The following is a 57,671-nucleotide window of genomic DNA, read 5'->3' on the forward strand; positions in this document are numbered from 1 at the left end:
TATGAAGTCTTATAAGAAAAAGTAAGTCTCAAAAAACAATGAAAAAAAGTGTCAAGTAAAATCTGAACGTGACAAAAGAACTCGCAAAAACTGTCCCGTAGAATTACAAGATACCTCCAAGGTGCAAAAATGCGCCAAGAGAACACAGACCTTTGGGGTTTCAAAAAACCCCAAAGGTCTTCCATATACTAAATCAAATCCTTTGCGAACCTCCGCGATCTTAGTGGCAATTAAAAACATAAAAATGAATTCCCTGAAAAACAAAAATGTATTGATCACCGGTGGTGCTTCGGGAATCGGGAAGATTATGGGAAGGATCGTTTTGGAAAAAGGGGCAAATTTGATTCTTTGGGATATCAATCTTGATAACCTGAACAAAACCGTCCGTGAACTTTCCGCTATAGGAAAAACATCTGCTTACCAAATAGACATTTCTAATCCTTCCGAAATAGTAGCTACGGCCAAAACGACAAAAGAAAACCATGGGAATATCGATATCCTAATCAATAATGCAGGAATCATAGTGGGGAAGTTTTTCAGTGAACACTCACAAACCGATATTCAAAAAACCTTTGACATCAACACCTTGGCTCCAATGCATATCACCCATGAATTTTTGCCCGGTATGATGGAAGCTAATTCAGGGCATATCTGCAATATCGCATCTTCAGCAGGATTCATTTCCAACCCCAAGATGTCCGTCTATGCCGCCAGCAAATGGGCAATGATTGGTTGGTCTGATAGTCTCAGACTGGAAATGAAACAACAAAACAAAAACATTGGAGTCACCACTGTGACTCCCTATTACATCAATACAGGAATGTTTGATGGCGTAAAATCAGTAGTGCCGATTTTGAATCCAGAGAAAGTTGCCAAGAAAATAATCAGGGCGATTGAGCATAACAGAATCATCTTAAGCATGCCTTGGAGTATGAGATTTGTTAGATTCTTTCAGGGACTTTTCCCAATCTGGCTATTTGATTGGTTTGTAGGCAAGGTGATGGGGGTCTATCATACCATGGATCACTTTACAGGAAGGAAAGAAGATTGATAACAATTAGTTGTATTGAAATATCTAATAATTATCTTACGGGAAAAGTCATGGATAATCAAATTGCTTTTTAAACCCAAATACAATGAAAAACCATAAAAGCACAGCTCAACACACCTGGAAAGGCAGACCGAGTGAAACCATCCAATACTGGCATCAGAAGGTGCGCTGCATAGAGAATCTAAGCTTGCATGTGATAACACCGGGTAGAAAATTGGGGATATTAGGCTATGCAATAGACGAAGGGGTCAGGAGGAATCATGGTCGTGTTGGTGCTGAGGATGCGCCTGATGCAATCAGGAAATCCATGGGTTCTATGGCTTATCACTTGCCTGAAAACCTGGAAATTTTGGATTATGGGGACATCACTGCTACAGAAAGTAGCCTTGAAGAATTACAAACCCTAACACAACAAACCATCTCGGACATTTTAAATTCCAATCATTTTCCTATTCTCCTTGGAGGTGGGCATGACCTTGCATTTCCACATGGCATGGCGGCATTGTCTTATACAGCTTCCAAGAATGAAACACTCGGCATCATCAATCTGGATGCACACTTCGATTTGAGGGAACCCAACAATGGCCAAGGGCATTCCGGTTCACCATTTTTACAGATTTTGGAATCAGCAAAAACTAAAAACCTTCACTGCAAATATTTTTGCTTGGGCATACAAAGAGCCGCCAACCCTTCTTCTCTTTTCGAAACAGCCAAAAATACAGGTTCATGGTGGATGGAAAGTGAAGATTGTACTGTGGAAAACTGGGAGACAGTCAAGAACAACCTCGATGCATTTCTTTCAAAGGTGAATAGAATATACCTCAGCATCGATTTGGATGGATTTTCTTCCGCCTACGCACCCGGGGTAAGCGCCCCATCCCCCATGGGATTCAATCCGGACTTTGCCTTGAAGGTTTTGGAATATTTGGCAAAGAGCAAAAAACTGCTCACCATGGACGTGGTAGAACTCAATCCTGCTTATGACATTGACCACAGTACGGCCAAGTTAGCCGCCAGATGTATCGAATTTACATTGAGAAAGCTGTGGGACTAGATTATTTCTTGTATTTTTGCGCCTTGAAGTTTCAATAAGTTCTAAGAGCTTGTTTAAACTTTATCCTTTGGCCTTCGATTGCGTCTCTTTCGCCCACTCTTCGGCTATTTTCGGGGATGTAGCGGAAGCTTCGACCCCAAAAACGAGCCTTGATTGGACAAAAAATACATCAATCTCGGCTTCAAAAACAAAATTTAAATAAGCTCTAATATAAAATATGTCATTAGCTACAAAATACAATCCTGAAGCAGCAGAGTCAAAATGGTATACCTACTGGATGGAAAACAAATTTTTCTCCTCCAAAGTAGACCATACCAAAGAACCATACACCATCGTCATCCCTCCACCGAATGTCACTGGAGTATTGCACATGGGACATATGCTCAACAATACCATTCAGGATGTATTGGTCCGTAAAGCCAGAATGGAAGGTAAAAATGCCTGCTGGATACCGGGAACTGACCATGCTTCCATTGCTACGGAAGCCAAGGTTGTTGCCATGCTGAAGGAAAGAGGCATTGACAAAAAATCCATTTCCCGAGAGGAATTTCTCAAGTATGCTTACGAATGGAAAGAGAAATATGGGGGAATCATCTTGGAGCAACTCAAGAAGTTGGGTGCGTCTTGTGACTGGGACAGGACCAAGTTCACCATGGATTCAGATTTGAGTGAAGCAGTGATTTCAGTGTTTATCGACCTTTACAACAAGGGAAAAATCTATAGGGGAATCCGCATGGTCAACTGGGATCCACAGGGAAAAACAGCCTTGTCGGATGATGAAGTGATCATGAAAGAAATACAGTCCAAGCTGTATTATATCAAATACCAAATCGAGGGAACTGAAGATTTCTTGACCATAGCCACCACAAGACCGGAGACAATCATGGCAGATGTAGCGATCTGCATCAATCCAAATGACCCCAGGTTCACACACCTCAAAGGAAAAAAAGCAATTATTCCATTGATCAACCGTGCCATCCCTATCATTGAGGATGAATATGTAGACATGGAATTTGGTACGGGCTGTCTGAAAGTGACTCCTGCCCACGACATCAATGACTACGAACTGGGTATCAAACACAAGTTGGAGGTTATCGACATCCTAAACGATAATGGTACACTCAATGAAAAAGCCCAGATTCTTGTAGGTGAAGACAGATTCATCGCCAGAAAAAGAATCGGAAAAATGTTGGACGAAGCAGGTCAGTTGGATAAGATCGAAGAATACAAATCCAATGTTGGCCATTCGGAGAGAACAGATGCTGTAGTTGAGCCAAAGCTTTCATTGCAGTGGTTTTTGAAAATGGAAGACATCACCAAGCCGGCTTTGAGTTCGGTGATGGAAGATGTAATCCAATTGCATCCGCCAAAATTCAAAAACATGTACCGCTCTTGGATGGAAAATGTAAGAGATTGGTGTATTTCCCGTCAACTTTGGTGGGGACATCAGATTCCTGCATACTACCTACCAAATGGTGAATTTGTAGTAGCCAAAACCAAAGAAGAGGCAGTTCAGCTTGCGAATGAAAAATTCGACACACAATATAAATTGGAAGACCTTACCCAAGACGAAGATGTACTGGACACTTGGTTTTCATCATGGCTATGGCCTATTTCCGTATTTGATTCTGGGGTTTTCAAAACAGGGGAGAAAAACGAAGATTTGAAATATTACTACCCTACCAATGATTTGGTGACTGCACCGGAGATTTTGTTCTTCTGGGTAGCCAGGATGATCATTGCGGGTTATGAATATACTGGTGAAAAACCATTCAAAAACGTCTATCTCACAGGTATCGTAAGGGATAAGCAAGGAAGAAAAATGTCCAAATCTTTGGGCAATTCACCTGATCCATTAGAGTTGATCAAGCAGTATGGAGCTGATGGTGTCCGTACGGGAATGCTCTTCTCCTCTCCTGCCGGAAACGACCTTCCATTTGATGAAAAACTGGTTGAACAAGGCCGTAACTTCTCCAACAAAATATGGAATGCATATAGGCTGGTAAGTGGATGGGAAATTGACCCGAATATTTCTGGAGAAAGCAACCAAGCAGCAATTACCTGGTTCGAAAACAGATTCAATGAAGCTTTGACGGAGATTGAGGATCATTTTGAGAAATTCAGAATCTCCGATGCGTTGATGGCAACGTACAAATTGGTTTGGGATGATTTCTGTTCTTGGTATCTGGAAATGATCAAACCTGCCTACCAGGCGCCAATCGATGCCCCTACGCATGCCAAAACGATCGAATTCTTTGAGGATATTTTGAGAATACTACATCCATTTATGCCATTCTTGACAGAAGAACTTTGGCATCAAATCAAGGAAAGAGATACTTCTGAGGCATTGATTGTATCGGCATGGCCAGAAGCAAAATCTTTTGACAGTCAAATCATTACGGAAGCAATACAGGTATTTGAGGTTGTATCACAAGTAAGAAATATCAGAGCCTCCAAGGGAATCTCACCAAAAGAAGCTTTCTCTTTGACTATCAAAACCAAGCAATCAGAACTTTATGGAAGATTTGATGCGGTATTGAAAAAGTTGGCTAATCTGGAAGATGTAAGCTTCGGTGACTCACTTGAAAATGCCGTGAGCTTTGTAGTGAAGGCAGATGAGTGCTTTATTCCGATGGAAGGGCAAGTAAATGCAGAGGAAGAGAGGGAAAACATCAGCAAAGATTTGGCTTACACCAAAGGATTCTTGAATTCAGTAATGAAAAAACTCAGCAATGAGCGCTTTGTTGCAGGAGCACCTGCTGCAGTCATAGAAAACGAAAGAAAAAAGCAAGCCGATGCAGAAGCCAAAATCAAGACACTTGAAGAAGCTTTGGCAAAATTGGGTTGATTATAAGGAAAAAGGCCTTTGGGAATTAATCTTAAAACTATGATAAGATTAATTCCAAAGGCCTTAATTTAAACCATTTAAATTTTTTATCGATTCAAATGCTTTTTTTTTAATAAATTAGTATGGGTTTAGAAAACACAATATTGTTGTGCTTTTATCAATTTTGTAAATTTCAATATCAATAATGGAAGACGAGAACTTAAGATGGCATCAGAGGTTTAATAATTACAAAAAAGCACTAGCTAAACTTGAACAGGCAGTTGTAAGGATTGAAAAAGATTATCAAATCGATGATAAAGGTAGAATTGATGCAGATGATTTCTTAGATGATATATTAAAAGAAGGACTTATACAGCGCTTCGAATATACACACGAACTTGCTTGGAATGTCATGAAAGATTTTCTTGCAAATTCAGGGAATGTGGGGGTTTTTGGCTCTAAGGATGCTACAAGGGAAGCCTTTGCTACAGGATTGATTATAAATGGTGAGGTTTGGATGGACATGATCAAAAGTAGAAATAAAACTTCCCATACTTACAATGAAGAAACTGCTGATGATATTTTTATGAAAATCGTTTATGAATATTTAAAAGAGTTTTTGCAATTCAGGGATAAGCTAGAAGAAATCAAGAGCGGGAATCAAGGTGAATTATGGTAAGATTTGGGCTTAATCCGTATATTATTGAAAAGATCAATCAGGTATTTCAAAAACATAATCAAGTAGAAAAAGTCATACTTTATGGTTCTAGGGCTATTGGAAATTATAGAATTGGATCGGACATTGACCTTACTTTGATTGGTGACAATCTAGACCTTACCACTTTACAATTAATTGAAACTGAATTGGACGAGCTATTGCTTCCCTATAAATTTGACATATCACTTTATAGACAAATTGCGAATCAGGACTTGATCAAGCATATTGAAGAGTTTGGTAAAGTCTTTTTTGAACGGATTAAAACCTGAAAGTTTACTAAATACTCTTTCAGGTATTCAAACTGTCCGAAATTGTTTAAATAAGATTGAGTTCGGGAATTTTGCTTGAATTTTCGCTTTGTTTTTTTTTAAAAGAATAAACTCATTAAAACAAACTCCCCTTGCAATTCCAATTTGTTTTCTATAGGTTTGGGACAACTTTAGGGGTGTCCTTCACGGACTGAGATCATACCCTATGAACCTGATGCAGTTAGTACTGCCGAAGGGAAAAGTGAAGAATTGCCCATTTATCCTTCGATGAATGGCATTTTCGTTTTTTTGATCCGTTGTTACGGGCCACTCCTGAAGTTATATGTTCAATCAAACAATTTCAAGGATGGATATTACCGTAAACAATGAACCGCTCCAGATTTCGGACACTTGCTCTATCACACAGTTACTTCAAAACCATGTTCAGCAAAATCCTGAAGGTATCGCTGTTGCTGTCAATCAGTCTGTGATACCAAAATCTGAATGGGCCAATACTTTCATTGCCTCTGGTGATACGATCATCCTTATCAAAGCTACACAAGGAGGATAAAACCATAAGCAAATGAAAACAGAACAAACACCTAACAACCAAAGTATTTCGACCAGTCCATTTCCAGCTTCCAAAAAAGTCTATTTGGACGGTGAGCTGCATGCGATTCGGGTCCCCATGCGTGAGATTTCATTGCATGACACACAACCGCACATCAAAGGCCTACCAGCCACCAAAAACCCGGCAGTGACGGTCTATGATACCAGCGGTCCCTATACAGACCCCTCCTATCAGGTAAACCTCGAAAAAGGTCTGCCTAGGAATTTCGAAAAATGGATACTCCAAAGAAACGACGTTGAGTATCTTTCGGATATCAGCTCTGAGTATGGCAAAAAAAGAAAAAATGACGACTCTCTGAACCCGATTCGATTCCCTAATCTGAACAACCCCTTGAAAGCATTGCCTGGAAAAAACGTCTCACAGATGCATTATGCCAAACAGGGTATCATTACACCGGAAATGGAATACGTTGCCATCAGGGAAAACCAGAGGATTGCAGAATTGGGGAAAAATGATATTGGTAACAAATGCCTACTCCACCAGCACGATGGTAATAGCTTTGGGGCAAATACCCCTAAAGGCTTTATCACCCCTGAATTTGTCAGACAGGAAATCGCTTTGGGTCGTGCAGTAATCCCTGCAAATATCAACCACCCGGAAGTAGAACCAATGATTATTGGCCGCAATTTCTTGGTAAAGATCAATGCCAACATTGGAAACTCAGCGGTGAGCTCCAACATTGAGGAAGAAGTGGAAAAGGCAGTTTGGGCTTGCAGATGGGGAGCTGATACAATCATGGATCTTTCCACAGGAAAGAATATACACGAAACCCGTGAATGGGTCATCAGAAATTCTCCCGTACCAATCGGTACTGTCCCAATCTATCAGGCTTTGGAAAAAGTAAATGGCAAGGCCGAAGACCTGACTTGGGAATTGTTCCGGGATACTTTGATAGAGCAAGCAGAGCAGGGCGTGGATTACTTCACCATCCATGCAGGAGTTTTACTCAGGTATGTTCCGCTTACAGCAAAAAGGATGACGGGAATCGTATCCCGTGGTGGTTCGATTATGGCAAAATGGTGTCTTTCCCACCACAAAGAGAACTTCCTCTATACACATTTCGAAGAGATCTGTGAAATCATGAAAGCCTACAATGTCACTTTCTCCCTAGGGGATGGTTTGAGGCCTGGAAGTATCGCTGACGCAAATGATGCGGCACAGTTTGGGGAACTCGAAACCTTGGGCGAACTCACCAAAATAGCTTGGAAACATGATATCCAAACGATCATAGAAGGACCTGGACATGTGCCGATGCACTTGATCAAAGAAAATATGGACAAGCAGCTTGTGCACTGTGGAGAAGCTCCATTCTATACTTTGGGGCCATTGACGACAGACATTGCTCCAGGTTATGATCATATCACTTCAGCTATCGGAGCAGCCATGATCGGTTGGTACGGTACTGCCATGCTTTGCTATGTGACTCCAAAAGAGCACTTGGGATTGCCAAACAAAAAAGACGTCAAAGACGGTGTCATTACCTACAAAATAGCTGCCCATGCTGCAGATTTGGCAAAAGGACACCCTGGAGCTCAATACAGAGACAATGCATTGAGCAAGGCAAGATTTGAATTCCGATGGGAAGATCAATTCAACCTATCACTCGATCCAGATACAGCCAAATCATTCCACGACGAAACCCTTCCTGCCGAAGGTGCGAAGATCGCCCATTTCTGCTCTATGTGTGGTCCAAATTTCTGCTCCATGAAGATCACCCAAGATGTCAGAAAATATGCCGCTGAAAATGATCTAGAAGAAACCGAAGCATTGGAAAAAGGCATGCAAGACAAAGCCAAGGAATTTGCGGAAAAAGGAAACGAAATCTACCTGTAACTTGGAACTGTTGGTCATTTCATCTCCCACGCCTGTTTCAAATGAAGCCGAAAACATCAATCGGCTCTTTGAAGCAGGTTTGGGGGTATTCCATCTTCGCAAACCCAATAGCGATTTGGAATTGCTGAGTAAGCTGATTTCCCAAATTGATCCAAAATATCATGGTCGGATTGCAATTCACCAGCACCATCAATTAGCTGCTGAATTTGGATTGAAGAGATTGCACTTCACAGAAATGGAACGGAACAAAACCCCTATTTCGAAATTGATAAAAATCAAGGAAAGAGGAATGAAAATCAGCACTTCCCTTCATGACATTTCTGCACTAAATGAATTGAGCCATTTCGATTATACATTCTTCAGTCCTGTTTTTGACAGCATTTCCAAAGAGGGATATCAAAGTTCGGTTTCGGCAGATTTCGTTTTGGAAAAACCAAAAAACTCACCCGAAGTGATTGCTTTGGGAGGTATTCATCTGGGAAATATTGACCTGGTAAAATCCATGAATTTTGATGGCGCTGCGGTATTGGGGGCAATTTGGAATGAGGAAGAGAATAGAAGGATCGAGATATTAATAGACCTAATTGAAACTTGTGTTAAGCTTAATTATCGATAATATTTATTGATTTGCCCTAAAGCTTCTTAAAAGCTGATATTCATCGATATTATTGATAAGAAGATATATGGTTTTAAGTTTCTTCTTTTGAAATCAAAACATGATAGATGTTTATTAACATACTTGATATTAAGATATTTTAAGTTCGCCAACCTTAGGGGTTATGTTATTTTGACCAAAAGGAACTTGTGGATCAGTTTGATAAAGTGATTATGTGAACTTCAATTTATAGAGAAAAATTTGATTATGATTTCAAAAAAATATCTACAAATATCCAATATCAATTAATATCTAAACCAATAAAAATTGATTTAAATGATCGCTAATATATTAGAATGAAGGATATATGAAAATTGAAATAAACAAACTCCAATATATCTCCCAAGAAAAACCCTTCAACACACACTTGGAAGCCATAGAAAATGTGCTAAAAGCAGGATGTAAGTGGATTCAACTACGGTTAAAAAACCTGGAAGAACATGAAATCTTATCTATTGCCAAGGAAGCCAAGCGACTCTGCGACAATCATCAAGCCATCCTGATCATCAATGATTATGTAAAAATAGCAAAGGAAATAGATGCTGATGGCGTTCATATAGGCTTGAATGACATGTCTGTTGCCGAAACAAGGTTGATTTTAGGAGAAAACAAAATCATCGGGGCGACCGCAAATACCATCGACCATGTGAAAATGCATGCCCAATCTACCCCTGATTACATTGGCATCGGGCCATTTAGATTTACCCAAACCAAGGAAAAATTAAGTCCTATATTGGGTATTGATGGTTACAAAAAAATCTTGGATGAAATGAATGCATTGGGATTACACATTCCTGTTATCGCAGTCGGTGGGATTACCGCCGAAGATTTGCCAGAGCTTTTAAAAACAGGCGTCCATGGAGTCGCAATATCTGGAGAGATCAATCATGCCATGGATCCAAGGCAAAAGATAGAGGAAATAAACCATCAGTTTTCTAACCCTACCATCCCAATTTAAAGCTATTGTGGTAACCTGACAGATGAGGTATTTACATAGGCTTGGTTTCGTCTAAAGCTGACAAAAGTGCATCCGTGACTTAGTGTTCTTAGTGAAAAACTTGGTGATCTTTGTGGTTATATTTTTACCACAAAGATCACCAAGTAAAAGCACCAAGTTCACAAAGAAAAAAAACTAAATGCGAGGGATTTTTCCCAAAATTGACACATTAATATCCTTCTTATTCAGACTCAAATTTGATTTGGAGAACTGATTTGGACACAAAAAATAAAAAAACATGTTAAAAATAGGCAACACAGCATTCAATTCTCGGCTATTCACAGGGACTGGAAAATACAGTTCTTCGGATGTGATGGAAAAATCACTCCTCGCATCAGGCTCCGAGCTTGTCACAGTCGCTTTGAAAAGGGTGGATTTCAAAAACCAAGTTCAAGATGACCTTTTGACCAAACTCCATCATCCCCACATCAAGCTCCTACCCAATACTTCGGGAGTCAGAAATGCCAAAGAAGCGATTTTCGCAGCTCAATTGGCAAGGGAAGCATTGGAAACCAATCTGATCAAATTGGAAATCCATCCAGATCCTAAGTATCTGATGCCTGACCCGATAGAGACATTGATCGCTACAGAAGCATTGGCAAAGTTGGGATTCATCGTACTTCCATACATCCATGCCGACCCTGTTTTATGCAAAAGATTGGAAGAAGCTGGTACCGCTGCGGTGATGCCATTGGGCTCTCCGATTGGTAGCAACAAAGGTCTGAAAACAATCGATTTCCTTGAAATCATCATTGAGCAAAGCAATATTCCTGTCATAGTAGATGCTGGAATTGGCGCTCCATCCGATGCTGCCAAAGCTATGGAGATTGGCGCAGATGCCGTTTTGGTCAACACTGCCATAGCCGTATCTCCAGACCCTGTAGCCATGGGCTTGGCATTTAAAATGGCAGTAGAAGCTGGACGCATGGCATTTGAAGCCAGGTTGGCACCAAAGCATTCAGGCGCAGTAGCAAGTAGCCCACTAACTTCCTTCCTCGATGTCTAGTTTCAAATATTTATTCAATACCTACTCTTGGGACGATGTAAAGCAGGGTATCTACAGCAAAACCGAAGCTGACGTACTCCATGCATTGCATGCCACCAAAAGAAATTTGGAGGATTTCAAGGCTCTGATTTCCCCAGCCGCCGAACCATTTTTGGAAGAAATGGCCCAACTCAGCCAACAGATTAGCCAAAAAAGGTTTGGGAAGACCATGCAGCTCTATGTCCCACTTTACCTTTCCAATGAGTGCAACAACATCTGCACCTATTGTGGATTTAGCTTTGACAACAAGGTGCGGAGAAAAACACTCACCGATAGGGAAATACTCCAAGAAGTGGAAACGATCAAGAAAATGGGGTATGATCATGTCCTATTGGTTACCGGTGAGGCAAATCAAACAGTGCACGTTGACTATTTTAAAAAAGCCATGGAACTGGTCAGTCCGCATTTTTCCAATGTTTCCTTGGAAGTACAACCCTTGGAGCAAGATGAATATGAAGCATTGATTCCTTATGGGCTACATGCGGTATTGGTCTACCAAGAGACTTACCATCGGGAAGATTACAAAAAACACCATCCAAAAGGGAAAAAATCGAATTTCGATTACCGACTCGAAACCCCAGACAGGCTTGGCAAAGCAGGAATCCATAAAATGGGACTCGGTGTACTTATAGGATTGGAAGATTGGAGGACCGATTCCTTTTTTACAGCATTGCATTTGACTTATTTGGAAAAAAACTATTGGCAAAGTAAATACAGTGTTTCCTTTCCTAGACTCAGACCATTCTCAGGAGGATTGGAACCCAAAGTCAACATGAGTGATCGGGAATTGGTACAATTGATCTGCGCCTATCGGATTTTCAATGAAGAAATAGAACTTTCACTCTCGACAAGGGAATCCGAAACATTCCGAAACAATGTCCTCAAGCTAGGAATCACCTCTATGAGCGCAGGATCGAAAACCAACCCAGGCGGATATGCAGTAGAACCTGAAGCTTTGGAACAGTTCGAAATTTCCGATGAGCGAAGCCCAGATCAGATCGCCCAATTAATCAAGTCCCAAGGTTATGAACCTGTATGGAAAGATTGGGACAGTGCCTTGAACCCAAAAACAGCTTATTGATGGAATCATTGGAAATAAATCGCTACAGCAGGCAAATCATGTTGCCGGAATTCGGCTTGGAAGGTCAAGAAAGGTTGAAAAAAGCCAAAATCCTAGTGATTGGTGCCGGTGGTTTGGGTTGTCCCATTCTCCAATACTTGACTGCATCTGGGGTTGGTCAATTGGGAATCGTAGACAATGACCATGTTGCATTGAGCAATCTCCACAGGCAAATCCTATATAATCCCAATGATATTGGCAAAGCCAAAGCTCCCACTGCTGCAAAAAAACTAACTGAGCTCAACCCTTATGTCAAAACCAAGGTCTATGATATCAGATTGGACAATGAAAATGCCAAAGAAATTTTTGAAGACTACGATTTGGTCATCGATGGCTCGGACAATTTTTTTACGAGATATCTGGTCAATGACACTTGTGTGGAAATGGGAATCCCATTGATTTTTGGCTCCATATTGAAGTTTGAGGGGCAGGTTTCTGTTTTCAACTACCAAGACGGTCCACAATACCGAGATTTATTTCCCGAGCCTCCACCTTCGGATGAAGTACCAAATTGCTCCGAGATCGGTGTTATTGGGATTTTACCTGGGCTTATTGGGATGTATATGGCAAATGAAGCCATCAAGGTGATTTGTGGACTTGGAGAAACACTCTCTGGAAAGCTAATGGTCATCAATACTTTGACCAACCAAAGCTCGATTTTCAACATCCAAAAAAGGAGTCAAAAGAAAAATAACAATATTGCAACAAACAAAGCCATTGATATTCCTGAAATGGATTACCCTACTCTTCAATCTGAACTTAATTCTGACCCTGACTCCATTTGTGTTCTGGATGTAAGGGAAGCCAGTGAATACAATTCCCATAATATTGGCGGAATAAATATTCCCTTATCAGAGCTTTCTTCAAGAATTCAAGAGCTTCCACAAGAGAAGAAACTGGTTATTTGCTGCCAAAGTGGAATTCGAAGCAAATCAGCCGCGACCTATTTGAGTAAACATTATTCAGGTGAAATATTCAATCTTACTGGTGGACTAGTTACAGTTTTTGAATAAAGTACCTCCATCAAAACAGAGTTGGTTGGTGTTCTTAAAAAGCCAATTTAAAAATCACCACAGCTCTGTGACCTTTGTGCTTTCCGTAGTTAAACTTCAGGGCTATTTCAACCACCAAGGACTCCAAGGTGGCACAAGGGACACAAAAAAGTAACAAAAGCCCTGGAACCAAGCTTGTGGCCTTTGTGAAAACCTTCGTGCTCTCCGTGGTTAAACTTCAGAGCTATTTCAACCACAAAGGACTCCAAGGTAGCACAAGGGACACAAAAAAGTAACAACAACCCTAGAACCAAGCTTGTGGCCTTTGTGAAAATCTTCGTGCTCTCCGTGGTTAAACTTCAGGGCTGTTTCAACCACCAAGGACTCCAAGGTGGCACAAGGGACACAAAAAAGTAACAACAACCCTGGAACCAAGCTTATGACCTTTGTGAAAATTTTCGTGCTCTCCGTGGTTAAACTTCATAGAACTTTTAACAAGTTGGGATACAATAACAATGTACTGACAAATCTTAGGGAAAATCTAAAATTGATAATGTAACTTTGTTTACTAACTTCATTGAACTCAAAAATGTCACAGGTCAAAACATATATTTCGGAATTGGAAGAAATTTCAAAAAGTGTAGAGAATTCATTTTCAGGACTTGAAGATGACATTCTTTTTAAAAAACCGGATTCCAGCACTTGGAGCATTGCTGAAAATCTAGAGCATTTGATCATTTTAAACAGCAGTTACTTCCCTATTTTCGAAAAAGTAAAAAACGGAACATTTCAAGGTGCTTTCATTTCCAAAATAGGTTTTTTTCCAAAAATGATTGGCGACATGATTTACAAGTCAGTTTCTGACGGGGGCAAAAAGAAAGTAAAGACCTTCCCCCTTTGGGAACCAAAACTATATTCAGATCAAGATGAAGCTATTTTGGAGAAGTTTTATGACCATCAAAAAATACTCATCCAGAAAATCCGTGAGATGGAGCCTTTTTTGGGAAAAGGAATAATCATCCATTCTCCAGCAAATAAAATTGTCGTTTATTCACTCGATAAGGCTTTGGAAATAATTGTTGCACATGAAAGAAGACATCTGGAGCAAGCACAGAGGCTGGTTAGGTAGAACTTTTGGGGTTGGACCTGTATACTTGATTCATAAACACGTTATCAAAATTTCGTGAGATTCAAAAATCAAGTATTACCACACAAATCACCTTTACTCTCTTATTTTTGTTATTTATTGTCAAATTTCAAGTGTTTGATCGGACGCTTTCCGAATTTCAATTGAAACAATGACAATATGGATTTCAAGGCTTATTTATCCAATAAAAAAATCCTCAGCCCTATCAAGAACTGAGGATTTATATTTTATGCCTGACTGGATCAAAGTCCTTTCAAACCGTCTTTTGCCAATGCAAACTCAGGCTCCAATGCCAATGCTTCTTCAAATGCTTTTTTGGCATCTTCCTTACTTCCCTGCTCAATGTAGACCAAGGCTTTCAGGTTCAATGCGGCAGCTTTCATGCTTACCTCCTGCGTTTGGTTGTTTTCAATTGGGAATCCCAACTTTTGATCGGCTGCCTTTGAACTCTTCACGATCATATTGATGGAGTTCATAGCTTCTTCGTACTTCTTCAAAGAATATTGAAGATAAGCTGACTTGTAAAGTGCAAAAATATCATCTGTCAAAAGATGAAGCCTTTCGAACTGGGTCAAGGCCCTTTCCAAAGCACCAATCTGTTCCAAAGAATACGCAGCAATCTCCAAAGCTTCCGTGCTTCTGTCATTGACTTGCAACACATCCAAGGCAGCCAAAGCTGCACCGCTAAACTGGTTGCTGTCAAAATACAAAGACGCCAATAATTCACCATACCTTGTATTGGTAGGATTTCTTTCCATCAATTCAAGGAGTTTTCCCCGGGCTACAGCAAAATCATTATACCTCAATGCCAACTGATAGACTCTCTGATCTGTTTCATTCTTTTTCCTAACCGTCTCAGTGACGGATGGGGTACTATCATTTTCTTGAGCAAATGATGGCGAAGCCAACAATACCAGGATGCCAATGAGTAATTTAAATTTGTTCATAAGTTGATTTTATTTGCTTTTCAGTCCTCTTTTTTCAGCTAAACGGTATAATAACTGTAAAGCCTCTTCTTTATTGTTTTGAATCTGACCTTCGAGGATGGCTTCTTTGATATCTTCTTTCAATTCGCCAATGATTCTCGATGGTTCGATCCCAAAAATAGACATAATTTCTTCTCCTGAAACAGGTGGCTGAAAATTTCTGACATGATCCTTCTCTTCTACCTCCAAAATCTTCTGTTCTACCCTGTCAAAATTAGCCAAATACCTTTGGACCCTGTTGTTGTTTTTGGAAGTGACATCCGCTCTGCATAATTTCATCAAATCATCAATATCATCCCCAGCATCAAAAAGTAATCTTCTGACTGCCGAATCTGTAACCTTATCACTCACCAGGGAAATAGGGCGAAGATGAAGCCTGACCAACTTTTGCACGTACTTCATCCGCTCATCCATCGGCAATTTCAGCCTGCGGAATATTGCTGGAGTCATCCTGGCACCTTTGTCTTCATGCCCATGAAAAGTCCAGCCAACTTTTTGGTTGAACCTCTTGGTAGCTGGCTTGGCTATGTCATGCATGATCGCAGCCCAACGCAACCAAAGATCCTTTGTGAATAGGGTAATGTTGTCCAATACCTGAAGGGTATGGTAGAAATTGTCCTTATGCGATTTGTCCCCAACAGAATCCACCCCCTGCAATTCGACCATTTCCGGAAAAAACTGATGCAGCAATTTGCTCGCAAACAACAATTTGAATCCATAAGATGGGGTCTCTGCCAAAACAATCTTGTTCAGCTCGTCAATAATCCTCTCCCCGGAAATGATACCCAGCCTTTCTGCATTTTTGATCAATCCATCAAAAGTGTCTGCATCGATGTCAAATTTCAATTGGGTAGCAAAACGAATAGCACGCATCATCCTCAGTGGATCATCTGAGAAAGTGACATTGGGATCCATAGGTGTCCTGATGATTTTGCGCTTGATGTCCTTCAGCCCGTCAAAAGGGTCTATCAATTCCCCAAACCTGGCCTCGTTCAGACAGATCGCCATGGCATTGATCGTGAAATCCCTACGCTCCTGGTCCTCCTGCAAAGTACCATCCTCTACCAACGGCTTCCTTGAATCCAATCTGTAGGATTCCTTTCGTGCCCCTACAAACTCCAATTCATACTCATCCAGTTTGATCATTGCAGTCCCAAAATTCTTGAACACAGACAATGGAACATGTTTTTCGAAGCTTTCCGCTACACGGGTTGCCAAGGAAATCCCTGAGCCTACACAGACAAAATCCAAGTCCTTGCAGGGTCTGCCCATGATCAAATCACGGACATATCCACCCACCACATAGGTCTCCAAGCCCATTTGATCGGCTATTTCTCCAACATGCTTGAATATGGGTAAAGCTTCTAGTTTTTCTTTAAAATTCATCCTTTTATAATCTTCACATCTCCTTCTGGACTCAAAAACATTTCTTTTACATCGGGTCCAAACAACGGAAACCTTTCATTTGTCTCAAAATCAGCATCTTGTATTTCAAGCTCCTGGTAGATCACCGGCTGTCCAAAGGCAAAAAGCACCTTGTTCCAATAATCATTTCTGATCAATGAAAACTTTACTTTCCCTTCTACTATAGGTCCTTTTTGCAAGACCCTATTCACAGGACTATGATAAACCGTTGCCTTTGTGGCATACTCCACGATGTCAAGTGAAACCTCGGAAAATTGCTCTGCAACCGATCTGATTTGGAATAGGTCAAAAAATAAAAATGTACCTTGGGGCGAGTCAATCCCCACATTCCACAAATGGGGAATAATGAATTCTATAACCTTCCCATTTCCCTCTTTGATCTTCACACGACCATTCGCTTTTATATGTTTCGCTACTGCTGTATTTTCCACTTTTATCAAATTTTGTCAAAAATACGGGAGATTATCGGGAAATGGGTCGGAATTGAAGAAAAAATGGATCAGGACATTAGAAAAATCAATTTGCATTTTTCCAAGTAAGTCCCGATCAAACCAATTATTTGCTTACCTTTGTACCCCATAGGAATCACATTAAATACATCCGCATTCTTTCTTATGGCATCAACCACCAAGTACATCTTTATTACCGGAGGCGTGACCTCTTCATTGGGAAAAGGCATCATTGCAGCTTCCTTGGCTAAATTATTACAAGCTAGGGGCTTCTCTGTGACCATCCAAAAATTCGATCCTTACCTCAATATTGATCCAGGAACACTCAACCCATACGAACATGGCGAATGCTATGTGACCGAAGATGGTGCCGAGACTGATCTGGACTTGGGGCATTACGAAAGATTCCTAGACACCCCTACTTCCCAAGCCAACAATGTCACTACTGGCAGAATTTACAACAATGTCATCACCAAAGAACGTAAAGGAGAATATTTGGGTAAAACTGTCCAAGTAATCCCCCATATCACAGACGAGATCAAAAGGAATTTTTTCAAACTGGGTGAAGATGGCAATTTTGATGTTATCATCACAGAAATCGGCGGCTGCGTAGGCGACATTGAGTCCTTGCCATTCATAGAAGCGGTAAGACAGGCGAAATGGGACCTTGGCCAAAACAACTTCTTGGTCATCCATCTGACACTTATTCCGTTTTTGGCTGCTGCAAAAGAGCTAAAGACAAAACCTACCCAACACTCTGTCAAGCAATTGTTGGAAGCTGGTATTCAGCCTGACATATTGGTTTGCCGAACCGAATATTCCCTACCACAGGAAGTAAAGAAAAAATTGGCGCTATTCTGCAATGTGCAGCTAAACTGTGTCATCGAAGCCATGGATGCATCTACGATCTATGATGTGCCGCTGCTGATGAAAAAAGAGAAGCTGGACGAAAGGGTCATGAGTAAATTGAAACTTACTTCCAAGACCAATACAGACCTGGAGCAATGGAAAGATTTCTTGGGAAGGCTGAAGAACCCAACGCAGGAAGTAAACATTGGATTGGTAGGGAAATATGTTTCGCTTCCTGATGCCTACAAATCCATCATAGAAGCATTTATCCACGCAGGGGCAGCTTCAGAGTGCAAGGTAAACCTTACTTTGATTTCATCAGAAGAACTGCACACGGATACCATTCCCAAAAAACTTGAAGGTCTGGACGGAGTAGTCGTAGCCCCGGGATTTGGCGAAAGGGGATTGGAAGGAAAAATTGAGGCAGTCAAGTATGTGAGGGAAAACAACATCCCATTCTTGGGTATTTGTCTGGGCATGCAGGTGGCGGTGATAGAGTTTGCCAGAAATGTCCTCGGGCTGAAAACTGCCAACAGTACCGAAATGGATCCGGAGACCTCAGATCCTGTCATTGGTTTGATGGAAGATCAGAAAAACATAGAATTGATGGGAGGCACCATGAGATTGGGATCATATCCATGTGAATTGAAAAAAGGAAGCAAGGCATACCAAGCATATGGAAAATCCAAAATCAATGAGCGCCACAGACACCGGTATGAATTCAACAATGCCTACCTTAAGTCGTTTGATAACAGCGGGATGATTGCTTCAGGTATCAACCCGGAAACCAATTTGGTGGAGATTATGGAGAACAAAGAACATCCCTGGTTTGTCGGTGCCCAGTTTCATCCAGAATACAAAAGCACAGTATTGACACCCCACCCATTATTTTTGAGATTCATTAAAGCAACGATAGAAAATAAGAAGTCAAAATAATTAACCCTATATTTGCCGCAATTGCATGGTAACCCAAAGGAATGTTTTGGAAATGTCTTTCCAATTTACCCTTTGTGTTACCTTTGCTTTTGAATAGACAGTTTAATTTAAAATTATGGATAGAAACCAAGCGACAGGACTGATCCTTTTCGCCGCAGTAATACTGGTGTATTCGATATTCTTCGCCAGTACACCTGAACCACAATCACAAGAGCCTACAGGTGAAGTCATCTCGGCAGTTCAGGAAAAACCCACGGAACAGTTTACCCAGGAAGTGGAAGAAGTCGACAGTCTTCAAGATCTCAAAGCCCAAATCCAATATGGTGTTTTCGCTCCTTTGGTAAAGGGAAATGAGTCTGAGGTGACTTTGGAAAACGACAAAATGATCGTCACTTTCTCCACAAAAGGTGCTGAGATCATAAAAGTCGAATTGAAGGAATATAAGTCTTGGGACCAAAGCCCACTGATTTTGATGGACAGGGAAAGTTCTGACCTATCTTATCAAATCAACACCACCAAAGGCCGTCTTAGCTTAAATGAATTCTACTTTACACCAAATACCAAAACTACCCAGGTAGATGGGGAATCGGTTTCAACGGTTGAATTCACGGCGCAGACCGGCAATGGGAAAATCACAAGGAGCTACCGTCTTCCCAACGATTCATATGTCTTGGAGAATGACTTGGTCTTTGAAGGCCTGACTTCTCAGCTGGTCGACTCCAATGTCAACATCATTTGGGATTCCAAACTGATTCGTCAGGAAGAGGACATCGAAGAATCCAGGAGAAAAACCAATATCAATTTTTACAAATCATCTGAAAAGTATGATTATCTAAGTCAATCCAAAGACGAGACTTCGGAACAGGTCACTGAGCCATTGAAATGGGTATCTTTCAGCCAGAGGTTTTTTACTTCAGGGATAATTGCCACAAACCAATTCAATTCCGGAAGCCTTGAACAGGTCACACCAAAAGATACGCTTTCTGTCAAAAACATGAAGGCGACCCTAGCTCTTCCTTTGGAAAATGGCAAAGCAGAATTGAGTTACTACTTTGGTCCCAACAATTACAAAGTGTTGAAAAAGATCACTCCAGGTTTTGAGAAAAATGTGGACATGGGCTATTTCTTCGTGAGCTGGGTCAACAAGTACATCATTGTCAATCTATTCCATTTTCTGGAAAAATTCTTCAGCAACTACGGGGTGATCATCATCATCATCGTATTTATCATCAAATTGGCATTGTTCCCCTTGACCTACAAGTCATATGTCGGCATGGCCAAAATGAGGGTAATCAAGCCTGAGATAGATGAATTGAAGGAAAAGTACAAAGACGATCCTACCAAACAGCAACAAGAACAAATGAAGCTTTTTGGACAATTGGGGGTAAGCCCGATTTCAGGTTGTCTTCCGATGCTTTTACAGATGCCTTTCTTGTTTGCAATGTTCTTCTTTTTCCCCAACTCAATCGAAATGAGACAAGAATCATTCCTGTGGGCGCATGATCTGTCCACTTATGATTCCTTTATCAAGCTACCGTTTACGATCCCTTTTTATGGATCACACGTAAGTTTGTTTACATTGCTGATGACCGTATCTCAGATCGCCTATACGCATTTCAACAATCAGCTGACGGCAGCACAGGGACCAATGAAGAATTTGGGGTACATCATGCCAATCGGCTTTATGTTTATCCTAAACTCATACCCTGCCGCTTTGAGCTTTTACTACTTTGTGTCAAACATGGTGACTTTCGGTCAGCAGGCCTTGATCAAATTATTTGTAGATGACAAAAAGATCAGGGAAAAAGTCGATGCAAGCAAAGTGAAGAATGCCAACAAAAAGAAATCGAAGTTTCAACAGAAACTCGAAGACGCCATGAAAGCTGCCGATGCCAGCAAGAAAAAGAAATAAGGATTGATATTGATATACCCGATGTGAAAGCATCGCCATTCTATAAAAGGGAGTCTATTGCATGGACTCCCTTTTTTTGTTGGGAAAAAAAAGCTAAACACAAATCAATATCGTTGGATAAGGCCTACTGGATTTTCTATCAATTTATGTGCACATACATCTTGCTTGGCAAATAAAGCCATAAAAAAAAATTAACCCTGGCAGGTCAGTTTTCATAACCAAACGGCATTGAAACACCTATACATATTTAATTATCAAAAGGTTAGAACTATCCACAATCAGATGTGGAAAACAAATCATTTTGGGTAAAAATATTAATGATATATTTGTGTAACTCCAAAATCTTAAAATCAAGCATGATGATTGCGTTGACTTACTTTGGAAATCGATTTGAAATCTGCAAAAAAAGCAGCAATCAAGCCAAAAAAGAATTGATTTTGCTTAATATTGGAGAATCTATTACCCTTTGAATCTAGAGAATGGGAAAAGTAATTGCAATTGCAAACCAAAAAGGCGGAGTAGGTAAAACAACCACTGCCATGAACCTTGCTGCAAGTCTTGCGGTACTGGAATTCAAAACACTTGTTATTGACGCAGATCCTCAGGCCAATACCACCTCTGGACTTGGTCATGATCCGAAAGAAATCAGCACCAGCATCTATGAATGCATGGTAGATGGCATTGATATAGGTACAATCATCCACAAAACCGACATGGACTATCTAGACCTTGTCCCCTCCCATATTGATTTGGTAGGTGCGGAAGTGGAAATGATCAATCTGGACAACAGGGAAGAAAAGATGAAAACAGTCATCTCCAAAGTAAAAGAGAATTATGATTTCATCATCATCGACTGTTCGCCTTCGTTGGGATTGATCACAATCAATGCATTGACTGCCGCCAATTCAATCATCATTCCTGTTCAATGCGAATATTTTGCCTTGGAAGGTTTGGGGAAATTACTCAATACCATCAAAATCATACAGACTAGACTGAATCCTGATTTGGAAATCGAAGGTATCCTCCTTACGATGTATGATGTTCGACTGAGACTTTCCAACCAGGTAGTAGATGAAGTTAGGATGCATTTCAAAGATTTGGTTTTCAAAACCATTATCCCGAGGAATGTCCGTCTGAGTGAATCCCCAAGCTTTGGATTACCTGCTATCGCTTTTGATGCTGATGGTAAAGGGGCGATAGCATACCTTAACTTGGCGCAAGAGATCGCAGAGAAAAACGGAAAAGAAATAGTAAATTAACAAATGCGACATGGCAGATAAAAAACCTATACAAAAGAAGAATGCATTGGGGAGAGGACTGGGTGCTTTACTCCAAGATTCGCCACAAAAAACACAAAAAGAGGATCTTATCCCAACCCCAGTCGCAGCAAGCATCAATGAGATCCCACTGACGGAAATCCAGGTCAACCCATTTCAGCCTAGGACGCATTTCGATAAAGATGCCCTTCAGGAACTCTCTGAATCCATCATTGTCCAAGGGATCATCCAGCCAATCACTGTCAGGAAACTTGCTGACAATGAGTACCAGCTGATCTCAGGGGAGAGAAGGTTTCAGGCTTCCAAATTGGCAGGACTGGAAAGAATCCCAGCATACATCCGTACTGCCAACGACCAGCAAATGCTGGAAATGGCATTGATTGAAAACATCCAAAGGGAAAACCTCAATGCGCTCGAAATCGCCCACTCTTACCAAAGGCTTTTGGCAGAATGTAACCTCAAGCAAGAAGAATTGGGAGATCGGGTTGGCAAAAACAGAACTACGGTCAACAATTACCTGAGATTGCTCAAACTTCCACCAGACATTCAGGCTGGAATCAGGGATCAGGTGATATCGATGGGACACGCAAGGGCTTTGATCAATATCGAAGATATTGACAAACAGCTGGCAATCTACAGAAAAACCGTAGTGGAAGAATTGAGTGTAAGAAAAGTAGAGGCACTAGTCAAAGCACTCAATGACGATGAAGAAAACCAAACTAAAAAAACTCCCGTTTTAGATCCAGTAAGGAAGTACGAAATCGGAAAAATCCAGCAGCGGCTTGCCAACCACTTTGGCTCTAAAGTACAGCTGAAGGCAAACGATAAAAATAAAGGAGAAATCAAGATACCTTTTGGTTCGGCCTCTGATTTGAATAGAATATTGGAAATCTTGGAGATAATTTAATAGGTGAACCCACATCATACATTCACAGAAATGTCAAAAAAATGTTTGGCAATGGTTTTTCCAAAAACCATTGCTGTTTTTGTTTTATTGGCAATTTATGCCACTCCTACTTCCGCCCAGACCAAAGGGGACACCGTCGAGATAAAACTCAACGAAAAATTGCCCAAAGACCCTAAAATTGCTACCCTATTGTCTGCCATCCTACCTGGAGCCGGACAAGTTTACAACGAAAAAGTTTGGAAACTCCCAATCATCTATGGGGGCTTCGCTACCAATCTCTATTTCATCGATTTCAATAACAGAAGATACCAACTATTCAGGGAAGAACTTGGCAGATTCGATGCTGGTGATCCAAATCTAAATTTCCCAAACATGAACAGAGATGCCTTGGCAAGAAATGTGGATTTTTGGAGAAGAAACAGGGATTTGAACTTTGTAGTATTTGGGCTTATCTATATACTCAACATTGTAGATGCACAGGTAGACGCCCACTTATCCGGATTCGATATCAGTGATGATATCAGCTTGATATACGAGCCTTCATACGAAACCCTTACGGCAGGTGGGGCATTGGTAGGTGTATCTTTGAAATTAAAATTCTAAACCATGAACATACTAATCTTAGGCTATGGGAAAATGGGAAAAATCATCAGCGAAATCGCTGAATCCCGAGGACATTCCATAGCAGCAAAAATCAACATTGACAACAAAAACGAACTGGACAACTTAGACCCCAAGGATATTGACGTTGCCATAGAGTTTTCACAACCTGAATCTGCGGTTGAAAACATCAAATGGGCCATCTCCAATGGAGTCCCAATCGTATCCGGTACAACTGGCTGGCTCAGCCAAAAGCCTGAAATCGACCAATTCACCACATCCAATGGGGGAACATTCTTTTATGCTTCCAATTACAGTATAGGTGTCAACATTTTCTTCAAGGTAAATAAATACCTTGCCCAGCTAATGGGAGAACAGGCTGATTACAATGTGAGCATGGAGGAAATACATCATACGGAGAAAAAAGATGCCCCAAGCGGTACAGCCATCACCTTGGCAGAAGGGATCATCGATCAAATCACCAGACTTGACAACTGGAAACTGTCCGATAAAGCGTCCGAAGAAGGACAGTCCCTACCGATTATTGCCAAACGCATAGACCCTGCTCCGGGAACGCATATTGTGCGCTACCAATCTGCAATCGACGATATTGAGATCAGCCATACCGCCCATAGCCGGAAAGGATTTGCACTTGGTTCAGTTTTGGTAGCCGAATGGATTAAAGATAAAAAAGGTGTGCTATCTATGGATGATTTCCTATCTTTCTAAAATTTTTGAACAACATGACTAAAGAAAAAAAGAAAAAATCGGCAACCAGAGAGTGGGTTGACGCCTTGGTATTTGCTGTAATCGCTGCAAGTTTGATCCGATGGTTGTTGCTTGAACCATTTACTATCCCTACGGCTTCCATGGAAAAATCCCTGTTGGTAGGAGATTTCCTTTTTGTAAGTAAAATGCATTATGGAACAAGGATTCCAAAGACACCACTTCAGGTACCCCTTACCCACCAGAAAATTTGGGGTACAGATATGAAATCCTATTCGGATCTGATCGAATTGCCATATTACAGACTCCCTGGATTCACTTCCATCAAAAGAAATGATGTGGTGGTGTTCAATTATCCAGCCGAATACGAATACCCAGTCGATCTCAAAACCAACTATATCAAAAGGGCCGTAGCAGTGCCTGGAGATGTCTTGGAAATCAAAAAAGGACAAGTCTATATCAATGGCCAATTGGGTGAGAATCCAGCCGAAATGCAGTTCTCCTATGATGTTATGACTGACAGAAATCTTTCCATAGAATTTTTTGAAGAATATGGGATCAATAGAGACAGTTTCATCCCCTTCTCAAATGGTGTTGGCTATTTAGTATTTGCTACAGATGAAGTTGCCAAAAATCTTGAAAATTCCCCAGTAGTATCAGAAGTCACCTTGAGAATGGGAAGGGAAAACATGGGAGATTCAACTGTATTTCCTGATGGTGCCTACTTTGGTTGGAACAAAGATTACTGGGGACCTCTGGAAATCCCTGGCAAAGGGACGACCATTCAGATCAATGAAGAAACCATGGCCAAATACGCCTTCACAATAGAAAAATACGAAGGGCTCAAAAACATGGAAGTGAGAGACAACAAGCTGATCATCGATGGCCAGGAAGTGAGCAGCTATACTTTCAAGCAGAACTACTACTTCATGATGGGGGATAACAGACACGATTCCTTGGATTCAAGGTATTGGGGATTTGTACCTGAAGACCACGTGGTAGGAAAAGCATGGTTCCTGTGGCTTTCACTTGACAAATACAAATCTATGTTCGGCAAGATCCGTTGGAGCAGGTTCTTTAATGGGATTGATTAAGGGATATTAGATGACTTGTCCCCTCTGGCGGATGAGACGCAAGATGTTAGACATAAGACGTGACTGAGGCGAGAGACAAGAATCAAGAGACTGAGACAAGAAGCGAGAGACAAAGCAGCAAGGTACAATCAACCCCGAAGGGCCTGCCTGCTGCAGGCAGGGTTGAACTTCTTCAATGTATAAAGAATAAAGTGTCAAGCAAAATCAGGAAGTGACAAAATAACATCTTGGATTGCCCTGAAATGCCTGTCCCGAAAATCTGATAGCAGTTTCAACAAAGAACCAAAAAAGAGAGCCAAGGCTCTCTTTTTTGGTTTACCACTTAATCTCTTCCAATCCCTTTTCCCTTAGGTATTCATTGGTTTTGGAAAAGTGCCCGCAACCTAAGAATCCCCTGTGGGCTGAAAGTGGACTTGGATGTGGAGCGTGGAGCTTCAGGTGGGTTGATTCATTGATAAATGCTGCTTTTTTCTGTGCGTAAGCTCCCCAAAGCATAAAAACAATATTTGACTTTTTGGATGCTATCTGTTGAATCACCGCATCCGTGAAATTCTCCCAGCCCTTTTTTTGGTGTGAGCCGGCTTCATGAGCCCGGACAGTCAGTGTTGCATTGAGTAAAAGTACACCTTGGTCAGCCCATCTGGTAAGATCTCCATTGGAAGGCATGGACTGATCCAAATCCTTGTTGATTTCTTTGAAAATATTCAACAAACTTGGTGGAAAAGGCACTCCGTCCCTGACTGAGAATGACAAACCATGCGCTTGTCCGGGACCGTGATAAGGATCTTGCCCCAAGATCACCACCTTCACTTTGTCAAATGGACAACGGGAAAACGCATTGAAAATCTCAGCCCCTTTTGGAAAAATTTGGTGTTTGGCATATTCTTCCTTTACAAAACTGCTAAGCTCTTTAAAATAAGGCTTTTCAAACTCGTCTTTTAATACAGATTTCCAACTTTGCTCAATTTTTACGTCCATTACGTCTTTTTTTGTTGTGTTTTGAATAGAATAAATTAGATTTGCTAACAATAGATCAAAACCAAATCAACTATGGTCAGTGCTATTACAGAAGGTATCAAAGTTAGTGTAGAAGTCACCTATCAACCGGAATTCTCCAGTCCGCATCAGCAGCACTTTGTATTTACCTACAAGGTAAATATAGAAAACAACAGCGCCCATACCATACAATTATTGCGAAGAAAATGGGAAATTTCTGATGCAGGCGATGAATTGAAGGTTGTGGAAGGTGATGGGGTGGTTGGGCAGCAGCCGATTCTGGAATCAGGTGCATCCCACCAATACATCTCAGGATGCAATCTAAAGTCTGGCCTGGGAAAAATGCGCGGTACCTATACCATGGAAAGAATCCAGGATGGAAAATTATTCCAAGTGACAATCCCTGAATTCCAGATGATTTCCCAAATTTTCGATAATTGATTTGACAAAATCCGCTTATCCATTTTTTTCCTATCTGGAATACTGGCTGGTTCAGGAAGACAAATATTCCCTGCAATCCCCCTCTGTCTATAAGATATACACAGGACTCCTCTCCTACATGGATAGGCAAGCTGATGCTGATTTGGATTTGGAGAAAATCAGAACTGCCCTTCTCAATGATGGTCAGATGTTGGAAATCGAAGACTTTGGGGCAGGATCCAAGAAGCTCACCAACAAATCCCGAAAAACTTCCTCCGTTACAAAATACAGCACATCGGGTAGGCGGTTTTCCCAGCTCTACCAGTACTTTTGCCGACTCAGCCCCTCCGAAAAAAACTTGGAGCTCGGCACTTGTGTCGGGATCAATTCCCGCTATTTGGCAAGGGCATGTACTGCAGGTGAACTCTACACTTTCGAAGGATCCGAAGCCTTGTACCTCAAAGCCCAAGAACATCCAAAAGAACCTAATACAAATTATATACTGGGAAAACTAAGTGATTCCCTTCCAGAAATTCTTAGAAAAATAGGAAAAGTTGATTTTGCGCTGATTGATGCTACCCATACCTATCTTGGAACAAGATCCTATTTTGACACAATCCTACCCTACCTGACTGAAAAAAGTGTTTTGGCAGTTGCAGACATCCATTGGTCTAGGGCGATGGGCTTGGCTTGGCAAGAAATCAAAAAGCATCCGCAAGTAAGCCTAAGTTTGGATTTCTTTGAATGTGGCATTGTTTTTTTTGACAAGTCATTGCCAAAAGAAAGCTATGTATTGAAATTTTAAATTTGGTCTAAAAATTGCTTAATGGGGAATGTAGCTTTCCATACATCCCAACCTATCTGATTTTGAAAATATTGAGAGGTCCAGTATTGTTCGTAGAAGGAGTCATCAATTTATTTAACTTGATAAAACACAAGGATATACATCATGAATACCAATTTTGAAAAGGAAAAACCAAAGAACTCGGAGAAAGGCAAAAACATTCTCATAATCGTATTGATTATCCTGGTAATCATAAGTGGCATCAAACTCTATTCGGATTCAGTGGATAGAAACAAAAAATCAGAGGAAATTCTGATTTTGTCCGAAGAAAACGACGACATCAACAAAAGACTGGATTCCATCACTTTTCAACTGGACTTGAGAATCCAGGAAATCGAAAAACTTGGGGGAGACATCAGTTCTTTGGAAGAAATCCGGGATCAACTTGTCGCTGAAAGAAATTCAAGCAAAAAGAGAAGTACTGAAGAACTGGAAGCACTGAACAAAAAAATCAATTCATTTTCGTCAGTTCTCCAAGAAAAAGACCGAGAGATCGTAAAGCTAAGGGAAGTCAACCAGCAACTTTTTGCAGAGAATGAAGACCTGAAGTCTACACAGGCAGAAATTGAAGAAAAAGTAGTCAAACTCAATCTGAAAACAGAGGAGCTTGAAGAAAAAGTCAGCATTGCAGGAAGGCTGAAAGCGGAAAATATCGTAATCGCAGCTGTCAATTCCCGTGGTAGGGAAAGAGAAGACGGATTCAAAAACAGACAGTTGGAAAGGCTAAAAATCTCATTCAACATAGCTGACAACAAGGTGGCAGAAAAAGGTCCTAGAGATATTTTTGTACAGATTATAGCTCCGAACAACCAACCCATTTTTGATATTGCCAGGGGATCTGGTACATTTATGATAGATGGAAGGGAAGAATTTTATACTGTACAGCAAGACATCCTTTTTGACAACACGCAACAATCAATGACCTATTTTTACGAAAAAGGAAGTAAATACAATACCGGAAAATACGAGGTACGGATCTATGCCGACAACTACCAGATTGGAACCGGCAGTTTTGAGGTGAAGTAAATGCTTATATCCACGCAGCACAGCTCAATGTTTAACGAGTTGTAATTTCCCTTGAACAATACTTACAAACTGAACATGCCAAGACCTGATTGGACACAAAATTCCAGTCAGGTCTTTGTTTTTGGTTGGCAAAAATTGCTCTCAAAATGTGATAGCCTCATCGTAGATTTTCAAATACCCAGATATCAGTGGGTTAAAAAGCCCGATAATTGCCAAATACCGAAATTATATTTAAGCCATACATTGGATAAAAGAGAATAATCCCCTAATTTTGCGGTCTGTTTAAATAAAATACAATTAAACAATAAAAAAAATGTTCCAAAAAAATTATGAAACGGTATTCATACTAACTCCCGTTTTGTCTGATGTTCAGATGAAGGATACCGTAGACAAGTTTGTAAACTTGTTAAAAGAGCAGGGGGCAGAAATCGTAAATGTTGAAAATTGGGGTCTTAAGAAAATGGCTTATGCTATTCAGAAGAAAAGCACCGGTTTCTACGTTTTGATCGAATTCAAAGCTGAGCCAACTTTGATCAAGAAGTTTGAGCTTGAAATCAGAAGAGACGAGAAAGTACTACGCTTCTTGACTACAGTATTTGATAAGCATTCACTGGCTTATGCTGAAAAAAGAAGAAAAGGTGAATTTAACAAAAAAGCTGAAGCTAAGGAGGAGCAAGCCTAATGACACTAAGAAACGAACCAATCAACAGAGTAGAGAATAGAAAGAAATATTGTCGATTCAGAAAGAACGGCATTAAGTATATTGACTACAAAGATCCTAACTTCCTTTTGAAGTTTGTGAACGAGCAAGGTAAAATCCTTCCAAGAAGATTGACCGGTAACTCTGCGAAGTTCCAAAGAAAAGTGGCTAACGCTATCAAAAAAGCAAGACACTTGGCTTTATTGCCATTCGTAGCTGATGGATTGAAGTAATCCACACCTGATCGATTATTTACAAAATAAAAATTTATCACAATGGAAGTTATCTTAAAAACAGACATAAAAGGTTTAGGGTACAAGAACGATCTTGTAGCGGTAAAGCCTGGATATGGCAGAAACTACCTTATCCCACAGGGATTTGCGGTTTTGGCTACCCAATCCAACAAAAGAATCCTTGAAGAAAACATCAAGCAGGCAGCACACAAAGCTGAAAAAATAAAAACTGAAGCGGAAGCTATCGCAACCAAACTATCCGGTATTACTTTGGAAATCAAAGCTAAAATTGGTGAGTCTGGTAAGATCTTCGGTAAAGTAACTACACTTCAGATTTCTGACGCCCTGGCAAGCCAAGGTATAGAAATCGATAGAAAGAAAATCTCAATCAACGTACCGGTACAAACTGCCGGTGAATTTGAAGCTGAGGTAGACCTTCATAGAGAAGTGAAAAGCAATGTGAAATTTGCTGTTGTAGCAGAATAATCCAAAGCTTATATAAAAAAAGGCTTTCTCTTACGGGAAAGCCTTTTTTTGCTTTAACCCAAAGCTACTTTTTCCAAATCTTCAATCAGTTTTTTTGATACCGCCCTAGAGTTCTCTTCTCTCTTAGCCCTTAATAGCCCCAAAGCTTTTTGGCTTTTTTCAATTACCCCTTCTGGATTGTTATCATACTCATAACTTTTCCAGCACCAAGTCAATTCAGCATGTAGCTTTTCGTCAAGTTTCAATTTCTCAAGTTTTTCCAAGGTGCTTACCACCGTTTTTTCAAGATTCTTAATTGCCATTTTCAAAATATCAACAGGGTTATAAAATAATTATCATATCAAATTAGGTTAATATTTTTCAAAATAACAAAATTATAACACATTTATTAACAGTAATTTAATACGGAAACACTCCCAAAACCTAAGAAATATAAACAGCTACACAATCAATAACTAAGTAATTGGATCAAAAAAAACCAAACAAGGTTGTAAATTGGAACTGGTTCAATGAATCTAATATATTCGACAAAAAATGGAAAGAAAACAGACCTTACAAGAGGAGTTTGCCAACAGCATCAGCCATGGTATTGGGATTTTGTTTAGTGTAGTGGCCATCGCTTTGCTGGTGACTTTTTCTGTACTGAATGGCACCGCTATCCACATAGTAAGCTGTAGTATATTTGGAGGCTCTATCATGTTGCTTTATACCTTTTCGACACTGTACCATGCAGTGCAGGACACCAAGGTGAAATCATGGCTGAGGACTTTAGACCATATCGGTATCTATTTCCTTATCGCAGGTACATACACTCCCTTTTTGCTATTGTCCGTGAAGGGAATACTGGGATGGATATTTTTGGGGATTGTATGGGGATTGACAGCCATAGGGATTATATACAAAACATTTTATATCCACAGATTCAGAAAGGCTTCACTTGCCCTGTACCTGGCTATGGGCTGGCTTGCAGTGTTTATAATCAAGCCACTATTTGAAAACCTGAGCACCCCTACCCTATCCCTGATTGCTGCGGGTGGACTAAGCTATACTTTGGGGACTTTGTTCTATACCAAACCCAACATGAAATACGCCCATACAATCTGGCATCTATTCGTTCTCGGCGGTACTATTTTGCATTTTATCGCGATTATGTACATGATACAGGGATTGTAAGGTCTTTGCTTAAAAATTTTCCATATTTTTCCCGTTGAAATATAGATAATTAAGAAAAATAGGATAAAATCTTTCTGTGTAGATTTGCATAAAAAAGAAAGTACACCTACATTTGTGACACCTTAAAGAAGAGCAATCATCTGAGAGCGAAATTGGCCGATGGTGTAACTGGCAACACGTCTGGTTTTGGTCCAGAAGAGTCCAGGTTCGAGCCCTGGTCGGCCAACCAAATCAATCCACAAGAAAGGGCGCTAATAGCGCCCTTTCTTTTTTTATATAGGCCACCGTCCAGGTCTAGAGATCATTTGGGATCAGTCTGAATATCTGGGGAGCATATAAATTCAAGCATAGATATTGGATAGTCCGAACAGGAAGAACTCGATGTTGGATCCCCCTTCGAACTGAGCTCTGAAAATTTTTATTTTTGCATTGAATGATTCAGCTGAGGCGTTTGTGCTTCTGTTCTCGAAAAAGTCCAGGATGGTTTCATAGTGATTTTGGATTGTTCTGAACTTTTTTACCCACCCAACAGCATAGCATTGCCCTTCCTCTGTTGCCCAAAACCCACTTGGATTTCATCAATCCAATGGCTTTTAAAGCTACTAGGCACGTTAATTTTGATGATTTTAACACTATTTTCGACAAAATCGCTGTTTTTGTTGAAATCCATGATGAACAAGCATGGAATTAAGGAAATTTGGTTTTAACTTCAAGATTAGAAAAATAACTAAAATTTAAACTAATTAAATTATGAGCAGATTTGAGACACTTAAATCAATGATTTCCGAAATGGAAGATGATTTCAATAAGTTTTATGAGAAAGGCAACAAAGCTGCCGGAACCAGAGTCAGAAACAGTATGAACGAGATCAAAAAACTTGCTCAGGAAATCAGAGTTGAAGTTACTGAGATCAAAAACTCAGCAAAATAAGAAAACAGATACCGCCTGAAAAATCTTGATTTTCAGGCGGTATTATTTTACGCTAAAGTATTAGAAAAAAGTTACTGGATACATGTGATTTCGGAACAATAAAGGGAATACAATATTTTAAGCAGCCGTTAGGATAAAAGCGGATATACTTACAAAACCATTTTGTCAAGTCCTAAAAAACAACAAATAAATAGCTCCTGATAACTAACGACTTACACTTATCCTCCTAGGATTTTAAAGCTTTCTTCAAACAACCCACTTGTTTCAATGGAATCTTTGTTTACATTTGTGCTACAATTGGACAGCAGTTCAGTTTTCGGGGTGTAGCGTAGCCCGGTATCGCGCCTCGTTTGGGACGAGGAGGTCGTAGGTTCGAATCCTGCCACCCCGACTTTAAGGCTTCTTCTTTATCGAAGAAGCCTTTTTTATTGTAATGGTTGAAAGTGAGGATTTTTAGTAGACTTGCATTTTTTATCACCGAAAACACTTCAGTATTTTGATCATTGAATTAGAATATTGGATCTTGCCCTATCAGCAGGTTTTACTCCCCAGGTTTCTGATGGTTTAGCCCCCATACTGATTTCCAACCTACCTCCTTCCATCAGGTCAGCATGGTGAAAGTAATTTTTGGTATAAAGCTGATCATTCCAGTGCATTTCCTGGATATAAATATTCTGTGGACCGTTATCCCTCACAGCTATTTCAAAGATTTTCCCATTGCTTAACTGGATTTTGGCATTTTGTACCAAGGGACTCCCGAAGACATAGGTACCGTTCACCGGATTGACGGGATAGAAACCAAGTGCGGACAAAACATACCAAGCTGACATCTGTCCGACATCCTCGTTGCCACTCAGTCCATCAATTTGGTCTGAATAGAGTTCAGCCATAATCTGACGGGTTTTCTCAGCGGTCTTGTAAGGTTGCCCCACAAACCCGTATAGATAAGTGATATGATGGCTAGGTTCGTTACCATGGGCATATTGCCCGATAAGACCAGTAATGTCACCGGAAGCCTCATCCCCCATATCTCCCTCCACCACAAATAGGCTGTCGAGTTTACTGATGAAGACTTCTTCCCCACCCAAAATCTCTTTCAAGCCTTCCACATCATGGGGAACCAGCCATGTGTATTGCCATGCATTTCCTTCGCAGAAATCATCCTTCATATGTCTGGATACAAAGGGGCTAAAGGGCGTTCTCCATTCCTTTTCACTTACCCGACCCCGCATGAAGCCTGTCTCTTGGTCGAAATAATTTTGATAATACTTCGATCTTGCCAAGTAATATTGGTAATCATCTTCCTTGCCTAGATCTTTTGCCATCTGGGCAATGCTCCAGTCAGCCAAAGCATATTCCAAGCCTTTGGCAACAGTTTCTCTCTCACTGTCTGCCGGAATATAACCTAACTCCTTTACCGCCTTCAGTCCATCCTCATCCCGCATGGCTGTGGTGGTGATGGCTTCATAAAGAAGGCTTTCATCCATTCTTATACCTTTCCTATAGGCATCCACCAGCACGGGGACAGCACTGTAGCCTACCATGGTGTTTGTTTCATTGCCCATTAGATGCCAAACTGGAAGCTTCCCCTGATGCCGATAGATTTGCAGCATGGTCATAGCCATGTCTTCTACCCTATCCGGATGGATAATGGTATAGAGTGGATGGATAGCCCTATAGGTATCCCAAAGCGAAAAAGTAGTGTAATTTGTAAAGCTTTCATCCTGATAAACCTTGCCATCAGCCCCTCTGTATTCACCATTGACATCGTTGAAAATTGAGGGGGCGATCATGGTATGGTAGAAGGCAGTGTAAAAAGTACGTTTCTGGTGGTCTTCGATAAAGCTTGCCTCAATCTTTGCAAGCTCCTTTTCCCACTTCTGATCGGCTTCTGCCACCACCTGTTCGAAGTCCCAATGATCAAGTTCCGTTTCGATATTCAGCAAGGCATTTTCATAACTCACAGGCGATATGCCTACCTTCAAAAGCACCTGCTCTCCAGCTTCCGTTTCAAAATGTGCTACGGCCTTTACTTTCTTGCCTTTTCTGGTGCGATTTTGTTCCTTTTCTCCATTTTCGTATGTATCCAAACTCTTGAATGGCTTAGAAAATTTGGCAGCAAAGTAGATTTTCTGATCCTTTGCCCAGCCTAATGAATAACGATACCCAACCAATGTCTCCCCATCCAAGACTTCCAGGTAAGTCTCGGTAGACATGCCACCTCCGATACCTTCTTCCAAGTCGAATATCAGTTTAGCTCTCTGGGAAGCAGGAAAAGTATAACGATGAAAACCTACCCTTTCGGTGGCGGTCATTTCCGCTTGGATATCGTATCGGTCAAGGGCTACTCTGTAATAACCTGCTTTTGCTTCCTCCCTATCATGGGAAAAATAAGAAAAATAACCTGTCTCGGGTTTTTCGGCTTCTCCTTTTTGGATTTTCACCTCACCCACGGCTGGCATGACTAATATATCACCCAAATCCCCAATACCTGTTCCACTCAAATGGGTATGGGAAAAACCTATGATGGTGGAATCGGAATAGTGGTAACCCGAGCACCAATCCCAACCCTCTGTGATATTGACCGGTCCCAACTGTACTGCCCCAAAAGGCACATTGGCACCAACAAATACATGCCCATGAAAACCGGAACCAATCAATGGGTTCACATATGCTGTAAGGGAAAGCCTATCTTCTATGGCAACTGGATTATCCTGACAGGAAACCAACCATGCTACGCTTCCAATGGCCAGCATGGCAGCAACCGATTTATTGCTTAAGATTCTCATTTGATTTCAAATATTTGGCTCATACGGATATCATTGGAGGAAGCGCCTACCATAAGATCAAATTCCCCTGGTTCAACCACCCACTCCATGTCCATATTCAATAACTGCATTTCCTCTTTCCCCAATTCAAAAGTGAAAGTTTTTTGATCACCAGCCGGAATATAGGCTCTTTCAAAACGCACCAATTGCTTAATTGGCGTCACTGTAGAACTTATCAAATCCCGCAAATAAAGCTGCACAACCTCATCTCCACCCATTTCCCCTCTGTTTTGTACTTGGAAGGTTACGGATACCGTAGGATTTTCAACATCACCCCCAACTGCTACCTGAAGGTCTTCATAAACAAATTCCGTATAACTCAACCCATGGCCAAAGGCATACAAGGGCTCAGCACCGCTCTCCACATAATCATGCTTCTTGGGTACCTTGTAATTGTAATATACCGGCAATTGGCCTACAGAGACCGGTACCGAAATCGGCAACCTTCCGGCAGGATTGTAATCACCAAACAACACATCGGCAATTGCATTTCCACCTTCTTGCCCTGGATACCACGCATCTAGCATGGCAGGGATGTTTTCAGCAGCCCAATTGAGCAACAAAGGCCTACCCTTTATAAGGACCAAAACCACCGGCGTACCTGTTTCCTGTACTGCCTGCAGCAGTTTCAGCTGATGCCCCATCAGATCCAAAGTCATCCGGTCATAACCTTCCCCACTTTCCATATCGCTGATGATTCCTCCATTGGATTGGCTCACACGAGCTGCCCCGGTATCCTCATGCTCAATAGTGAAATCACGTGCACTGCTCCCACCAAGCACCATTACGACCACTTCCGCCCGCTTTGCAGCAGCTACAGCCAAATCAATATCCAACTGGGTAGTATCGCGGACGGCCACCCCCTTTACATATTCAACATTTTCTTTGCCGATTTTATTTTGAATACCTTCCAAAACTGTCACCACGTTGCTTTCTGGTTGGGGAGCAGTATAATCCCCCAACTGATTGTAGATATTGTCTGCATTGGGACCTATCACCGCCACCTTGCGGAGGGATTTAGACAATGGCAATAGGTTTCCTTCATTTTTCAACAAGGTAATCGACTCCTTGGCTACCTGCCGTGCAAGTTGTATATGCTCTAACTTCCTTACTTCCTGCTTAGCCCTGGATGGGTCAACAAATGGATTTTCAAACAATCCCATATCGAACTTCAAGCGCAGTACATTGGCAACTGCCTCATCCAACATACTTTCCTCCACCATTCCTTTTTGCACTGCTGCGACAAGGTTTTTGTCAAAACCATTGCCTCCCAAGTCCGCATCAACTCCGGCACGCAGCGCCAAACTGGCTGCCTCTTCTCCGGTAGCAGCCACATGATGGCTTCCCCTCAGACCGCTGATGCTTCCCAAGTCAGACACCACAAACCCATTAAACCCCCATTGCTTTCTCAGCATCTCCCGAAACAAATATGGATTGGCAGTGCTGGGAACACCATCAATGGAGTTGTAGGATGTCATCACTGACAATGCCCCCACCCCAACTGCTGCTTTGAATGGGGGGAAGTAACTTTGATTCAATTCTCTCTGGCCAACACTCATCCCTGATCCGTTGTGCCCACCTTCAGGCACACCATAGGCCGCAAAATGCTTAAGTGTGGAAACTATATTTTCACCGGACTGGAGACTTTCCCCTTGAAAGCCCTTCACCATAGCCATGCCCATTTGACTGTTCAGATAAGGATCCTCTCCATAGGTTTCCTCGACCCTAGACCATCGAGGTTCACGCGCCAAATCAAGTACTGGTCCATAACCAATATGCCCTCCCTGCAACCTGGTTTCTTTGGCAATGGTTTTTGCCATCTCCTCGATCAACAATGGGTTCCAGGTACTTGACTGACCAATGGAAGTAGGAAAGACTGTTGTCCCTATAGCCATATGTCCATGTGGGGCTTCTTCTGCCAAGATCAACGGGATACCCAAACGACTTTGCCTGACAGCAAAATCCTGTATGGCATTGGTGGCCTTAGCAGCCAGTTCAGGATCCAAACCTGATACAAGTGTTTTTTGTGTCCATGGGTCGGCACGCAAGGTCGCCCATAAGGAACCGATATACCTTTCCTGTACAGCCTGCTCCAAAGCTTTGCTATGACTGACTTTCCCACCCTCTTTCTCATACATATCCCACCCCAACAAAGTGGAAAGCTGCCCCACTTTCTCCTCTAAGCTCATTCTTTTGAGTAAATCTTGGATCCGGGTTTCGGTATCCAATGAAGCATCCTGATAAGGAAGCCTGTCCTGGCCAAACACTCCTAAGACCAGACCAAATGAAAGCAGAAAAAAGATAACTTTTTGATACATAATACATTATTTAATAACCAATTGCAAACGCCATATGAAGTATGGACTTCACTCTATTTATTGAGACTGTTGAAGGACGCATCCAAACCAACCAACCCTAAATCTATCTAAAACTGTTGATTTTTCATGTAAAAAATTACTTAAACATCAATTGGCAGGCTAGACTTGAGGTTATTTCCATTCACCTTGCTGATCGGAGCAATTGTTTTCGAGAGCAAAAGCCACCCCCAGAAAAAGTATATGGACACCATTGCAATTTCTAGTGGGCATGCTTTTATCATTTCCCCAAAAGAAAAAAACCGACCCCAATATAAGAGTCGGTTTTGTCATCAAATTAATTGTTTATCAACTTAAAACCCTAACCCAACTGCCATTGCTGTAGCTTTGATATTAAAGTCTGCAACTTTTGTTGCTGCCCCTGAGGTAAGATTGATCGAATAAACGCCAGTTGACGATCCTACTTCCAATAAAGCATATGCCATATTGGAGTTGCCTCCTATATCAAAACCGTTGTCAGCTGTAAAATCCACTCCCAAACTGCCTATTCCAACCAAACCACCATCATTAGGAGGATCTTGTCTGTAAAGCATATTAGTTTCGCTATCCAAGACAAACAGAACTGTTGTTGTCGCATTTGCAATGCTATTGGTATAGGCTGCTCCATTCACCATTGGTGAACCTGGATTCAAGTTGCCATCTACTGCCACTACAGTTCCCAAATCAGGGTGCAATCTTAGATTTTGACCCAAGTTACTTACCAACCTGATCCTGTCAACAGTTGGATTGAAATCAAACCCAAAACTAGTTCCTAGCAATAGGGGAGTCAATGGAGCTCCTACCAATGCCAATTGCCCATTGGCTGTATTGACTGTCATGATCCTACTTGCACTGGTGATTGCGTACAATTGACCATTTGCCGGCCTAAAATCCAAACCCACTACAGTCTCTCCTGTCAACAGTCCATTAAAGGCCACAGGGTTCATACTGGGATTGGTCGGATCAAACCTATAAAGCATATTATCTTCTGATGCTGCATAGGCTACAGGATTGGTTTTGAAAGCCAAACCAATGACAGGCAAGCCGAAAGTCCCAACCCATTCCGCTTTTCCACTAGAAAGGTTGATGGTGTAGAGCTTTGATTCTTCCTCATGTCTTGTCACAGCCAAGGCTACGGAATTGTCCGCTATGATATCAAAATTACCCATACCCATAAAATCAATTCCCAAATCACCAATTTCTTCCAAGCCACCATCATTCGGAGGGTTTTGCAGGTATAATTTGTTCTGGGAAAAATCGATATCAAACAATTGGGTAGAGCTTGCACCAGCCATACTATTGGTGTAGGCCACAGCACCGATCATCGGATTCATACCTCCATTGATGTCACCATCTGTAGCTACTACTGTACCCAATTCTGGATGTAATCTCAGGTTTTGTCCCGAAGCAGTCACCAGCCTGATCCTATCTACTGTTGGGTTAAAATCGATGGATGCATTATCACCCATGATGGCAGGCGAAAAAGAAGATTCTCCCAAAACGGTGGCATCCCCTGTATTTTCATTGATCACATACAACCTACTGGAAGAACCCAGCGCATACAATTGTCCTGTAGCGGGTCTGTAATCTATACTTATAATGTTGTCTCCGCTTTCCAATCCATTTACACTCATTACATCCATTGGGGAATTCAATTCCCTAGCATCGTACTTTACAATTCTATTGTCCGAAGTCAAAGCCATAAACTCCACCTCAGGAGCCATCCCCGGCACATTCATATCTGGCATTTTTTCATCATCGTTACAGCTAAAAATCACTGCACTCATTGTCAAAATCGAGAGAACCCTTAGTCCCCTGGTAAAATTAATTTTTCGCATAATAGTTTTTGTTTGTTGGTCTATGAAAAGGAATTACGAAGCCACTAATAAGATTGGATTGTGTTGATGGGAAAAAAAACACTAAAGACGAGGGATTTTCCCCCAAAGTGAGACATTAAGATCCATGCCTCTTGCTAATAAAAAATCTGGAAGGTCTTATCGTAGCGACATTGAATTGTCTATGCTAAAAAAGTGAAAACAATAAACATATCCTGTTTTGCTTATTTTATACAGCTCAATAACCATATTTAAAAAGTAACTTTGTGAACTTAATGAACAGCTTAAACTGTTTGGTATTATTGAAATCCTCATGGACCTTGAATCCATGAAAATTGAAAACAAATGAATACAAGAAAAAGAGTGGTAGTCGGTCTTTCCGGCGGTGTGGATAGTTCTGTGGCGGCATATCTATTGAAAGAACAAGGGTATGAAGTCATCGGAATGTTTATGAAAAACTGGCATGACGAATCCGTCACCATTTCCAATGAATGCCCATGGATGGAGGACAGTACTGATGCCATGCTGGTGGCAGAAAAGCTTGGGATTCCCTTCCAAGCGATAGACCTCAGTGAAGAATATCGGGAGAGAATCGTTGATTATATGTTTGCCGAATACAAAGCCGGTAGGACGCCAAACCCAGACATCCTTTGCAACAGGGAAATCAAATTTGACATCTTTTTGAAAGCAGCACAAAAACTCAAAGCGGATTTTGTCGCTACAGGGCATTATTGCCAAAAAGGGGAAATAGAAGTAGATGGGAAACCAATCTATCAGTTGCTTGCCGGTGCCGATCCAAACAAAGACCAGAGTTATTTCCTTTGCCAACTCAATCAGGAGCAATTGGCAAAAGCTCTTTTCCCGATCGGTCATCTTCAAAAGCCTGATGTAAGGAAAATCGCCAAAGAACAAGATCTGATTACCGCAGACAAAAAAGATAGCCAAGGTTTGTGTTTTATAGGAAAAGTTAGACTCCCTGATTTTCTCCAGCAACAACTCAAGCCCAAAAAAGGTGATATCCTGGTAGTACCGGAAAAGTTATCAATCTATGATAAAAAGAAAATTCCGGCTGGAATTCCAGTAGAAGATTTAGATTTGGAAACATTGAATGGCATTTGTCTTCCAGAGAATTACACTGCTGAGCAAGGAACAAAGCTTGGAGAGCATCATGGAGCACATTATTTTACCGTAGGACAAAGGAAAGGACTTCAAGTTGGCGGGACTGGCAAGCCGCTTTTTGTCATTGCTACAGATACCAAGGAAAATGTAATCTATACAGGACTGGGTGAAACACATCCTGGCTTGCTCCGAAATGGCTTGTTTGTAGAATCGAAGGAAATCCATTGGATTCGGGAAGACTTACAGCTGAAAGTAGGAGAATCTGCGAAATACATGGCTAGGATCCGATACAGGCAACCATTGAGTCCTGCGACATTGCTGATGAAGGAAAATGGACTGTATGTGATATTTGATGTTCCACAAAAAGGTGTCGCTTCAGGTCAATTTGTTGCTTGGTATCAAGGTGAGGAAAGTATAGGTTCTGGCACAATATCTTAAATAATGCTGTTGGAAATCCTTTTTGAAGACGATGATTACATCGCCATCAATAAGCCATCGGGCTTGTTGGTCCACAAGACAAAACTGGCAAAAGACGAAATCCCTGTGTTTGCCATGCAGCTGCTCAGGGATCAAATCGGACAGTGGGTCTATCCATTGCATAGAATCGATAGACCTACTTCCGGAGTCTTGTTGTTTTCCAAGTCACCAGAGGCTGCAGCTTTGTTGCAACCCCTTTTCCCCACTTCGGAAATCGAAAAACACTATTTGACTGTGGTGAGAGGAATTCCAACGGAGAAAAATTGGATCATCGAGCATCCATTAAAAAAAGACCTCGATGGGGAATTGCAAGACTGCAAAACAGAATTCTGGAAGTTGGCAGAAACAGAGATCCCCTACTCTTCCACCCCACGCTATCCAACTAGCCGCTACTCACTATTGCAAGCCTATCCCCATACAGGAAGAATGCATCAGATCAGAAGACATCTGGCGCATGCCCGGCACTATATCATCGGCGACAGCACACATGGCGAGACTAGACAAAACAGGTTTTTCAGGGAAAAACTCGACTCTCACAAGCTCCTACTCCACGCTTGGAAACTCAGTTTCAAACATCCAATCAGTCAAGAGTCAATCGAAATAAAAGCACCGCTTCCAGAGTATTTTGTAGAAATTTTAGGGAAATTAGGGATTGAGTTCAGCTGAAAAAAGACTGGGATAAAAAAGAAGAAGATGAAGCATGGAAGGATTTGTAAAAGGTGATATCGTAGTAATTCCATTTCCCTTCAGCGACCTTTCCAATACAAAATGATGCCCAGCATTAGTTCTAGCAAGTACTACGCAAAATGATTTAATACTTTGCCAAATCAAATGTAAACTACTCTCGGCTTAAGACCAATGAGCTTTGTTTCAATTGAATTCGACTACAAGAGAAAAGTAAAAATATACAAAATAAATTCTTTGTGAACCTTGTGAAACCTTAGTGGTCTTGGGTGGTGAAAAAACTAAATCACAAAGAACACTATGAATACACAAAGGACACAAAAATATTAAGCTAAAGTCCTCACCTAAAGGGAGTGGGTTAACCCCTGAGTGAGACATTAAACCATGTTTAACAAAGCCTAATTCTCGCTAAGTCCCCTCTCAATCGTGCTTAAATAAATTTTATCCATGGGCTCTTGATAGGGATCATGCATTTTTAGGTTGTTTTGATATAGCTCTTTAGAGGCTTTTAGATTTTGTAGACAACTCCCCTTTTGTTGAAGTGCTTTGTAAGCCATTGCTATATAAAACCTATTTTCGGCTAAGTCATTAAACTTTTCCTGCTTTTTCAAATATTCTATGGCTTTATTGTATTCCCCCTTCTCCAAATACAAAACTCCCAGATGGATATAATCAAAAATCCCAACTTCATAACTATCGTCCTTAAATCTCTCGAAAATCACTTCTATGGCTTCCTCAGACCGTCCAGTAGCTTTGTAACATAGTGCTAAGACAATATCTAGATGATATTGTCCATTCGGTGTATATCCCATTTCGTTGTTAGTCACTTTTTTCAATAGCAACAAGTCCTCTATAGCTCCTTTGTAATCCCTGAAAAATTGAAACCTACACCCTGCACGATAGGGCAAGTAGGACAAAGTATCATATTCTACCGCTTTGTCCATCAATTTTTTCCAATTAATAAAATCTCCAGCTTTGAGATAAGATACCGATTTTGCCCGGTAGGGAACCGCCCAAGTAGGATCCATTTCGATCACCCTGTCATAAACTTCATGGTATTCTTTGCTAAATTGATAATATGCCCCTGCTTTTTCAGCTTCTATACATGCCTCATATCTCTTCATGTCACCGTTATGCTTAAACCAATAGCAGTTTTGCTGACTCATTGCTCCAGAAAACATGCAAATAAAAAGCGAAAATGTAAGAAGTTGTTTCATGGAAGAATCTGTTCAATTGCCCCGTTATTAATTTTGAACACCAAATACTGATAGTAATCTAAAGAATGCTCTTCATTTTCAAAACCTTGCCAACCTTCAAGCGATTTGGTCAATGCCATGAGTTGGCTTGAAATTTTTGTATTGAAGGGTCTTTCTTTATAATCTTCATCAGATTCGATCATTCTAAACCGTCCAGTTTCCCCATTGCAATTGACAATAAACCGAATCCTTATCCAACCGGATTCATTGATATCAACCGGTTTGTAGTTCTCCTTAAAATAATCATCAATTGCCTCTTTCTCACCCACAAAAGTCTCTAGGGAACTAAAACTGAAATATTGAAAAACCGAGCTTTCATAATAACAAAGTTTAAAATCCGGATCATCTATTTCTGGATCAAATTCAATATCCCCAATGTATCTAAGGTATGCCGGTTCTTTTTCCTTTTCAACATTGCAAGAGAAAAGGATGCTGATACAGAAAAGTAGAATTAGGTTTATTTTCATGCTGTATATCAATTCAATACTTTTCATTTTATTTTAAAAAATCAACTCCAATACTTTAGCGAGACATAATTTCACTTCAGCCATTTCTTCTTCGTTTAAGACTCCAATTTTCTTGACAAACCTCTTCTCAGAAATACTTTTTACTTGAAAGCAATCTGCAAAAGAAGTTTTAGATAAGCCATTCTTTTGACTAGGGGAAAGTTTGGCCATCCAGGCTTGTTGCTGTTTCAGACCATCTGTCAGAGGGGCTACCACTTTCAAAGGCAAAATTCCCAACGCATTTGAATTGACAATGATGGCGGGTCTGATCTTTTTGATCTCTTGTCCGGCCTGAGGTTCAAAGTCCACCAACCATACTTGACCGTTTTTCATCATTCTATAATTTCAGTGTCTATGTCTCCCCAATTTTTAGCTTCCTCCCCATAGAAAGCATTGACTTCTGATTGGGCAGCTTGCCTTTCCATTTCTATGTAAATGGTCGTTTTGTTTTTTCTGGCATCTTCCATCTTGGCCTGAAACAGGGATTTCTTTGCAGGCTTGATGATGATTCCATCACCATGATCCTCAATAATCACCTCAGTGAGATCATATTTATCAATCAAGGATTTAGGTAAAATAATCCCACTACTATTTCCAATTTTTCTGATTTTGGTTTCCATGCTTAAAGTTAACAGCATGTAATAACAAGTTATAACAATTTATGTATTTTTTTTCATTTCAACCTTCTTATTATCAGAGAAAACTCTTACCCTTTTTCAAATTTGTCATTTAAAACATGTTAAATAAAACAACATATTTTTGAAGTAAACCTCAAAATCAAGATAATTACCATATGGAAAAATTTACAGTTTGGATTTTTATCTTTCTTATGACAACATTGATTGGCAATGGTCAAGAAATCTTCCCCCATGAAAGGAAGATTAAGATGGAATCAAATTATTCTGAATTCCAAATCACAGCCCGCAATCAAGCGGATGACGTTTCACTTTCAGGTAATTTGGTTGTTCCTTCCGAGAATTTTTCAAAAGTTGTATTTATAGTGCCGGGCTCAGGACCGGAAACAAGACACAATCAACCTTATTTGACAGAAGCTTTTTTAGAAAAAAACATAGCTGTTTTCAGATACGATGAACGTGGGAATGGAAGCTCAACAGGTACTTATAATGATTACAGCTATACCCTATCTATGCTTGGGAGAGATGTGCATTCATTATTTGAAGAACTGAAAACCATCCCCGTGCTTGAAGGAAAGGTTTTTGGAATGTTGGGACATAGCTATGGAGGAATGGGAGTATTGGAGGCTATGGAAATGGGTATTGAGCCAGATTTCCTTGTCTTTTTGGCAAGTCCAGTACAAAAACATGGAGCCTTTTTTATCCACCAAATAGAAAACGACAATCCTATTCTTATAGATAAATTCAAATACAACACCTTGGAAGAGAAGGTTAAAGTAATGGAGATCATCAATGATGAAATCGGTAAAAACAGCCATCTTCCAAATCAGGAAATAAGAAAAATTGCTTATAAAAAAGCTAAGGAGATCGGCTATACCAAAAAGCGGTATAAGAAATTCTCATACTTTTCCACTCCCTACAACCTCGAGATGATCAAGAGGAACTTTGAACCATTTTTTGAAAATTTAGCTATTCCAACACTTTATGCAATAGGAGAAAAAGATCAGTTAATCAGTACCAAAAAGGAAATCCAAACACTTGAAACCATGCAAAACCCAAACATAGAGACCAAGATATTTGAAGGGATTGGACACTTTTTCAAAGAAGACCCTATAAAAATCATGGAGGCATACGATATAAACGAAGAACCAAAAAAATTCATCACAAACTGGGTAAATGGTTTGGTACTTTGATCGTTAAAAAAGCAAATCATAACCTGATACTTTTCTCAACTTTTTATCCAAAGTCCAAAGTTTGAGTTCATTTTTTCTCGCTGCTTCCAAGATCACCGCATCTATCAATCCCACACCATCATTGATGTACTTATATTTTTGTGACATCAATCCCGATTCAATAATTAAATAGGGTTCATCCAAAGTAGAAACTAGTGAAGCATAAGCCAAAATCGCATCAATTTCTCTCTTTCCTTTTGCCCCTTGCAGCAATTCAGCAAAAATCAGTTCAAGCCCATAGACTCTGTCATTTTCCAAAAGTTCTTGACAGGTGTCAAAGAATTTCGGATTACCTTTCAAAAATTCAATCCAGACTGAAGTATCAAATACAACTCCTTTCATTTTCGGTTTAATTCACGTAATTCCTGGGAAGAATATTTGAATTCCAAAGGTTCATTCAAAACCATAGTCCCAAGCTCTTTTAGTTTTTGAGATCTAATGTAAGTTTTCAAAGCTATTTTCAAAGTATCTGTGACAGTACCTGACTTAGAAAGCTCCATAGCTTCAGCTATCAAATCATCAGGGATTATTGCTGTAACTTTCATAATATTAATTTTTTACAAAAATACGATATATCATCGTATAAAGAAACAAAGAGACAGATTAATGAAGGTGAAATCCTGACCGAAGAAAATGCAAATTCAGAAATCGATTCATGGTTAAACGGGTAATTTGATCAAAAAAAGCCCAAGCCGAGAGGCTTGAAATATTGGAAAAACAGAAAAAAGTCTATCCAATATAGCAAAAAACTAGACTCTCTATTTTGGGATGCTATCAAACTGATTCAATTACATCCAGAAGTAGGCAAGTCTACCGATGAAGGAAATGTACGATTCAAAATAGTTCGCGATTACTTGATTTTTTATGAAGTTAAATTTGAGAAAATATTGATTTTATCCTTTTGGGACAGTAGAAGGGATCCTACAAAATTTAGTGAATAGTACTTTTCATAAAACTAAACTTTCATTCCCAGCTTAATTCACGCAATTCCTTAGAGTTATCATATTTCAAAAACTTCTTAAGAACGGATGAAACTAAACACTTCAAATCTCATCTGATCTTCTTGATTCTCTGAATTTTCCGGGTTGTTTGTGGAGACATACAATCCTTTCTGCCCAACAAAAGCATTCATGGGAAGATATTTCCCCCCTTCAAAATAAGTCTCTCCCAAAATATTTAATTCTCCATCAAAAATCATCACAACGAACGGTCCCGGATTACTCCTCAATGCCCTTACCTCTTCCTCTGATTCCACTTTCAAATCTGGATAAGCAAATCGGTAAAAAACAGCTCTGAAAGGATCATAAATCAAGTTGTCGTATCGAGACGAAGCAAAACTGTACTTTTGTGATTCAAGGGGAACTCCTTCTGTCGGCAACAATGGTAATCTTTCATTTAGAAATTGACTTCTTCCATTTACAGCTTTCAAAGGGGAATCAAAATCCTCCGCACAATACAAATTATGATCTCCGAAAAAGGAGTAAACGATCTTATTTTTGCCTTGAGATCTACTATTTTCAAATCTTCTAAGCCCATCTTCCAAATATCCCTTTGGGTAGTGATGGGGCAATAAAACAACTTCCATTGACTCCATATCAAACATAAAACCTAAACTTGAAGAAGACAAAAGATCATCTGTCATTTCAAGATAATTATTCACTACAGCTGGCCTTGTCTTAAAAAAGACATCCTTGCCTCGGATGACTGGGGGTGTCACAAAACTTATATTGTGGACAAATGCATTTGTATGGTTTTTTGGAGCTTCGTACTTAAACCTTTGCTTGATATTTCCTGTGGTATCTACCAAGCTAAAATCTCCCCCACGTTGTGAAAATAGAAAAATACTGTCCATGGTATGTACATGAAACCCCATCAATTCACCAACACCCTGATCTCCTTCTTTGTCAAACATCATGGTTTTGATCATATCTTCTTTCTCCAAATCATAAATTTGAAGAGAGTTTGTTGCCCAGTTAATGTTAAACAACAATTCTTGTTCCCCCTCTGAAAAATATTGCAAACCCATACTAAAATTAGGGGTGGTTTCACCAATCTTTACAGCAGCATACCCAATAGATTTTAACTGATAATCCTGATTCCTCGCCGAATTCCCAGAATCACAAGCCCAAAAAACAAAAAACAGAATAATTACAAGAGAGTCAAATGTTTTCATTAGGAACTGTTAGTTTAAAAACAAACCTAACGATTTAATTTACAGAAAACAAACCATCTTAATGCTACCCTGTTCCAGGATTAAGCAAAAGGGAACAAATATTCTATGTGCCAACTCTTCAACAAGAATCACCGGAAGGAAAACCAATAAGTCCTCCCTCCGGGATTTGAAGCTAGGTTTAATTGTTTTATTTTATTTATATCTTGGCTTTCTCATATACCCCCTGAACCTCTGCATCTCCCTCAACTATCTTCATGACCAAGACTACCGGCTTAGTATGGTCAGTTCCTTTGGGCAGACCCAAAAAGTACTCATCCCTATGGATCTCTTCTAGATCTATCGTCCCTCCATTCGTGCCTATCAAATCTATACCTTGGATCTTAATCCCTTTGGGAACCTTCACTCTGAGCTTTCCAGATGCCGGATAATTGAACACTACCAAATTTACATTTCCAGTTTTCCTATTTCTTGTGTAGTATCCCCAGTCTTGTTTTTCCCAATCCAGATAGCCGCAGTCATACACTGCCTCTGCATTTGACTCCATCCATTCTCCTACTTCCTTCGCGATAAGACTTTCTTCGGGACGGATATTCCCTTGTCCATCAGGACCAAAGTTGATGACAAAATTCCCATCCAAAGACGCTGCCTTGACCATCATCTCGATGAGTTCTACGCTACTTTTCACATGTCCCTTCCAATCAGAGTGATAGCCCCATTGGTTTTCCGGAACAGTCATGACACAATCCCAGTCGTTCCCATTGACATCTTCGATCCTGTTTGGCATCTTACGTTCCCAGCCCTGCTCGTAATCCCCCATCAAATCCCCATTGGTATCAAAGTGTCTTTTGCCGTTCTCATCTGCCCTAAACCTGCTTCCTATGATCAGTCCTGGTATTACGCTTCTCATTTCCTCCTCAAGCTCATCAGCAAATGCAGCCTGCTGAATCCATGCCTGATCCCATGTTCCATCAAACCACAATCCTTTTGTACTCGGGTAGAAGGCGAGCAGCTCCAATAGTTGGTTTCTTGTAAATTCTTTAAACCCCTCATATGCTTCCTCGTCTTCTTTTGTCTCCAGCTTACTTCTATAGCCCGGATGATTCCAGTCCATAACCGAAAAATAGAGATATACATCAATCCCTTCTGCATCATAAGCTTCGACCATTGGCCCTATGATATCTTTATTGTAGGGGGATTTGGCTACAGAATAATCTGTATATTGGCTTGGCCATAAGCAAAATCCATCATGGTGCTTGGTCGTGATGATCATGTATTTAGCGCCCATATCCTTGGCCTGTTTTGCCCAAGCTTTGGGATCATAGGCTTTGGGATCAAACACCTTGTAAAGTTCATCATATGCATTTTTGGGCATTTCGTTCCAAGACCTGATCCACTCGGCAGCACCAGAATAGTATTTCCCATCCCAATGCCCTCCCGGAATGGCATATAGCCCCCAATGGATAAACTGTCCCAATCCATAGTTCCGCCAGACTCCCATCATAGGATCGGTTCTTTTTCCCAATCTTTTCGAACCATGCTCCAGGGTTACAGAACTTCTATGCCTGTTTGCCTGCTGACCATAGGCTAGTACTCCCGAAAAAAGCAGTGCTAGAAAGGCACATGTGAAGGTGATTTTATATTTTCTATTATTCATGAATTTTTATTAAAGTATTTATTGTTCACTGACAACAATAGATGAAGTCATGTCATTGAAACTGGAAAGAAACCAAATATTACCTGCACCTGCATCAAATGCCTGGCCTGTAAAATCATCCCCTGCATACAACGTTGCCTTTAATCCCAATGGGACTTTGATCGAACTGATGTCATTATCGGTAACACCAAGTGCGACTAGATCAGCTGTTGTATAACTTCCAGGTGACAATTCCACACCCCATCCGTTATAGTTTGAATGTTGATAGACCATCACCCCCGAGTCTGTTTCAAAATTTCCATTGTTGAATTTAAAGGAGTATGAATGTGTATTTATTGTCCCGTTTTCCATCAAGAGCCTAACCCTCATTTCGTATGGCCAATCCCCGTGATCCTCAATCTCCCCAAATTCAAAACTCGTACTGAACTGGTTTCCGCCTGGATTGCCTACATACCAAGCCACGGAATTGTAGTCACGGTTTGCCCCGACCCCCTCATTGTCAACATTGGGATCCAGCCAGACCAATACATCACTTAAGGTTTTGTTGCTTGTAAACTCAGCAGTAAGTGTCAGGGTATTTGACGATCCATCGTAACTAACGGACGGGGTTACTGTGGTCGTTGCTCCACCGTAGATGTCGGGTATTGATTCAGACTCAAATATCTGATTCCTATTGAGTATTGCACATTCAGCTTTGGAAATAAAGGTAGGAGACCTTCCGAAAGTCGTATTGCCTGCACCCATCAGGGAAGTTCCAAACTCCTGTCTTTCAGATCGGGTACCTTTATTGTGTGGCAGTCCAAGCCCATGGCCTAGTTCATGTATCATCCCACCGATCAGATTTGAAGTCGTTGTCGGTATTTCTGATACTTTTATATTAGGGTTGTCTACCGCAAAGCAATTGCGTCCAAGCCCGTAAAAAGGCTGACTTCCCCCATCTGTCCGCTGAGGCAGCAGGATCAGCATATGCTGACTGCTGAACCTATCTGGATGCGCATTTTTATATGCAGCTATCTCCCCCAAAATAGCAGAACCACTTCCATAGTCGTACGTAGCCTGGTCATGCTCCCCTTGAATTGTAATGATATCTACCCTGTTTTGGTTGTCCAATGTATCCCAAGCCAACCCAAAACTCTTATAGCCAAACCCATTCCTATCCATTTCATCACCCACAAACTCCTGAAAATAAACAAGCATATCATGTAACCTCTCTCTATATCCAGGAACTTCAGGGTTGTCATTGGGCACAAAATAGACCACATTGAGATTATGTTCATTTACAATAAATCCCGGTTCCGGGTCTGGTTCTTGAATAATCTGTGGGTTATCATCAATGGGTGCACATGCCATTCCTAAGAAGAGGCCCACATAAATCCAGTTTTTTAAATTCTTCATAATTAAATAGTTTTTGTTTAACATGTATATCTGCTTTCAAAGCAGTAACCACTTAAAATAATATTCACACTTTATTTACAGCTGTAGTTGATGGTTGTCGATTATCCGCAACTTTCTACCAGATCAATTTATTTGTCTGCATTTTTCTGGACAATCGCTTAGTTTTCACAAGAAATTGTTTATCAATCAAGTATGGATCAATTCGATTCCCAACCTGGATTTTGAACAAGGTTAGGGTTCAGCACCAAATCTTCGATTGGAATCGGGAATAGGTACTGTCTATCTTCCCATTGCCTACCTTCTGGCAATACCTGATGATATGGTCTTAGATAACCCTCTTCGCTTAGAAACACATCCCTATCTACTACAACCGTTGGGTATCTTTCCTGCTCAAACTTGAAGCCTTCCACAGGTATCTCCAAAAACTTACCAGCCTTCCACCTGACAAGGTCATCCCATCTGGTATTCTCAAATGCCAACTCTACCCTTCTCTCCCTGCGGATTTCTCTCAACACAGGAGCTGGAACATACCCAATATACTGGGCATACTTCTGTTCCAATGAGGGATCATCCGGGATATTGCCGATTGATAGCGGCGGCATGTCTACACGGGCACGTATCTTGTTGATTGTATTATCCAGTACCCCTTGATCCATCTGTCCCAATTCATATTTGGCTTCTGCATAATTCAGCAAAAGCTCTGCATACCTGAACATAGGGGTGGCCTGCTGCCCCCTGGTCACCAAATCCCAATCTGACACACTGTCTATAAACCACTTGGCAATCCTATATCCTGTGGGGCATTTATTTCCACTCAAACCGGGGATATTGGGCAAAGGGGAATTATTGCTACCCTGTACATGGGATGCCAACGCATACTCTCCATAGTCACACACAGTCTGTCTCAACCGCAAATCCCTATTCGTCAGCTCATCTGAAAGTGTCTCTTTACCCTGATACAAGGGACTCTGGGAAATCGGCAAGCCATCGGCACAGAGATATTCTTCTACCAAATCGCGGGTGGCGCCATGCTGATGCCTTTGATTCTGTGCATAATACCTGCTAAAGGCAGAACCCAAATTCAGATCGGCAGAGTACTCTTTGTACAAGATCACCTCAGGGTTGTTTCTATATTGGAATTGTGCAAAAAGACTGTTGTAATCCTTATCGGGATCACCGGTGCTATAAATACTGTAGCCGTTTTCCATCAACTGTTCTGCAGCATCTACACAAGCCTGAAGGTATTTGGCTCCATCAAGTCCCAAATCACTATGGTATTTCCTGAAAGTACCTTCATAAAGCCCAACCCGAGCTTTGAGAAAACGAGCGGCATCTTTATGGAGTCTGCCTGGTTTCTCAACCCCTTTTTGGGGAAGGTAGGCGATGGCTTTGTCCAAGACCAACAGAATAGAGTCCATCACGATCTCCCGGGAGTCCCTTGGAGCATAGAGGCCCTCGGAATTGGTTTCAAAAGCTTCTGTAATCCATGGAACATCCCCAAACGTCTTCACCTTATCGAAGTACTCCATCGCCTTAAAAAAATAGACCTCTCCGGCATATACGTTTCTGACATCATCAGGAACATTGCCCCGTTGGTAGTTTTCCAGAAAAAAATTGATCCTTCTGAGATTCCCCCAAGACCAACCACCTGATCCACTAGACCCTGTGATATGTCCATTATATTGGTTGGCAGCTACCCTAGAATAACTATTGGGAACGGCATTGTCGGTAATAATGTCTCCATAAGCTATCGAGGAGATGTTATACCCAAATGGCTGTACTGACCCATCTGCCCATCCATACCCAAAACCATTGATGTATATTGGATAGAGGGAATTATTGTACAACTCTAAATCCTGGGCAGTTCGCCAGAAATTTTCGTCATTGATTTGGTCCAGGGGAAACCTGTCCATAAAATCATCATTGCAACCTTGTATTGCCGACACCAAAAGGCAGACAAAAGCTATTCTGTATAGATATTTGATTGATCTCATTTTTTCTCAATTTTGGATTAAAACGTAACTTGAAGTCCCAAAGCCAAAGACCGTATCATAGGGTAGTTGGCACTCATGACCTCTGGGTCAAATAAAGTCGGCACTTTGGTGAACTCCCAAAGATTATGTGCGGCTCCATACACCCTCAACCTCTCTAGCTTGAATGATTGGCACAATTCTCTTGGGAGGTTATATCCAACTGACAGATTCTTCAGACGTACATAGGCCGCATTGTGCAAGAATCTCGTTTGGGTGAGTCTATTTGCCCCCTTGTTTTTGTAAGCTGGAAAAAAGGCATCTGGCCTATCAGGTGTCCATGTATTGTTATATACCTCATAGGTGCCAGTTCCCCCAGCCATTCCACCCCAATACATATTGTCTCCAATGTAAAAATCCCTCTTCCCTACACCCTGAAAGAAAATATTCAAATCAAAGTTTTTAAAGGAGGCATTCATATTCAGCCCAAACTGAAACCTAGGAGTGCTGTTTCCTATGATACTTCTATCTCCGGAATCTTCAAGGGTATTGGCACCTGGGGTGATCTCTCCGTCCCCATTCAAATCCTTGTATTGTACATCCCCTGGGAACCAAAGTGGACTGAGCAGGTTTTGTGTCGGTGCATTGTCTATCTGCTCTTGGGTTTGAAAAATACCTAAAGTCTCATAGCCCCATATTTCACCCATCATCATCCCGGGATATAATGCACTCAGGATATTGTTGGGGTTTCCGTCAAACTTGGTTACCGTAGTAGTATAGTCGGATAAGTTAAAAGCCACATCGTAGCTCAATCCATTTTTAAGCTCATCCCTCCATTTGGCCGTCAACTCAAAGCCCTTGGTTTCCAGGGATCCTGAATTTCTGGTTGGTACGCCTGTACCAAGCACTGCTGGGAGTTTTTCTCCAGCAGTAAGTATATCCGAGGTTGTTCTTTTATACCAGCTGAAAGTAAAATCCAGTTTGTCCATCAATGTAAGGTCAAAGCCAATGTCCAACGTCTCTGCAGTCTCCCAGGTCAACATGGCATCCACTAGCCCTGGAGGATTGATCCCCAAAGGTCTTGCCCCACCAAACAAATGCTGCACTTCCTGCGTCGTGCCATAGGTAGCAATGTAGGGGTAATTCGAAACATTCTGGTTACCGAGAGAACCATATGATCCACGGATCTTAAACTCGTTGATATATGGTCGGATTCCTGCAGCAAAATCCTCTTCCGTCACCCTCCATCCACCGGATACAGAAGGGTAAAATTTATACCTAGTTCCTCTTGAGAAACGCGACGTAGCATCATAGCGTCCATTAGACTCCAAAAGATATTTGCTGCCATAATTGTAGCTCACCCTATAGAATCCTCCCCTCAATGCCCATTCGGACTCACTGTCATAGGCATAAAGGTTACCCAATGTCTGCTGGATTACGGGAATAAAAGGAGTCAATATCCCTTCTCCCCTTCCTCCCAGATATTCAAAGGAATACCATTCTTGATTGAACCCGCCCATCAAATAAAATTCATGCTGATTGAGATCAAAGGAGTAATCGGAAAATATATTCACCGCAAATTGATCTGAGTGCTGATTCCATCGCTGTACATAGGAAGGATTGGTATGCACGTTGGTAGTCTGGTCCCATCGGTTTTCCACACGTCGGAGTTCGGGTACGACCTGTTTTCTCCTAAAATTCATGGATTTATAAGAAAAATTACCCTGTAACACCCAATTTTTGGCAAGATTGAATTTCGGTGCCAAGGCAAACAAGCTTGTTTCCCTGTTTTCCCTATTGTTCGAACCATAATCCATAAATGAAAGAATATTGTCTGTGTACATATTTGGGGCGGGATCATCAGGCGATGTCCTGATAGGCATATTGATATTTCTACCAGGTTCTTGAGCCATAGCCCTCCACAAACCGCCTTTCCCTGCTGGGTTGACCGGCTCGTTGAAGGTAGTATTGTTATAAGAGATTCTGGATTCCAATGAAAACCAATCATTCACTTGGGAATTTACATTCGCCATTAGATTGTACCTATCATGTGTATCCGTATTGATCTTAAAGAGTCCTTCTTGGCTTTGATATCCCATAGACAGGTAATAATTGTTCTTGCCAGACCCTCCCCTCATGTTGATATTGTGCTTCATCATGGGGGATGAATTTCTTACCGCCTCATCATATACCCTTGTATTGCCAATCCACTGAATGTTGCCGTTTTCCATAAAATACGGTGGGACATTTTCTGGATCTGCCATATGGGCTGCAATTCTATCCCTTCTTTCCAACATATCGGAAGAAGGAGTTCTGTTTTCCAGTTCCAGCGCTTTTATAGAAGCTTCTTGTATAGTCAGTGCATCCAAGAGATCCGGACGCGTAGAGGGAGAATTCCATTGATAGGAAGTGGTATAATTGATCCGTACAGGTTGGTCTTTTTTGCCCCTTTTGGTAGTGACCAACATCACTCCAAAAGCTGCCCTACTACCATAAACAGCTGCAGAGGCAGCATCTTTGAGCACAGAGACACTTTCAATATCCTCAGGATTCAGTTGGTTGATGTCCATTTCGATACCATCCACCAGGATAAGTGGACTGCCTGATTGGAAATTGTTTCCAGAAAACGAGGTTCCTCCCCTTACATTGAAGCTCGGGACGGTATTTGGACTGCCATTGGCGATACCTACATTGAGGTTGGGAATAGCACCTTGTAGCGCTTGCCCAATATTGGCTACCGGACGGTTTTCAAGCATCTCCGAAGAGATTTGGCTGACAGCCCCAGTGAGATGGATTTTCTTTTGCGTCCCATAACCAACGACAACGACTTCTTCCATTGACCTGGCATCCTCTTTTAGCATTATATCAACGCGACTACGGTTGCCCACCTGAACCTCTTGGCGTTCGTATCCTATATAGCTAAACACCAATACCGCATTGCCATCAGGCACCTTGATCTCAAAACTTCCATCCAGTTCCGTGACAGTTCCAATGGTAGTACCTTTGATTTGTACATTCACACCAGGAATACCATCCGCCTCCAACTCTGAAGTCACTCTCCCCTTCACCGTGACGTCTGAAGAAGAGGTTTGTCGTAGGGTCTGTATTTCGGCATTTTTCACATTGATGACTTTGTTTATTTGCAAAAACCTCAACCCTGTCATCGATGACAATGTATATAGCACCTCTGTAAGAGAGCTATTCGCCTTGTCCAAAGTCACAGTCTGGCTTACATTCACCAGTTGCTGATCGTAGAAGAATGTGAAACCAGTCTTGGACTCTATCGACTTGAATACCTTGTTCAGTTTGGTGTTTTGCTCATTGAGACTGAGAAAAACCTTGTCCATGTCAGGTTCTTTTTGCGAATCAAAGGCCTCAGAAGTCATAGGACAACATATTGCCCAGATAAGCAGTGTCAGCACCCAAAAACATTTGGTCCATGAGTGTGTTTTTTGTTGTAAAATATCAGTCATATTTGGTATGGTTGGTTAAAGATTATTTTAAATTTATGGTGATGTCTAAGGCAATCTTAGAGTTACTTTATCATCTTGGATCTTGTAGGATATATTTCTGCTATATGACAGCCCCTTCAATACATTTTCCAAACTTTCATTTTCAAATACCCCATTGAGGCTCCATTGACTTGGTATTTTTCCTTCTATCTCCACATTTACTCCATACCATCTTTCGAGCTTTTCCACAAACTCCCCTATTCCAGACTCACTGAACACCAGTTTGCCTAGCTTCCAACCAAACTCTTGGTCATAGTCAAAACCTGTTCTATGCGCCTCTTCAAAATCCCTACTGACGACAAGTTTTTCACCCGGCTTAAGAAAATATGGTTTCGTGGGCTTCTCCAACTGGCTCGGATGAACAGACACTAGACCACGTTCCAGTGCCACACTGACATGGGAATAGCCATCATAAGCCTTTACATTGAAAGATGTCCCGTGCACATGGACATACAGCTCGCCGGATCTAACCAAAAATGGACTGACAGAATCAGCCGCCACATCAAAATATGCCTCACCAGAAAGAAATACTTCCCTAAAATCCTCTGAGAAATTCTTGGGAAACCTGATAGTACTTCCTGAATTGAGAATCACCTTGGAGTTATCAGGTAAATAAAAGGTGGATTTCTGCCCAAAAGGATTGGTTCTTGAAAGGTACTCCACCTCAGGAGTCTCTTTTGTAATGCCAATCCCAGGCAGACAATCCAAAAAGTAGCAAAAGGAAATCCCAATAAGCAAAACTGCTGCGATAGACTTATAGATCAATGGCATAATGGAATGATTGCCTAATCCCAAGGTTTTTCCCTTGTGAATTTTGCTGGTCTTACCTGCAAGGATGTTTTCCAGAATAACGGCCTTTCTATCCTGACTTGACTCGGATTCTGCATACCTGATATTCTCCAGAATGCTTTTAGCTTTGTGAAAAGCTTCCTCATGCAGCTTATGGTTTTGTAACCAATTCTCCCAAAAACGGTCACTTTCATCATCGGGAGTTTTTACCCATTTCACAAAGTACCTGTTGGACAAAAAATATTCGGTATTAAATTCTGTATTTTTCAAGTTTATCTATCTTTTACACCATAGACAAACAACTTTACCAAATGACATCAGTTTTGAGAAAAAAAAAATTCAACGAATATGTCTTTTACCTACGTACAACCCGGTGGTTTTCTAAAAATAGTATTGGGAACTATCGAAAAAAAAATCCTCTTCAGGAAAAATCAAAATATGTCTTTCAGTTTGTTAATTACTTTATAAACAATATTTCGGGCACTTTTGACCTGCCCAAAACCCATCAATTGCTGGATTTCCTCATAACTCATTCCCTTGTAAAAATAATAATAGACCACCTCACGCTGCTTATCCTTTAGGCCTTCGAGCGCAATATCCAATCTTTCCAATATTTCCTTTTGCCTTTGATCCATGATGATCAACGATTCATGTGATGGCACTACATCGAAATTCCCAGCAGCAGCATATTCCAATCGCTTCCCTTTATTCGCTTTCAGCCAATTAAAAATCCTCCTTTTGAGCGCCTGAAACAAAAACGATCTTATTGAATTCCTCAATTGAGGCTGTTTGGCTCTTTTTTTACGCACATCGATAAACATGTCTTGGATACAATCCTCAACTACATCCAAAGGAGCAAACTGGCTTCCGAATCCGCAAAGTTCCTGAAAGTACATTTCATAGATATACACAAATGCAGACTCATCTCCACATTTGAACCTTTCCCATAGGAGGCTGTCATCAAT

53 protein-coding genes, 2 tRNA genes, 1 pseudogene and 1 riboswitch (1 of these 57 cut by a window edge) are annotated in these 57,671 nt (G+C 40.9%); of the genes and pseudogenes, 34 read left to right on the forward strand and 22 right to left on the reverse strand.

Annotated features, from left to right (window positions below; translation table 11 throughout):
- Positions 1 to 244 precede the first annotated feature (244 nt).
- From ACFSKL_RS17240 to ACFSKL_RS17300, 13 genes are all read left to right on the forward strand, one after another.
- Positions 245 to 1,051 carry an SDR family oxidoreductase gene (locus ACFSKL_RS17240; protein WP_376887673.1) on the forward strand — a complete coding sequence of 269 codons (807 nt, stop codon included), beginning with the start codon at positions 245 to 247 and terminating at the stop codon, positions 1,049 to 1,051.
- Between the two features lie 85 nt (positions 1,052 to 1,136).
- On the forward strand, positions 1,137 to 2,105 hold the full coding sequence (gene hutG / locus ACFSKL_RS17245) for a formimidoylglutamase (RefSeq protein WP_376887676.1): 969 nt from the start codon (positions 1,137 to 1,139) through the stop codon (positions 2,103 to 2,105).
- Positions 2,106 to 2,322: 217 nt separating this feature from the next.
- The gene (locus ACFSKL_RS17250; RefSeq protein ID WP_376887678.1) at positions 2,323 to 4,953 is read left to right on the forward strand and encodes a valine--tRNA ligase; all 2,631 of its coding nucleotides are present in this window, start codon (positions 2,323 to 2,325) and stop codon (positions 4,951 to 4,953) included.
- 184 nt (positions 4,954 to 5,137) lie between these two features.
- On the forward strand, positions 5,138 to 5,611 hold the full coding sequence (locus ACFSKL_RS17255; RefSeq protein WP_376887680.1) for a nucleotidyltransferase substrate binding protein: 474 nt from the start codon (positions 5,138 to 5,140) through the stop codon (positions 5,609 to 5,611).
- Positions 5,605 to 5,919 carry a nucleotidyltransferase domain-containing protein gene (locus ACFSKL_RS17260; RefSeq protein ID WP_376887681.1) on the forward strand — a complete coding sequence of 105 codons (315 nt, stop codon included), beginning with the start codon at positions 5,605 to 5,607 and terminating at the stop codon, positions 5,917 to 5,919. The genes ACFSKL_RS17255 and ACFSKL_RS17260 overlap by 7 nt, the downstream gene beginning before the upstream one ends.
- A 162-nt stretch (positions 5,920 to 6,081) precedes the next feature.
- Positions 6,082 to 6,174: riboswitch (TPP riboswitch) on the forward strand.
- Between the two features lie 91 nt (positions 6,175 to 6,265).
- Complete coding sequence (gene thiS, locus ACFSKL_RS17265) at positions 6,266 to 6,469, forward strand: sulfur carrier protein ThiS (protein ID WP_376887683.1); 204 nt, start codon at positions 6,266 to 6,268, stop codon at positions 6,467 to 6,469.
- 12 nt (positions 6,470 to 6,481) lie between these two features.
- Positions 6,482 to 8,362: a phosphomethylpyrimidine synthase ThiC gene (gene thiC, locus ACFSKL_RS17270; RefSeq protein WP_376887686.1), complete on the forward strand. Its 1,881-nt coding sequence runs from the start codon at positions 6,482 to 6,484 to the stop codon at positions 8,360 to 8,362.
- A complete protein-coding gene (locus ACFSKL_RS17275) occupies positions 8,331 to 8,978 on the forward strand; it encodes a thiamine phosphate synthase (protein ID WP_376887688.1) in 648 nt (215 codons plus the stop codon). Before thiC ends, ACFSKL_RS17275 begins: the two co-directional genes overlap by 32 nt.
- Before the next feature lie 346 nt (positions 8,979 to 9,324).
- Positions 9,325 to 9,975, forward strand: coding sequence for a thiamine phosphate synthase (locus tag ACFSKL_RS17280; RefSeq protein WP_376887690.1), 651 nt, complete (start codon positions 9,325 to 9,327; stop codon positions 9,973 to 9,975).
- Positions 9,976 to 10,252: 277 nt separating this feature from the next.
- The gene (locus ACFSKL_RS17285; RefSeq protein WP_376887692.1) at positions 10,253 to 11,020 is read left to right on the forward strand and encodes a thiazole synthase; all 768 of its coding nucleotides are present in this window, start codon (positions 10,253 to 10,255) and stop codon (positions 11,018 to 11,020) included.
- A complete protein-coding gene (gene thiH, locus ACFSKL_RS17290) occupies positions 11,013 to 12,140 on the forward strand; it encodes a 2-iminoacetate synthase ThiH (RefSeq protein WP_376887693.1) in 1,128 nt (375 codons plus the stop codon). Before ACFSKL_RS17285 ends, thiH begins: the two co-directional genes overlap by 8 nt.
- Positions 12,140 to 13,192, forward strand: coding sequence for a molybdopterin-synthase adenylyltransferase MoeB (gene moeB, locus ACFSKL_RS17295; protein WP_376887695.1), 1,053 nt, complete (start codon positions 12,140 to 12,142; stop codon positions 13,190 to 13,192). The genes thiH and moeB overlap by 1 nt, the downstream gene beginning before the upstream one ends.
- Before the next feature lie 568 nt (positions 13,193 to 13,760).
- Positions 13,761 to 14,300 carry a DinB family protein gene (locus ACFSKL_RS17300; protein ID WP_376887697.1) on the forward strand — a complete coding sequence of 180 codons (540 nt, stop codon included), beginning with the start codon at positions 13,761 to 13,763 and terminating at the stop codon, positions 14,298 to 14,300.
- Positions 14,301 to 14,560: 260 nt separating this feature from the next.
- Here the strand turns inward: ACFSKL_RS17300 and ACFSKL_RS17305 are convergent, their stop codons facing one another.
- From ACFSKL_RS17305 to ACFSKL_RS17315, 3 genes are read right to left on the reverse strand one after another with little or no spacing between them, the layout of a single operon-like run.
- Entirely contained in the window at positions 14,561 to 15,265 is a 705-nt protein-coding gene (locus ACFSKL_RS17305; RefSeq protein WP_376887698.1) for a tetratricopeptide repeat protein, read from the reverse strand.
- 9 nt (positions 15,266 to 15,274) lie between these two features.
- Entirely contained in the window at positions 15,275 to 16,690 is a 1,416-nt protein-coding gene (locus tag ACFSKL_RS17310; protein WP_376887701.1) for a CCA tRNA nucleotidyltransferase, read from the reverse strand.
- Positions 16,687 to 17,160, reverse strand: a complete 474-nt coding sequence (locus tag ACFSKL_RS17315; RefSeq protein ID WP_376887703.1) for a hypothetical protein — start codon at positions 17,158 to 17,160, stop codon at positions 16,687 to 16,689. Before ACFSKL_RS17315 ends, ACFSKL_RS17310 begins: the two co-directional genes overlap by 4 nt.
- Before the next feature lie 183 nt (positions 17,161 to 17,343).
- On the opposite strand from ACFSKL_RS17315, the gene ACFSKL_RS17320 reads away from it, so the two are divergent.
- The 7 genes from ACFSKL_RS17320 to lepB all read left to right on the forward strand — a co-directional run bounded on the left by ACFSKL_RS17320 (position 17,344) and on the right by lepB (position 25,479).
- Positions 17,344 to 18,963, forward strand: coding sequence for a CTP synthase (locus tag ACFSKL_RS17320; RefSeq protein ID WP_376887704.1), 1,620 nt, complete (start codon positions 17,344 to 17,346; stop codon positions 18,961 to 18,963).
- Between the two features lie 115 nt (positions 18,964 to 19,078).
- Positions 19,079 to 20,875 (forward strand): membrane protein insertase YidC, encoded by a 1,797-nt coding sequence (yidC, locus tag ACFSKL_RS17325; RefSeq protein ID WP_376887706.1) that lies wholly within the window; start codon positions 19,079 to 19,081, stop codon positions 20,873 to 20,875.
- Positions 20,876 to 21,354: 479 nt separating this feature from the next.
- Positions 21,355 to 22,134 carry a ParA family protein gene (locus ACFSKL_RS17330; RefSeq protein WP_376887708.1) on the forward strand — a complete coding sequence of 260 codons (780 nt, stop codon included), beginning with the start codon at positions 21,355 to 21,357 and terminating at the stop codon, positions 22,132 to 22,134.
- Between the two features lie 10 nt (positions 22,135 to 22,144).
- Positions 22,145 to 23,059: a ParB/RepB/Spo0J family partition protein gene (locus tag ACFSKL_RS17335; protein WP_376887711.1), complete on the forward strand. Its 915-nt coding sequence runs from the start codon at positions 22,145 to 22,147 to the stop codon at positions 23,057 to 23,059.
- A 30-nt stretch (positions 23,060 to 23,089) separates the two neighbouring features.
- Positions 23,090 to 23,662 carry a DUF5683 domain-containing protein gene (locus ACFSKL_RS17340; RefSeq protein ID WP_376887712.1) on the forward strand — a complete coding sequence of 191 codons (573 nt, stop codon included), beginning with the start codon at positions 23,090 to 23,092 and terminating at the stop codon, positions 23,660 to 23,662.
- A 3-nt stretch (positions 23,663 to 23,665) separates the two neighbouring features.
- A complete protein-coding gene (gene dapB, locus ACFSKL_RS17345) occupies positions 23,666 to 24,388 on the forward strand; it encodes a 4-hydroxy-tetrahydrodipicolinate reductase (RefSeq protein WP_376887714.1) in 723 nt (240 codons plus the stop codon).
- Between the two features lie 14 nt (positions 24,389 to 24,402).
- Positions 24,403 to 25,479 (forward strand): signal peptidase I, encoded by a 1,077-nt coding sequence (gene lepB / locus ACFSKL_RS17350; RefSeq protein ID WP_376887716.1) that lies wholly within the window; start codon positions 24,403 to 24,405, stop codon positions 25,477 to 25,479.
- Between the two features lie 315 nt (positions 25,480 to 25,794).
- Here lepB and ung read toward each other — a convergent pair whose 3' ends face one another.
- The gene (gene ung, locus ACFSKL_RS17355; RefSeq protein ID WP_376887718.1) at positions 25,795 to 26,457 is read right to left on the reverse strand and encodes a uracil-DNA glycosylase; all 663 of its coding nucleotides are present in this window, start codon (positions 26,455 to 26,457) and stop codon (positions 25,795 to 25,797) included.
- 72 nt (positions 26,458 to 26,529) lie between these two features.
- Between ung and apaG the strand changes: the two genes are divergently transcribed.
- The 6 genes from apaG to rplI all read left to right on the forward strand — a co-directional run bounded on the left by apaG (position 26,530) and on the right by rplI (position 30,184).
- Positions 26,530 to 26,916 carry a Co2+/Mg2+ efflux protein ApaG gene (gene apaG / locus ACFSKL_RS17360; protein WP_376887720.1) on the forward strand — a complete coding sequence of 129 codons (387 nt, stop codon included), beginning with the start codon at positions 26,530 to 26,532 and terminating at the stop codon, positions 26,914 to 26,916.
- A 1-nt stretch (position 26,917) separates the two neighbouring features.
- The gene (locus ACFSKL_RS17365) at positions 26,918 to 27,700 is read left to right on the forward strand and encodes an O-methyltransferase (RefSeq protein WP_376887722.1); all 783 of its coding nucleotides are present in this window, start codon (positions 26,918 to 26,920) and stop codon (positions 27,698 to 27,700) included.
- 144 nt (positions 27,701 to 27,844) lie between these two features.
- The gene (locus tag ACFSKL_RS17370) at positions 27,845 to 28,765 is read left to right on the forward strand and encodes a hypothetical protein (RefSeq protein WP_376887725.1); all 921 of its coding nucleotides are present in this window, start codon (positions 27,845 to 27,847) and stop codon (positions 28,763 to 28,765) included.
- Between the two features lie 313 nt (positions 28,766 to 29,078).
- On the forward strand, positions 29,079 to 29,447 hold the full coding sequence (gene rpsF, locus ACFSKL_RS17375; protein ID WP_241273115.1) for a 30S ribosomal protein S6: 369 nt from the start codon (positions 29,079 to 29,081) through the stop codon (positions 29,445 to 29,447).
- The gene (gene rpsR / locus ACFSKL_RS17380; protein WP_241273116.1) at positions 29,447 to 29,698 is read left to right on the forward strand and encodes a 30S ribosomal protein S18; all 252 of its coding nucleotides are present in this window, start codon (positions 29,447 to 29,449) and stop codon (positions 29,696 to 29,698) included. Before rpsF ends, rpsR begins: the two co-directional genes overlap by 1 nt.
- 42 nt (positions 29,699 to 29,740) lie before the next feature.
- Entirely contained in the window at positions 29,741 to 30,184 is a 444-nt protein-coding gene (gene rplI / locus ACFSKL_RS17385; RefSeq protein ID WP_376887728.1) for a 50S ribosomal protein L9, read from the forward strand.
- A gap of 53 nt (positions 30,185 to 30,237) precedes the next feature.
- On the opposite strand, the gene ACFSKL_RS17390 is transcribed toward rplI, so the two are convergent.
- The gene (locus ACFSKL_RS17390; protein WP_376887730.1) at positions 30,238 to 30,486 is read right to left on the reverse strand and encodes a hypothetical protein; all 249 of its coding nucleotides are present in this window, start codon (positions 30,484 to 30,486) and stop codon (positions 30,238 to 30,240) included.
- 232 nt (positions 30,487 to 30,718) lie between these two features.
- Here ACFSKL_RS17390 and trhA point away from each other — a divergent pair, with 232 nt between their 5' ends.
- Together trhA and ACFSKL_RS17400 are read left to right on the forward strand one after the other, a co-directional pair.
- On the forward strand, positions 30,719 to 31,357 hold the full coding sequence (gene trhA / locus ACFSKL_RS17395) for a PAQR family membrane homeostasis protein TrhA (RefSeq protein WP_376887732.1): 639 nt from the start codon (positions 30,719 to 30,721) through the stop codon (positions 31,355 to 31,357).
- A gap of 153 nt (positions 31,358 to 31,510) precedes the next feature.
- Positions 31,511 to 31,586, forward strand: a tRNA-Gln gene (locus tag ACFSKL_RS17400).
- Between the two features lie 112 nt (positions 31,587 to 31,698).
- Here ACFSKL_RS17400 and ACFSKL_RS17405 read toward each other — a convergent pair.
- Positions 31,699 to 31,866, reverse strand: a pseudogene (locus ACFSKL_RS17405) (transposase); the annotation flags it as partial.
- A 241-nt stretch (positions 31,867 to 32,107) separates the two neighbouring features.
- On the opposite strand from ACFSKL_RS17405, the gene ACFSKL_RS17410 reads away from it, so the two are divergent.
- Together ACFSKL_RS17410 and ACFSKL_RS17415 are read left to right on the forward strand one after the other, a co-directional pair.
- A complete protein-coding gene (locus ACFSKL_RS17410; protein WP_376887733.1) occupies positions 32,108 to 32,287 on the forward strand; it encodes a histone H1 in 180 nt (59 codons plus the stop codon).
- A gap of 317 nt (positions 32,288 to 32,604) precedes the next feature.
- Positions 32,605 to 32,678, forward strand: a tRNA-Pro gene (locus tag ACFSKL_RS17415).
- Between the two features lie 109 nt (positions 32,679 to 32,787).
- Here ACFSKL_RS17415 and ACFSKL_RS17420 read toward each other — a convergent pair.
- The 3 genes from ACFSKL_RS17420 to ACFSKL_RS17430 all read right to left on the reverse strand — a co-directional run bounded on the left by ACFSKL_RS17420 (position 32,788) and on the right by ACFSKL_RS17430 (position 39,307).
- Positions 32,788 to 35,076 carry a GH92 family glycosyl hydrolase gene (locus ACFSKL_RS17420; RefSeq protein ID WP_376887735.1) on the reverse strand — a complete coding sequence of 763 codons (2,289 nt, stop codon included), beginning with the start codon at positions 35,074 to 35,076 and terminating at the stop codon, positions 32,788 to 32,790.
- The gene (locus ACFSKL_RS17425) at positions 35,073 to 37,433 is read right to left on the reverse strand and encodes a glycoside hydrolase family 3 N-terminal domain-containing protein (RefSeq protein ID WP_376887737.1); all 2,361 of its coding nucleotides are present in this window, start codon (positions 37,431 to 37,433) and stop codon (positions 35,073 to 35,075) included. The genes ACFSKL_RS17420 and ACFSKL_RS17425 overlap by 4 nt, the downstream gene beginning before the upstream one ends.
- 350 nt (positions 37,434 to 37,783) lie before the next feature.
- Complete coding sequence (locus ACFSKL_RS17430) at positions 37,784 to 39,307, reverse strand: DUF4394 domain-containing protein (RefSeq protein ID WP_376887739.1); 1,524 nt, start codon at positions 39,305 to 39,307, stop codon at positions 37,784 to 37,786.
- A gap of 342 nt (positions 39,308 to 39,649) precedes the next feature.
- Here ACFSKL_RS17430 and mnmA point away from each other — a divergent pair, with 342 nt between their 5' ends.
- Positions 39,650 to 40,861, forward strand: a complete 1,212-nt coding sequence (mnmA, locus tag ACFSKL_RS17435) for a tRNA 2-thiouridine(34) synthase MnmA (protein ID WP_376887742.1) — start codon at positions 39,650 to 39,652, stop codon at positions 40,859 to 40,861.
- Positions 40,862 to 40,864: 3 nt separating this feature from the next.
- On the forward strand, positions 40,865 to 41,566 hold the full coding sequence (locus ACFSKL_RS17440; RefSeq protein ID WP_376887745.1) for a pseudouridine synthase: 702 nt from the start codon (positions 40,865 to 40,867) through the stop codon (positions 41,564 to 41,566).
- Positions 41,567 to 41,982: 416 nt separating this feature from the next.
- On the opposite strand, the gene ACFSKL_RS17445 is transcribed toward ACFSKL_RS17440, so the two are convergent.
- From ACFSKL_RS17445 to ACFSKL_RS17460, 4 genes are read right to left on the reverse strand one after another with little or no spacing between them, the layout of a single operon-like run.
- Positions 41,983 to 42,801, reverse strand: coding sequence for a tetratricopeptide repeat protein (locus ACFSKL_RS17445; protein WP_376887747.1), 819 nt, complete (start codon positions 42,799 to 42,801; stop codon positions 41,983 to 41,985).
- Positions 42,798 to 43,334, reverse strand: a complete 537-nt coding sequence (locus ACFSKL_RS17450) for a hypothetical protein (protein WP_376887748.1) — start codon at positions 43,332 to 43,334, stop codon at positions 42,798 to 42,800. The genes ACFSKL_RS17445 and ACFSKL_RS17450 overlap by 4 nt, the downstream gene beginning before the upstream one ends.
- A gap of 6 nt (positions 43,335 to 43,340) precedes the next feature.
- A complete protein-coding gene (locus ACFSKL_RS17455) occupies positions 43,341 to 43,682 on the reverse strand; it encodes a type II toxin-antitoxin system PemK/MazF family toxin (RefSeq protein ID WP_376887751.1) in 342 nt (113 codons plus the stop codon).
- Entirely contained in the window at positions 43,679 to 43,984 is a 306-nt protein-coding gene (locus ACFSKL_RS17460) for an AbrB/MazE/SpoVT family DNA-binding domain-containing protein (RefSeq protein ID WP_376887753.1), read from the reverse strand. Before ACFSKL_RS17460 ends, ACFSKL_RS17455 begins: the two co-directional genes overlap by 4 nt.
- Before the next feature lie 155 nt (positions 43,985 to 44,139).
- Here ACFSKL_RS17460 and ACFSKL_RS17465 point away from each other — a divergent pair, with 155 nt between their 5' ends.
- Positions 44,140 to 45,174, forward strand: coding sequence for an alpha/beta hydrolase (locus ACFSKL_RS17465; RefSeq protein WP_376887755.1), 1,035 nt, complete (start codon positions 44,140 to 44,142; stop codon positions 45,172 to 45,174).
- 3 nt (positions 45,175 to 45,177) lie between these two features.
- On the opposite strand, the gene ACFSKL_RS17470 is transcribed toward ACFSKL_RS17465, so the two are convergent.
- Complete coding sequence (locus ACFSKL_RS17470; protein WP_376887758.1) at positions 45,178 to 45,555, reverse strand: PIN domain-containing protein; 378 nt, start codon at positions 45,553 to 45,555, stop codon at positions 45,178 to 45,180.
- Positions 45,552 to 45,758 carry a type II toxin-antitoxin system VapB family antitoxin gene (locus ACFSKL_RS17475; RefSeq protein WP_376887760.1) on the reverse strand — a complete coding sequence of 69 codons (207 nt, stop codon included), beginning with the start codon at positions 45,756 to 45,758 and terminating at the stop codon, positions 45,552 to 45,554. Before ACFSKL_RS17475 ends, ACFSKL_RS17470 begins: the two co-directional genes overlap by 4 nt.
- Positions 45,759 to 45,914: 156 nt before the next feature.
- Between ACFSKL_RS17475 and ACFSKL_RS17480 the strand changes: the two genes are divergently transcribed.
- Positions 45,915 to 46,154 carry a type II toxin-antitoxin system RelE/ParE family toxin gene (locus ACFSKL_RS17480; RefSeq protein ID WP_376887763.1) on the forward strand — a complete coding sequence of 80 codons (240 nt, stop codon included), beginning with the start codon at positions 45,915 to 45,917 and terminating at the stop codon, positions 46,152 to 46,154.
- Positions 46,155 to 46,231: 77 nt separating this feature from the next.
- Here ACFSKL_RS17480 and ACFSKL_RS17485 read toward each other — a convergent pair whose 3' ends face one another.
- The 7 genes from ACFSKL_RS17485 to ACFSKL_RS17515 all read right to left on the reverse strand — a co-directional run.
- Positions 46,232 to 47,386 carry a DUF4221 family protein gene (locus tag ACFSKL_RS17485; RefSeq protein ID WP_376887765.1) on the reverse strand — a complete coding sequence of 385 codons (1,155 nt, stop codon included), beginning with the start codon at positions 47,384 to 47,386 and terminating at the stop codon, positions 46,232 to 46,234.
- Positions 47,387 to 47,582: 196 nt separating this feature from the next.
- On the reverse strand, positions 47,583 to 49,040 hold the full coding sequence (locus ACFSKL_RS17490) for an alpha-L-fucosidase (RefSeq protein ID WP_376887768.1): 1,458 nt from the start codon (positions 49,038 to 49,040) through the stop codon (positions 47,583 to 47,585).
- An 18-nt stretch (positions 49,041 to 49,058) separates the two neighbouring features.
- Positions 49,059 to 50,435, reverse strand: coding sequence for a hypothetical protein (locus ACFSKL_RS17495; protein ID WP_376887769.1), 1,377 nt, complete (start codon positions 50,433 to 50,435; stop codon positions 49,059 to 49,061).
- Positions 50,436 to 50,632: 197 nt separating this feature from the next.
- On the reverse strand, positions 50,633 to 52,429 hold the full coding sequence (locus ACFSKL_RS17500; RefSeq protein ID WP_376887771.1) for a RagB/SusD family nutrient uptake outer membrane protein: 1,797 nt from the start codon (positions 52,427 to 52,429) through the stop codon (positions 50,633 to 50,635).
- Between the two features lie 17 nt (positions 52,430 to 52,446).
- Positions 52,447 to 55,752, reverse strand: a complete 3,306-nt coding sequence (locus ACFSKL_RS17505; protein WP_376887773.1) for a TonB-dependent receptor — start codon at positions 55,750 to 55,752, stop codon at positions 52,447 to 52,449.
- Between the two features lie 171 nt (positions 55,753 to 55,923).
- Positions 55,924 to 56,976: a FecR family protein gene (locus tag ACFSKL_RS17510; protein WP_376887775.1), complete on the reverse strand. Its 1,053-nt coding sequence runs from the start codon at positions 56,974 to 56,976 to the stop codon at positions 55,924 to 55,926.
- 161 nt (positions 56,977 to 57,137) lie between these two features.
- Positions 57,138 to 57,671, reverse strand: the 3' portion of a protein-coding gene (locus tag ACFSKL_RS17515) for an RNA polymerase sigma factor (protein ID WP_376887778.1). The gene runs 84 nt beyond the window's last position; the window shows 534 of its 618 coding nt (coding positions 85-618); its start codon lies off the right edge, out of view — the gene reads right to left on this strand; the stop codon is at positions 57,138 to 57,140.

Origin of the sequence: Belliella marina (genome assembly GCF_042682445.1) — a bacterium.
In the GTDB taxonomy this organism is placed as follows: domain Bacteria; phylum Bacteroidota; class Bacteroidia; order Cytophagales; family Cyclobacteriaceae; genus Belliella; species Belliella marina.

Coding starts and splice junctions, on each gene's coding strand:
- ACFSKL_RS17240 (WP_376887673.1), top strand. CDS start 245: ATGAATTCCCTGAAAAACAAAAATGTATTGATCACCGGTGGTGCTTCG.
- hutG (WP_376887676.1), top strand. CDS start 1,137: ATGAAAAACCATAAAAGCACAGCTCAACACACCTGGAAAGGCAGACCG.
- ACFSKL_RS17250 (WP_376887678.1), top strand. CDS start 2,323: ATGTCATTAGCTACAAAATACAATCCTGAAGCAGCAGAGTCAAAATGG.
- ACFSKL_RS17255 (WP_376887680.1), top strand. CDS start 5,138: ATGGAAGACGAGAACTTAAGATGGCATCAGAGGTTTAATAATTACAAA.
- ACFSKL_RS17260 (WP_376887681.1), top strand. CDS start 5,605: ATGGTAAGATTTGGGCTTAATCCGTATATTATTGAAAAGATCAATCAG.
- thiS (WP_376887683.1), top strand. CDS start 6,266: ATGGATATTACCGTAAACAATGAACCGCTCCAGATTTCGGACACTTGC.
- thiC (WP_376887686.1), top strand. CDS start 6,482: ATGAAAACAGAACAAACACCTAACAACCAAAGTATTTCGACCAGTCCA.
- ACFSKL_RS17280 (WP_376887690.1), top strand. CDS start 9,325: ATGAAAATTGAAATAAACAAACTCCAATATATCTCCCAAGAAAAACCC.
- ACFSKL_RS17285 (WP_376887692.1), top strand. CDS start 10,253: ATGTTAAAAATAGGCAACACAGCATTCAATTCTCGGCTATTCACAGGG.
- thiH (WP_376887693.1), top strand. CDS start 11,013: ATGTCTAGTTTCAAATATTTATTCAATACCTACTCTTGGGACGATGTA.
- moeB (WP_376887695.1), top strand. CDS start 12,140: ATGGAATCATTGGAAATAAATCGCTACAGCAGGCAAATCATGTTGCCG.
- ACFSKL_RS17300 (WP_376887697.1), top strand. CDS start 13,761: ATGTCACAGGTCAAAACATATATTTCGGAATTGGAAGAAATTTCAAAA.
- ACFSKL_RS17305 (WP_376887698.1), bottom strand. CDS start 15,265: ATGAACAAATTTAAATTACTCATTGGCATCCTGGTATTGTTGGCTTCG.
- ACFSKL_RS17310 (WP_376887701.1), bottom strand. CDS start 16,690: ATGAATTTTAAAGAAAAACTAGAAGCTTTACCCATATTCAAGCATGTT.
- ACFSKL_RS17320 (WP_376887704.1), top strand. CDS start 17,344: ATGGCATCAACCACCAAGTACATCTTTATTACCGGAGGCGTGACCTCT.
- yidC (WP_376887706.1), top strand. CDS start 19,079: ATGGATAGAAACCAAGCGACAGGACTGATCCTTTTCGCCGCAGTAATA.
- ACFSKL_RS17330 (WP_376887708.1), top strand. CDS start 21,355: ATGGGAAAAGTAATTGCAATTGCAAACCAAAAAGGCGGAGTAGGTAAA.
- ACFSKL_RS17335 (WP_376887711.1), top strand. CDS start 22,145: ATGGCAGATAAAAAACCTATACAAAAGAAGAATGCATTGGGGAGAGGA.
- ACFSKL_RS17340 (WP_376887712.1), top strand. CDS start 23,090: ATGTCAAAAAAATGTTTGGCAATGGTTTTTCCAAAAACCATTGCTGTT.
- dapB (WP_376887714.1), top strand. CDS start 23,666: ATGAACATACTAATCTTAGGCTATGGGAAAATGGGAAAAATCATCAGC.
- lepB (WP_376887716.1), top strand. CDS start 24,403: ATGACTAAAGAAAAAAAGAAAAAATCGGCAACCAGAGAGTGGGTTGAC.
- ung (WP_376887718.1), bottom strand. CDS start 26,457: ATGGACGTAAAAATTGAGCAAAGTTGGAAATCTGTATTAAAAGACGAG.
- apaG (WP_376887720.1), top strand. CDS start 26,530: ATGGTCAGTGCTATTACAGAAGGTATCAAAGTTAGTGTAGAAGTCACC.
- ACFSKL_RS17370 (WP_376887725.1), top strand. CDS start 27,845: ATGAATACCAATTTTGAAAAGGAAAAACCAAAGAACTCGGAGAAAGGC.
- rpsF (WP_241273115.1), top strand. CDS start 29,079: ATGTTCCAAAAAAATTATGAAACGGTATTCATACTAACTCCCGTTTTG.
- rpsR (WP_241273116.1), top strand. CDS start 29,447: ATGACACTAAGAAACGAACCAATCAACAGAGTAGAGAATAGAAAGAAA.
- rplI (WP_376887728.1), top strand. CDS start 29,741: ATGGAAGTTATCTTAAAAACAGACATAAAAGGTTTAGGGTACAAGAAC.
- ACFSKL_RS17390 (WP_376887730.1), bottom strand. CDS start 30,486: ATGGCAATTAAGAATCTTGAAAAAACGGTGGTAAGCACCTTGGAAAAA.
- trhA (WP_376887732.1), top strand. CDS start 30,719: ATGGAAAGAAAACAGACCTTACAAGAGGAGTTTGCCAACAGCATCAGC.
- ACFSKL_RS17410 (WP_376887733.1), top strand. CDS start 32,108: ATGAGCAGATTTGAGACACTTAAATCAATGATTTCCGAAATGGAAGAT.
- ACFSKL_RS17420 (WP_376887735.1), bottom strand. CDS start 35,076: ATGAGAATCTTAAGCAATAAATCGGTTGCTGCCATGCTGGCCATTGGA.
- ACFSKL_RS17425 (WP_376887737.1), bottom strand. CDS start 37,433: ATGTATCAAAAAGTTATCTTTTTTCTGCTTTCATTTGGTCTGGTCTTA.
- ACFSKL_RS17430 (WP_376887739.1), bottom strand. CDS start 39,307: ATGCGAAAAATTAATTTTACCAGGGGACTAAGGGTTCTCTCGATTTTG.
- mnmA (WP_376887742.1), top strand. CDS start 39,650: ATGAATACAAGAAAAAGAGTGGTAGTCGGTCTTTCCGGCGGTGTGGAT.
- ACFSKL_RS17440 (WP_376887745.1), top strand. CDS start 40,865: ATGCTGTTGGAAATCCTTTTTGAAGACGATGATTACATCGCCATCAAT.
- ACFSKL_RS17445 (WP_376887747.1), bottom strand. CDS start 42,801: ATGAAACAACTTCTTACATTTTCGCTTTTTATTTGCATGTTTTCTGGA.
- ACFSKL_RS17450 (WP_376887748.1), bottom strand. CDS start 43,334: ATGAAAAGTATTGAATTGATATACAGCATGAAAATAAACCTAATTCTA.
- ACFSKL_RS17455 (WP_376887751.1), bottom strand. CDS start 43,682: ATGATGAAAAACGGTCAAGTATGGTTGGTGGACTTTGAACCTCAGGCC.
- ACFSKL_RS17460 (WP_376887753.1), bottom strand. CDS start 43,984: ATGCTGTTAACTTTAAGCATGGAAACCAAAATCAGAAAAATTGGAAAT.
- ACFSKL_RS17465 (WP_376887755.1), top strand. CDS start 44,140: ATGGAAAAATTTACAGTTTGGATTTTTATCTTTCTTATGACAACATTG.
- ACFSKL_RS17470 (WP_376887758.1), bottom strand. CDS start 45,555: ATGAAAGGAGTTGTATTTGATACTTCAGTCTGGATTGAATTTTTGAAA.
- ACFSKL_RS17475 (WP_376887760.1), bottom strand. CDS start 45,758: ATGAAAGTTACAGCAATAATCCCTGATGATTTGATAGCTGAAGCTATG.
- ACFSKL_RS17485 (WP_376887765.1), bottom strand. CDS start 47,386: ATGAAAACATTTGACTCTCTTGTAATTATTCTGTTTTTTGTTTTTTGG.
- ACFSKL_RS17490 (WP_376887768.1), bottom strand. CDS start 49,040: ATGAATAATAGAAAATATAAAATCACCTTCACATGTGCCTTTCTAGCA.
- ACFSKL_RS17495 (WP_376887769.1), bottom strand. CDS start 50,435: ATGAAGAATTTAAAAAACTGGATTTATGTGGGCCTCTTCTTAGGAATG.
- ACFSKL_RS17500 (WP_376887771.1), bottom strand. CDS start 52,429: ATGAGATCAATCAAATATCTATACAGAATAGCTTTTGTCTGCCTTTTG.
- ACFSKL_RS17505 (WP_376887773.1), bottom strand. CDS start 55,752: ATGGACAAGGTTTTTCTCAGTCTCAATGAGCAAAACACCAAACTGAAC.